General features: G+C 74.3%; 51 protein-coding genes and 1 riboswitch (1 of these 52 cut by a window edge). Of the genes, 19 read left to right on the top strand and 32 right to left on the bottom strand.

From position 1 onward, the window contains the following. The 11 genes from ftsZ to rsmH form a co-directional block, all read right to left on the bottom strand. Window positions 1-1142, bottom strand: partial view of a cell division protein FtsZ gene (gene ftsZ / locus MUK52_RS23205; protein ID WP_114057192.1) — the 5' portion only. 67 nt of this gene lie to the left of the window's left edge; the window shows 1142 of its 1209 coding nt (coding positions 1-1142); its start codon is at window positions 1140-1142; its stop codon lies beyond the left edge, outside the window. Between the two features lie 280 nt (window positions 1143-1422). Then, the gene (locus MUK52_RS23200; RefSeq protein ID WP_472913006.1) at window positions 1423-2127 is read right to left on the bottom strand and encodes a cell division protein FtsQ/DivIB; all 705 of its coding nucleotides are present in this window, start codon (window positions 2125-2127) and stop codon (window positions 1423-1425) included. A gap of 392 nt (window positions 2128-2519) precedes the next feature. Further along, complete coding sequence (gene murG, locus MUK52_RS23195) at window positions 2520-3614, bottom strand: undecaprenyldiphospho-muramoylpentapeptide beta-N-acetylglucosaminyltransferase (protein WP_114057193.1); 1095 nt, start codon at window positions 3612-3614, stop codon at window positions 2520-2522. Between the two features lie 6 nt (window positions 3615-3620). Beyond that, the gene (ftsW, locus tag MUK52_RS23190; RefSeq protein WP_284579709.1) at window positions 3621-5015 is read right to left on the bottom strand and encodes a putative lipid II flippase FtsW; all 1395 of its coding nucleotides are present in this window, start codon (window positions 5013-5015) and stop codon (window positions 3621-3623) included. A 65-nt stretch (window positions 5016-5080) separates the two neighbouring features. Further along, window positions 5081-6520 (bottom strand): UDP-N-acetylmuramoyl-L-alanine--D-glutamate ligase, encoded by a 1440-nt coding sequence (gene murD / locus MUK52_RS23185; RefSeq protein WP_284579706.1) that lies wholly within the window; start codon window positions 6518-6520, stop codon window positions 5081-5083. Then, window positions 6502-7572, bottom strand: coding sequence for a phospho-N-acetylmuramoyl-pentapeptide-transferase (mraY, locus tag MUK52_RS23180; protein ID WP_114057196.1), 1071 nt, complete (start codon window positions 7570-7572; stop codon window positions 6502-6504). The genes murD and mraY overlap by 19 nt, the downstream gene beginning before the upstream one ends. Continuing rightward, window positions 7569-8993: a UDP-N-acetylmuramoyl-tripeptide--D-alanyl-D-alanine ligase gene (locus MUK52_RS23175; protein WP_114057197.1), complete on the bottom strand. Its 1425-nt coding sequence runs from the start codon at window positions 8991-8993 to the stop codon at window positions 7569-7571. The genes mraY and MUK52_RS23175 overlap by 4 nt, the downstream gene beginning before the upstream one ends. Beyond that, complete coding sequence (locus MUK52_RS23170; protein WP_114057198.1) at window positions 8990-10717, bottom strand: UDP-N-acetylmuramoyl-L-alanyl-D-glutamate--2,6-diaminopimelate ligase; 1728 nt, start codon at window positions 10715-10717, stop codon at window positions 8990-8992. The genes MUK52_RS23175 and MUK52_RS23170 overlap by 4 nt, the downstream gene beginning before the upstream one ends. Window positions 10718-10764: 47 nt before the next feature. After that, window positions 10765-12771 carry a peptidoglycan D,D-transpeptidase FtsI family protein gene (locus MUK52_RS23165; protein ID WP_284579703.1) on the bottom strand — a complete coding sequence of 669 codons (2007 nt, stop codon included), beginning with the start codon at window positions 12769-12771 and terminating at the stop codon, window positions 10765-10767. Continuing rightward, a complete protein-coding gene (gene ftsL, locus MUK52_RS23160; RefSeq protein ID WP_284579701.1) occupies window positions 12768-13436 on the bottom strand; it encodes a cell division protein FtsL in 669 nt (222 codons plus the stop codon). The genes MUK52_RS23165 and ftsL overlap by 4 nt, the downstream gene beginning before the upstream one ends. Beyond that, window positions 13433-14392, bottom strand: coding sequence for a 16S rRNA (cytosine(1402)-N(4))-methyltransferase RsmH (rsmH, locus tag MUK52_RS23155; RefSeq protein WP_114057201.1), 960 nt, complete (start codon window positions 14390-14392; stop codon window positions 13433-13435). The genes ftsL and rsmH overlap by 4 nt, the downstream gene beginning before the upstream one ends. Window positions 14393-14703: 311 nt before the next feature. Here rsmH and MUK52_RS23150 point away from each other — a divergent pair, with 311 nt between their 5' ends. From MUK52_RS23150 to MUK52_RS23135, 4 genes are all read left to right on the top strand, one after another. Further along, window positions 14704-15273 carry a beta-class carbonic anhydrase gene (locus MUK52_RS23150; RefSeq protein WP_284579698.1) on the top strand — a complete coding sequence of 190 codons (570 nt, stop codon included), beginning with the start codon at window positions 14704-14706 and terminating at the stop codon, window positions 15271-15273. A 138-nt stretch (window positions 15274-15411) separates the two neighbouring features. Continuing rightward, window positions 15412-16419: an AAA family ATPase gene (locus MUK52_RS23145; RefSeq protein ID WP_284579695.1), complete on the top strand. Its 1008-nt coding sequence runs from the start codon at window positions 15412-15414 to the stop codon at window positions 16417-16419. Next, the gene (locus tag MUK52_RS23140; protein ID WP_284579692.1) at window positions 16419-17777 is read left to right on the top strand and encodes a DUF58 domain-containing protein; all 1359 of its coding nucleotides are present in this window, start codon (window positions 16419-16421) and stop codon (window positions 17775-17777) included. Before MUK52_RS23145 ends, MUK52_RS23140 begins: the two co-directional genes overlap by 1 nt. Next, a complete protein-coding gene (locus MUK52_RS23135) occupies window positions 17774-20212 on the top strand; it encodes a transglutaminase TgpA family protein (RefSeq protein WP_284579690.1) in 2439 nt (812 codons plus the stop codon). The genes MUK52_RS23140 and MUK52_RS23135 overlap by 4 nt, the downstream gene beginning before the upstream one ends. Before the next feature lie 360 nt (window positions 20213-20572). On the opposite strand, the gene MUK52_RS23130 is transcribed toward MUK52_RS23135, so the two are convergent. The 3 genes from MUK52_RS23130 to MUK52_RS23120 are packed head-to-tail and all read right to left on the bottom strand — an operon-like array spanning window position 20573 to window position 24091. Then, complete coding sequence (locus tag MUK52_RS23130; protein WP_342777128.1) at window positions 20573-21205, bottom strand: TetR/AcrR family transcriptional regulator; 633 nt, start codon at window positions 21203-21205, stop codon at window positions 20573-20575. 29 nt (window positions 21206-21234) lie between these two features. After that, the gene (locus MUK52_RS23125) at window positions 21235-23322 is read right to left on the bottom strand and encodes a YhgE/Pip family protein (RefSeq protein WP_284579687.1); all 2088 of its coding nucleotides are present in this window, start codon (window positions 23320-23322) and stop codon (window positions 21235-21237) included. Then, a complete protein-coding gene (locus MUK52_RS23120) occupies window positions 23294-24091 on the bottom strand; it encodes an ATP-binding cassette domain-containing protein (RefSeq protein ID WP_284579685.1) in 798 nt (265 codons plus the stop codon). The genes MUK52_RS23125 and MUK52_RS23120 overlap by 29 nt, the downstream gene beginning before the upstream one ends. Before the next feature lie 199 nt (window positions 24092-24290). Here MUK52_RS23120 and MUK52_RS23115 point away from each other — a divergent pair, with 199 nt between their 5' ends. The 5 genes from MUK52_RS23115 (at window position 24291) to MUK52_RS23095 (ending at window position 28564) form a co-directional block, all read left to right on the top strand. After that, window positions 24291-24800 (top strand): SAV_6107 family HEPN domain-containing protein, encoded by a 510-nt coding sequence (locus MUK52_RS23115; protein ID WP_114057208.1) that lies wholly within the window; start codon window positions 24291-24293, stop codon window positions 24798-24800. An 82-nt stretch (window positions 24801-24882) separates the two neighbouring features. After that, window positions 24883-25641, top strand: a complete 759-nt coding sequence (locus tag MUK52_RS23110; RefSeq protein WP_284579681.1) for a methyltransferase — start codon at window positions 24883-24885, stop codon at window positions 25639-25641. A 316-nt stretch (window positions 25642-25957) separates the two neighbouring features. Then, entirely contained in the window at window positions 25958-26359 is a 402-nt protein-coding gene (locus MUK52_RS23105; protein WP_114057210.1) for an SCO2097 family morphological protein, read from the top strand. A 120-nt stretch (window positions 26360-26479) separates the two neighbouring features. Further along, window positions 26480-27115 carry a DUF4126 domain-containing protein gene (locus MUK52_RS23100; protein WP_284579677.1) on the top strand — a complete coding sequence of 212 codons (636 nt, stop codon included), beginning with the start codon at window positions 26480-26482 and terminating at the stop codon, window positions 27113-27115. A 30-nt stretch (window positions 27116-27145) separates the two neighbouring features. Next, window positions 27146-28564, top strand: a complete 1419-nt coding sequence (locus MUK52_RS23095; RefSeq protein WP_284579675.1) for a phytoene desaturase family protein — start codon at window positions 27146-27148, stop codon at window positions 28562-28564. A 21-nt stretch (window positions 28565-28585) separates the two neighbouring features. Here MUK52_RS23095 and MUK52_RS23090 read toward each other — a convergent pair whose 3' ends face one another. From MUK52_RS23090 to MUK52_RS23070, 5 genes are all read right to left on the bottom strand, one after another. Then, complete coding sequence (locus MUK52_RS23090) at window positions 28586-29503, bottom strand: hypothetical protein (protein ID WP_284579673.1); 918 nt, start codon at window positions 29501-29503, stop codon at window positions 28586-28588. A 40-nt stretch (window positions 29504-29543) separates the two neighbouring features. Continuing rightward, entirely contained in the window at window positions 29544-30461 is a 918-nt protein-coding gene (gene metF, locus MUK52_RS23085) for a methylenetetrahydrofolate reductase [NAD(P)H] (RefSeq protein ID WP_114057214.1), read from the bottom strand. A gap of 70 nt (window positions 30462-30531) precedes the next feature. Beyond that, on the bottom strand, window positions 30532-31185 hold the full coding sequence (thiE, locus tag MUK52_RS23080; protein ID WP_114057215.1) for a thiamine phosphate synthase: 654 nt from the start codon (window positions 31183-31185) through the stop codon (window positions 30532-30534). A gap of 85 nt (window positions 31186-31270) precedes the next feature. After that, a complete protein-coding gene (locus tag MUK52_RS23075; protein WP_114057216.1) occupies window positions 31271-31636 on the bottom strand; it encodes an Rv2175c family DNA-binding protein in 366 nt (121 codons plus the stop codon). Window positions 31637-31719: 83 nt separating this feature from the next. Further along, entirely contained in the window at window positions 31720-32943 is a 1224-nt protein-coding gene (locus MUK52_RS23070) for an NAD(P)/FAD-dependent oxidoreductase (protein WP_472912589.1), read from the bottom strand. A gap of 112 nt (window positions 32944-33055) precedes the next feature. Next, a riboswitch (TPP riboswitch) is annotated at window positions 33056-33171 on the top strand. On the opposite strand from MUK52_RS23070, the gene thiO reads away from it, so the two are divergent. From thiO to MUK52_RS23045, 5 genes are all read left to right on the top strand, one after another. Beyond that, complete coding sequence (gene thiO, locus MUK52_RS23065; protein ID WP_114057218.1) at window positions 33167-34336, top strand: glycine oxidase ThiO; 1170 nt, start codon at window positions 33167-33169, stop codon at window positions 34334-34336. It overlaps the preceding riboswitch by 5 nt. Next, window positions 34333-34533, top strand: coding sequence for a sulfur carrier protein ThiS (gene thiS / locus MUK52_RS23060; RefSeq protein ID WP_114057219.1), 201 nt, complete (start codon window positions 34333-34335; stop codon window positions 34531-34533). Before thiO ends, thiS begins: the two co-directional genes overlap by 4 nt. A gap of 5 nt (window positions 34534-34538) precedes the next feature. Continuing rightward, the gene (locus MUK52_RS23055) at window positions 34539-35333 is read left to right on the top strand and encodes a thiazole synthase (protein WP_114057220.1); all 795 of its coding nucleotides are present in this window, start codon (window positions 34539-34541) and stop codon (window positions 35331-35333) included. Between the two features lie 172 nt (window positions 35334-35505). Further along, on the top strand, window positions 35506-37443 hold the full coding sequence (gene pknB, locus MUK52_RS23050) for a Stk1 family PASTA domain-containing Ser/Thr kinase (RefSeq protein ID WP_284579665.1): 1938 nt from the start codon (window positions 35506-35508) through the stop codon (window positions 37441-37443). A gap of 2 nt (window positions 37444-37445) precedes the next feature. Continuing rightward, the gene (locus MUK52_RS23045) at window positions 37446-38351 is read left to right on the top strand and encodes a deoxyribonuclease IV (protein ID WP_114057222.1); all 906 of its coding nucleotides are present in this window, start codon (window positions 37446-37448) and stop codon (window positions 38349-38351) included. A gap of 35 nt (window positions 38352-38386) precedes the next feature. Here MUK52_RS23045 and MUK52_RS23040 read toward each other — a convergent pair whose 3' ends face one another. Continuing rightward, complete coding sequence (locus MUK52_RS23040) at window positions 38387-39019, bottom strand: sulfite oxidase-like oxidoreductase (RefSeq protein WP_114057223.1); 633 nt, start codon at window positions 39017-39019, stop codon at window positions 38387-38389. A gap of 171 nt (window positions 39020-39190) precedes the next feature. Between MUK52_RS23040 and bfr the strand changes: the two genes are divergently transcribed. Beyond that, window positions 39191-39670 carry a bacterioferritin gene (bfr, locus tag MUK52_RS23035; RefSeq protein WP_114057224.1) on the top strand — a complete coding sequence of 160 codons (480 nt, stop codon included), beginning with the start codon at window positions 39191-39193 and terminating at the stop codon, window positions 39668-39670. 1 nt (window position 39671) lies between these two features. Here the strand turns inward: bfr and MUK52_RS23030 are convergent, their stop codons facing one another. Together MUK52_RS23030 and MUK52_RS23025 are read right to left on the bottom strand one after the other, a co-directional pair. After that, the gene (locus tag MUK52_RS23030) at window positions 39672-39944 is read right to left on the bottom strand and encodes a (2Fe-2S)-binding protein (RefSeq protein ID WP_284579662.1); all 273 of its coding nucleotides are present in this window, start codon (window positions 39942-39944) and stop codon (window positions 39672-39674) included. A 163-nt stretch (window positions 39945-40107) separates the two neighbouring features. Beyond that, on the bottom strand, window positions 40108-41463 hold the full coding sequence (locus tag MUK52_RS23025) for a class II 3-deoxy-7-phosphoheptulonate synthase (RefSeq protein ID WP_284579659.1): 1356 nt from the start codon (window positions 41461-41463) through the stop codon (window positions 40108-40110). Window positions 41464-41746: 283 nt separating this feature from the next. Between MUK52_RS23025 and MUK52_RS23020 the strand changes: the two genes are divergently transcribed. After that, the gene (locus MUK52_RS23020) at window positions 41747-43657 is read left to right on the top strand and encodes an anthranilate synthase family protein (RefSeq protein ID WP_284579657.1); all 1911 of its coding nucleotides are present in this window, start codon (window positions 41747-41749) and stop codon (window positions 43655-43657) included. 62 nt (window positions 43658-43719) lie between these two features. Here the strand turns inward: MUK52_RS23020 and MUK52_RS23015 are convergent, their stop codons facing one another. The 4 genes from MUK52_RS23015 to MUK52_RS23000 all read right to left on the bottom strand — a co-directional run bounded on the left by MUK52_RS23015 (window position 43720) and on the right by MUK52_RS23000 (window position 47714). Further along, window positions 43720-44748 (bottom strand): 6-phosphofructokinase, encoded by a 1029-nt coding sequence (locus MUK52_RS23015; protein WP_284579654.1) that lies wholly within the window; start codon window positions 44746-44748, stop codon window positions 43720-43722. 164 nt (window positions 44749-44912) lie between these two features. After that, on the bottom strand, window positions 44913-45557 hold the full coding sequence (locus MUK52_RS23010; RefSeq protein ID WP_114058867.1) for a response regulator: 645 nt from the start codon (window positions 45555-45557) through the stop codon (window positions 44913-44915). 95 nt (window positions 45558-45652) lie between these two features. Then, window positions 45653-46879, bottom strand: coding sequence for a MacS family sensor histidine kinase (gene macS, locus MUK52_RS23005; protein WP_114057229.1), 1227 nt, complete (start codon window positions 46877-46879; stop codon window positions 45653-45655). 40 nt (window positions 46880-46919) lie between these two features. Continuing rightward, window positions 46920-47714 (bottom strand): lysophospholipid acyltransferase family protein, encoded by a 795-nt coding sequence (locus MUK52_RS23000; protein ID WP_162793340.1) that lies wholly within the window; start codon window positions 47712-47714, stop codon window positions 46920-46922. A gap of 170 nt (window positions 47715-47884) precedes the next feature. Here MUK52_RS23000 and MUK52_RS22995 point away from each other — a divergent pair, with 170 nt between their 5' ends. Together MUK52_RS22995 and MUK52_RS22990 are read left to right on the top strand one after the other, a co-directional pair. Then, complete coding sequence (locus tag MUK52_RS22995; protein WP_114057231.1) at window positions 47885-48664, top strand: alpha/beta hydrolase; 780 nt, start codon at window positions 47885-47887, stop codon at window positions 48662-48664. Beyond that, window positions 48657-49280, top strand: a complete 624-nt coding sequence (locus MUK52_RS22990) for a hypothetical protein (RefSeq protein ID WP_114057232.1) — start codon at window positions 48657-48659, stop codon at window positions 49278-49280. The genes MUK52_RS22995 and MUK52_RS22990 overlap by 8 nt, the downstream gene beginning before the upstream one ends. Window positions 49281-49297: 17 nt before the next feature. Here the strand turns inward: MUK52_RS22990 and MUK52_RS22985 are convergent, their stop codons facing one another. From MUK52_RS22985 to MUK52_RS22960, 6 genes are all read right to left on the bottom strand, one after another. Further along, window positions 49298-50062, bottom strand: a complete 765-nt coding sequence (locus MUK52_RS22985) for an endonuclease/exonuclease/phosphatase family protein (protein ID WP_284579648.1) — start codon at window positions 50060-50062, stop codon at window positions 49298-49300. A gap of 80 nt (window positions 50063-50142) precedes the next feature. After that, window positions 50143-51084: an ROK family glucokinase gene (locus MUK52_RS22980; RefSeq protein WP_114057234.1), complete on the bottom strand. Its 942-nt coding sequence runs from the start codon at window positions 51082-51084 to the stop codon at window positions 50143-50145. Between the two features lie 61 nt (window positions 51085-51145). After that, window positions 51146-51628: a DUF5304 domain-containing protein gene (locus MUK52_RS22975; protein WP_114057235.1), complete on the bottom strand. Its 483-nt coding sequence runs from the start codon at window positions 51626-51628 to the stop codon at window positions 51146-51148. Window positions 51629-51698: 70 nt separating this feature from the next. Next, complete coding sequence (locus MUK52_RS22970; protein ID WP_114057236.1) at window positions 51699-52919, bottom strand: ArsA family ATPase; 1221 nt, start codon at window positions 52917-52919, stop codon at window positions 51699-51701. Between the two features lie 5 nt (window positions 52920-52924). After that, window positions 52925-53371: an SRPBCC family protein gene (locus MUK52_RS22965; protein ID WP_114057237.1), complete on the bottom strand. Its 447-nt coding sequence runs from the start codon at window positions 53369-53371 to the stop codon at window positions 52925-52927. Between the two features lie 80 nt (window positions 53372-53451). Further along, a complete protein-coding gene (locus MUK52_RS22960) occupies window positions 53452-54246 on the bottom strand; it encodes a metallophosphoesterase family protein (protein ID WP_284579643.1) in 795 nt (264 codons plus the stop codon). A gap of 229 nt (window positions 54247-54475) precedes the next feature. On the opposite strand from MUK52_RS22960, the gene MUK52_RS22955 reads away from it, so the two are divergent. Next, on the top strand, window positions 54476-56272 hold the full coding sequence (locus MUK52_RS22955; protein WP_114057239.1) for an AMP-dependent synthetase/ligase: 1797 nt from the start codon (window positions 54476-54478) through the stop codon (window positions 56270-56272). Window positions 56273-56385: the final 113 nt, after the last annotated feature.

The following is a 56385-nucleotide window of genomic DNA, read 5'->3' as shown; positions in this document are numbered from 1 at the left end:
ACCTGCGGTGCGGGGGCCGGCGGCTCGGGCGCGGGGGCCGGCTCGGCCGGGGCCGGGGGCTCCTCGCGCGGGGTGACCGTGCCGAGTCCGCCGAAGGCCGGGCGGACCGGCTCGGGGGCGCGGACGGGGACCGGCGCGGGCTCCTCGCGCTTGGTGGACGCGGCGCCGATGACGTTGTCGCGGCGGGCCGGCGGCTGGCCGCCGTCGAAGCCGGCGGCGATGACGGTGACGCGCACCTCGTCGCCGAGGGCGTCGTCGATGACGGCGCCGAAGATGATGTTCGCCTCGGGGTGGGCGGCCTCGCTGACCAGCTGGGCGGCCTCGTTGATCTCGAAGAGGCCGAGGTCCGAGCCGCCGGAGATGGACAGCAGGACGCCGCGGGCGCCGTCGATGGACGCCTCCAGCAGCGGGGAGGAGATCGCCATCTCGGCGGCGGCCACGGCGCGGTCGTCGCCGCGGGCCGAGCCGATGCCCATGAGGGCGGAGCCGGCCTCGGACATCACGGACTTGACGTCGGCGAAGTCGAGGTTGATGAGGCCGGGGGTGGTGATGAGGTCGGTGATGCCCTGGACACCCGAGAGCAGGACCTGATCGGCCGACTTGAAGGCGTCGAGCACCGAGACCTGGCGGTCCGAGATGGACAGCAGCCGGTCGTTGGGGATGACGATGAGGGTGTCGACCTCTTCGCGGAGCTCGGCGATGCCGTCCTCCGCCTGGTTCGCGCGGCGCCGCCCCTCGAAGGTGAACGGGCGGGTGACGACGCCGATCGTCAGGGCGCCGAGCGAGCGCGCGATGTTGGCGACGACGGGGGCGCCGCCGGTGCCGGTGCCGCCGCCCTCGCCGGCGGTGACGAAGACCATGTCGGCCCCCTTGAGGACCTCCTCGATCTCCTCGCGGTGGTCCTCTGCCGCCTTGCGACCGACTGCCGGGTTGGCTCCGGCGCCGAGCCCCCGGGTGAGTTCGCGGCCGACGTCGAGCTTGACGTCGGCGTCGCTCATCAACAGGGCCTGTGCGTCCGTGTTGATGGCGATGAACTCGACGCCCTTGAGACCGACCTCGATCATTCGGTTGATGGCATTGACACCACCGCCGCCGACACCGATGACCTTGATGACTGCGAGGTAGTTCTGCGGTGCTGCCACGTCGAAGGCCTCTCGCCTCGAGTTACGTGTCGCCGCCTCGCAGGCCTGCGGTGCGACGACTGATGCCGAAATGTGGGACGGTCCGAACGCGCCGACCCGAACCCTAACCCTGAAGTTTAGGGTTAAGTATGTGCCTGTTCCCTGGACTCTTCCGAACAGGACACTAAGTCGACAAGTAGCGCGTGTTCAACGAACACGCCGAACCTCCCGTTTTTCTTTTCACCCTATGTGATCACCCGTATCGGTGGCCAACCAGGGTGCGCCGCTGTTCGACCGGGCGTCAACTCCCGGACACGGCAGGGGCGGTGGGGACGCTGACGTCGAAGTGCCCAGCCCCGGGTGCGGCCTTGAGGAGGGCGGTCAGCGCACGGCCCTTCGCCGCCCCCTGCTCGCCGCTCCCCCACACGACCTTCCGCCCGCCCGTCAGCTCCAGCACCACCGAGTCGTACGAGGCGACCCTGACCTGCACGGTCTCCTTGGCCACGGGCGCCGGCAGGCCCCCGGCGACCCCCACCGCCTCGCGCAGCAGCCGCTCCTCGTCGAAGCGGCGGCCGCTCGGCGAGCGGGAGGCGTCGAGGGCCAGGAGGGGGACGCCGGCCGGTGCTTTCGCAACCGTGTCGAAGCGCACACCCGAAGCGTCCACTTCCACGAAGTTGGCGTCCTTTTTGATGAGCAGGACGGGTTTGCGCTCTGTCACTTCCAGACCGATTCCGCGCGGCCACGACCGCTCCACTTCGACCGAATCGACACGGGGCAGCCGGGCCCGTACGCGGCGTTCGATCTCGTCCGTGTCCACGCCCGCGAGCGGGGCGCCGACGGGCACGGCCGCCGCGGCCAGGACCTGCTCGGCCGTCAGCACCCGGGTGCCGGCGGCGGTGACCTCCTCGACGCGGAACCACGAGGAGCCGTACAGCACCCAGCAGGCGCCGCCGGAGAGCAGCACCGCCGCGAGGGCGAGGGCCGGCAGCCGGCCCCGGCCGCGCAGCCGCCGGACCAGGCGCCGCACCCGGGGACCGGGGGCGGCCGGTCCGCCGCCCGCCCCCGCCGGCTTCGGCCGGCCCGACGGCCCGGAGGACTTCCCGGCCTTGGGGGCCTTGGATGCCTTCGGGGCGGTCTTGGCGGCCTTCGGGGGCTTCGCGGACCCGGGCGGCTTCGGCTGCTTCGGCCGGGCGGACTGCGCCGACTGCTCGGACGCCTTCGGCACCTTCGGCCGCACGGGCCGCCCGGGCGCCTCGGCCGCCCCGGAGGGGCCGGAACCCGGGCCGGAGCCGGGGCCCTTGCGGGCCGACCGGTCGGACCGGTCGGGGAACGGCGTCCCGCCCTGCGTGCTCCTGGCTCCGGCCACTGCTGTGCCTCCTGCGTCTGCGCTGTCCCGCCTCAGCGGTTCCTGTGGGCTGCGACCGCCTCGTACACCATCGCGACCAGCAGCTCGTCGGCGTCCCGGCGGCCGAACTCGGAGGCGGCGCGGGACATCTCGTACAGGCGGTGCGGGTCGGACAGCACCGGCAGGACGTTGCCGAGCACCCAGTCGGGCGTCAGCTCCGCGTCGTCGACGAGCAGGCCGCCGCCGGCCTTGACCACCGGCTGGGCGTTGAGCCGCTGTTCGCCGTTGCCGATCGGCAGCGGGACGTAGGCGGCGGGAAGCCCGACGGCGGAGAGTTCGGCGACGGTCATCGCGCCCGCGCGGCACAGCATCATGTCGGCGGCGGCGTACGCGAGGTCCATCCGGTCCACGTACGGTACCGGGACATAGGGCGGCATCCCGGGCATGTTGTCGACGTGCGGCAGTTCGTTCTTCGGACCGACCGCGTGCAGGATCTGGATCCCGGAGCGCTGGAGGGTCGGGGCGACCTGCTGCATCGTCTCGTTGAGGCGGCGGGCGCCCTGGGAGCCGCCCGAGACCAGCAGGGTCGGCAGGTTGGGGTCCAGGCCGAAGGCCGCACGCGCCTCGGGGCGGACCGCGGCGCGGTCCAGGGTGGAGATGGTCCGGCGCAGCGGGATGCCGACGTAGCGGGCGCCGCGGAGCTTGCTGTCGGGGGTGGAGACCGCGACGGCGTGCGCGTACCGGGAGCCGATCTTGTTGGCGAGGCCGGGCCTGGCGTTGGCCTCGTGGACGATGATCGGCACGCCGAGCCGCTTGGCCGCGAGGTAGCCGGGCAGGGCCACGTAGCCGCCGAAGCCGACGACGACGTCCGCCTTGGTCCGCTCCAGGATCTCCTCGGCCGCCTTGATGGTGCCGCGGAGCCGTCCCGGGACGGTGATCAGCTCGGGGGTGGGCTTGCGGGGCAGCGGGACGGCCGGGATCAGGCCCAGCTCGTAGCCGCGCTCGGGCACCAGGCGGGTTTCGAGCCCGCGCTCCGTGCCGAGCGCGGTGATGCCCACGGAAGGGTCCTGCCTGCGCAGGGCGTCCGCGAGGGCGAGCGCCGGCTCGATGTGGCCGGCGGTCCCCCCACCGGCGAGTACGACATGCACCGAATTTCACCGCTCTCCGGACGGACGCCTCGTGACGCGCCGTCTCATCGTCTTCCATCTCTGCCCGGTCCGCAGCCGGCCGTTCTTCGGCCGGCGCATCGCGAGCGCCGCGCGTGCGGCGGGCTCCTCCCGCGCGAAGGCGATGAGCAGTCCGACCGCGAACATGGTCGGCAGCAGAGCGGAACCGCCGTACGAGAACAGCGGGAGCGGGACCCCGGCGATCGGCAACAGGCCGAGCACCGCACCGATGTTGATCACGGCCTGGGCCGTGATCCAGGTGGTCACGCCTCCCGCGGCATACCGTACGAAGGAGTCCTCCGTGCGTCCGGCCACGCGGATACCCGCATAGCCTAGAGCCGCGAACAGGGCGAGTACCGACAGCGTCCCCGCCAGTCCCAGTTCCTCCCCGGTGATGGCGAAGATGAAGTCGGTGTGGGCTTCGGGCAGTTGTCCCCATTTTTCCACACTGGCACCCAGTCCGGAACCGAACCATCCGCCCGAGGCGAGGGCGTAGATCCCGTGGACGGCCTGCCAGCACAGGTCGTCTTTGCCCGGTTCCGTCGCGGCGATGCAGGACAGCCGGGACATCCGGTGCGGGCTGGTCTTGATCAGCAGTGCGATGATCACACCCGCGAAGGCGAGGACGCCCGCGAACAGCCGCGTCGGCGCCCCGGCCAGCCAGAGCAGTCCGAGCAGGATGGCCCCGAGGATCATCGCGGTGCCCATGTCCCCGCCGAGCATGATCAGGCCGAGCAGCAGGAACGCCACCGGCACCAGCGGCACCAGCAGGTGCTTCCACTGCCCCAGCAGCTCCCGGTCGCCCTTGCGGGCCAGCAGGTCGGCGCCCCACAGGATCAGCGCGAGCTTGCCGAACTCGCTGGGCTGGAGCATGAACGGGCCGCCGAGCGAGATCCAGTTCTGGTTGCCGTTGACCGCGACCCCTATCCCGGGGACCTGCACCAGGACCATCAGGAAGAGCGTCCCGGCCAGCACGGGATAGGACAGCGCCCGGTGCAGCTTCACGGGCATGCGCGAGGCGGCGAACAGCAGCAGCGCGCCGATCAGGGCCGCGAGGAACTGCTTCTTGAAGAAGTACGCGTCCCCCAGCCCCAGCTGGAGCGCCTTGATCATCGAGGCCGAGTAGACCATCACCAGGCCGAGCACGGTGATCAGCAGCGAGCTGCCGAAGATGAGGTAATAGGCGGTCAGCGGCCGGTCCCAGGCCCGGCGCAGCTGCTGCTGGGTGCGCCTGATCCGGGTCAGCGGCCCGCCGCCCGCGGGGCGCCGCAGGCCCGGCGGGCGGCGGCGGCCCTGCGGTCTGAGGGCTGCGGCGCCCCGCGGGGACCGCGCCGGTTTCGCGGCGGGCGTCCGCCGCCCGGGCAGCACCTGTCTGGCCGGCATCTCGTGACCTTCCCCTCCACTCGTACGGGGCGGGCGGCCGGTCGGGGCGGACCTTCCTGCCCGGTCTAGGCGCTCCCGGCGGCCAGTTCGCGCACCGCGTCCGCGAACGCGTCCCCGCGCTCGTTGTAGTTCGCGAACATGTCCATCGATGCGCAGGCGGGCGCCAGCAGGACCGTGTCGCCGGGCTCGGCGAGCCGGGCCGCTTCCCGCACCGCTGCGAGCATTGCCCCAGTGTCGGTCCGGTCGAGGTCGACGACCGGGACCTCGGGGGCGTGTCGCGCCAGCGCCTCGGCGATGAGCGCCCGGTCGGCGCCGATCAGCACCGCGCCGCGCAGCCGCTTGCCGGACTTCTGCACGAGCTCGTCGAAGGTCGCGCCCTTGGCGAGGCCGCCCGCAATCCACACGACGGGCTCGAACGCGGCCAGCGAGGCCTCCGCCGCATGCGTGTTGGTGGCCTTGGAGTCGTCGACGTACACGACGCCGTCGACCTCGTCCACGCGGGCGACGCGGTGGGCGTCGGGGCGGAAGTCGCGCAGGCCGTCGCGGACGGCGCGCGGCGGGACGCCGAAGGCGCGGGCCAGGGCGGCCGCGGCGAGGGCGTTGGCGATGTTGTGCGGGGCGGGCGGGTTGACGTCCGCGACCTCGGCCAGCTCCTGCGCGTTGCGCTGCCGGTTCTCGACGAACGCCCGGTCGACGAGGATGCCGTCGACGACGCCGAGCATGGAGGGGCCGGGGGCGCCGAGGGTGAAGCCGATGGCGCGGCAGCCCTCCTCGACGTCGGCCTCCTCCACGAGGCGCTCGGTGGCGGGGTCGGCGACGTTGTAGACGCAGGCGACCGTGTTGCCCTCGTAGACGCGGCCCTTGTCTGCGGCGTACGCCTCCATGGAGCCGTGCCAGTCGAGGTGGTCGGGCGCCAGGTTCAGCACGGCGGCCGAGTGGGCGCGCACCGAGGGCGCCCAGTGCAGCTGGTAGCTGGAGAGCTCCACGGCGAGGACGTCGTACTCCTCGTCGCCCAGCACCACGTCGATGATCGGGGTTCCGATGTTCCCGACGGCCGCGGTCCGCAGGCCCGCGGCCCGCAGGATCGAGGCGAGCATCTGGGTCGTGGTGGTCTTGCCGTTGGTGCCGGTGACGGCGAGCCAGGGGGCGGCCTTGCGGTCCGGGCGGGAGTCGCGCAGCAGCCAGGCGATCTCCACGTCGCCGACGACGTCGACGCCGGCCTCCGCGGCCGCCCGGAACAGCGGGCTGTCGGGCTTCCAGCCGGGCGAGGTGACGACCAGGCCGGTGCCCTCGGGGAGGGTCGCGGCGTCGCCGAGGCGTACGGAGACGCCGAGGCCGGCGAGTTCGGCGGCCTTCGCGCGGTGGCCCTCGGAGTCCCCGCCGTCCACGACGGTGACGGAGGCGCCGAGGCCGGCCAGGGCGCGGGCGGCGCTGATGCCGCTCACGCCGAGGCCGGCGACGGTGATGTTCTTGCCCTGCCAGGAGGTCACTTGTCCGCTGCCCATCCCGCGTAGAAGATGCCGAGGCCGACGATGACGCACATGCCCTGGATGATCCAGAAGCGGACCACGACGAGGACCTCGGACCAGCCCTTGAGTTCGAAGTGGTGCTGGAGCGGCGCCATGCGGAAGACGCGCTTCCCGGTGAGCCGGAAGGAGCCGACCTGGATGACGACCGACAGCGTGATGAGGACGAACAGGCCGCCGAGGAGGGCGATCAGGAACTCCGTGCGGGAGCAGATCGCGAGGCCGGCGAGCGCGCCGCCGAGGGCCAGCGAGCCGGTGTCGCCCATGAAGATCTTGGCCGGCGAGGTGTTCCACCACAGGAAGCCGAAGCAGGCGCCCATCAGGGCGGAGGCGACGACCGCGAGGTCGAGCGGATCGCGCACCTCGAAGCAGGCGTTGGGGTTGGTCAGGGTCTGCGCGTTGGCGCAGGACTCCTGGAACTGCCAGACCCCGATGAAGGTGTAGGCGCCGAAGACCATCACGGCGGCCCCGGTGGCCAGGCCGTCCAGACCGTCCGTCAGGTTCACGCCGTTGGACATGGCCAGGATCATGAACAGTGCCCAGACCACGAACAGGACGGGGCCGATCGACCAGCCGAAGTCGGTGACGAACGACAGCTTGGTCGAGGCCGGGGCCAGTCCGCGCGCGTCCTTGAACTGGAGCGCGAGCACGGCGAAGGCGACGCCGACGATCAGCTGGCCGGCCATCTTGGCCTTGGCCCGCAGGCCGAGCGACCGCCGCTTGACGATCTTGATGTAGTCGTCGAGGTAGCCGACGAGGCCCATGCCGGCCATCAGGAACAGCACCAGCACACCGGACAGCGACGGCGACTGGCCGGTGATCACCTTCGTCAGGGCGTACGCGATGAGCGTGGCCAGGATGAAGGAGATGCCGCCCATGGTGGGCGTGCCCTTCTTCCCGGCGTGGCCGCGCGGTCCGTCGTCGCGGATGAACTGGCCGTAGCCCTTGCGGGCCAGCAGCTTGATCAGGAGCGGGGTGCCGATGACGGTGAGGAACATGCCGATGACACCGGCGAACAGGATCTGCCTCATCGGCCGGCGACCTCGCCCTCGCCGGCCAGCAGCGCCTCTGCCACCCGCTCCAGCCCGATCGACCTGGAAGCCTTCACCAGCACGACGTCACCCGGGCGCAGTTCACTGCGCAACAGGTCGACCGCCGCCTGCGCGTCGGACACGAGCACCGACTCCTCACCCCACGAACCCTCGTTGTAGGCGCCCAGTTGCAGCCAGGACGCTTCGATGCCCCCGACCGCGACGAGCTTGCTCACGTTGAGCCGGACGGCAAGCCGTCCCACCGCGTCGTGCTCGGCCAGCGAGGCGTCACCGAGCTCGGCCATGGGACCGAGCACCGCCCACGTGCGCCCCCCGTTCGCCCTGGCGGCGCCGCCCATCGCGGCCAGCGCGCGCAGTGCGGCCCGCATGGACTCGGGGTTCGCGTTGTAGGCGTCGTTGACGACCGTGACGCCGTCCGCCCGCTCGGTGACCTCCATCCGCCACCGGGACAGCGTGCCCGCCCCGGAGAGCGCGGTGGCGGTCTCCATGGCGGACATGCCCAGCGCGTGGGCGACGGCGGCCGCGGCGAGCGCGTTCGACACGTGGTGCTCACCGTACAGGCGCAAGGTCACTTCGCCGCACCCGGTGGGTGTGTGAAGTGTGAAGGAGGGCTGTCCGGCCGGCGTCATCCGGACATCGGCGGCCCGGACGTCGGCGTCGTCGGCCTCGCCGAAGAGCAGCGTACGGGCCTTGGTGCGGGCGGACATGGCGCGCACGAGGGGGTCGTCGGCGTTGAGGACGGCGATGCCGCCGTCGGCCGCCGCGGGCAGGGCCTCGACGAGCTCGCCCTTGGCGACGGCGATCTGCTCGCGGCCGCCGAACTCGCCGATGTGGGCGGTGCCGACGTTCAGGACGACGCCGATGCGGGGCGGGGTCAGGCCGGCGAGGTAGGCGATGTGGCCGATGCCGCGGGCGCCCATCTCCAGGACGAGGTGCCGGGTCTCCTCGGTGGCGCGCAGCGCGGTGAGCGGCAGGCCGATCTCGTTGTTGAGGGAGCCGGGCGTCCACACGGTGGGGGCGTGGGCCTGGAGCACCTGCGCGATGAGGTCCTTGGTGGAGGTCTTGCCGGCGGAGCCGGTCAGGGCCACCACGTCGGTGCCGAGGCGCTGGACGACGGCGCGTGCGAGTGCGCCGAGGGCCCTTTCGACGTCGTCGACGACGATCGCGGGCACGCCGACGGGACGCGTGGCGAGCACGGCCGCGGCGCCTGCGGCGACGGCGCCGGCGGCGAACTCGTGCCCGTCGACGCGCTCGCCGGCGAACGCGGCGAACAGGCTGCCGGCCTCGACCTGGCGGGAGTCGATGACGACGGGCCCGGTGACCGTCACCAGGGGGTCCGGTATGTCGTGGGGCCGCCCGCCGGTGATGTCGGCGATCTCGGCGAGGGAAAGGGCGATCACTGGTTCACCTCGGCCTCGTGGACGTTCGGTTCGTGCGGCCGCACGGTGTGCGCGGCCTGTGCCTCGATCGCGGCGCGGAGCACCGCGCGGTCGTCGAAGGGGCGTACGACACCTGCGGTGTCCTGGCCCTGCTCGTGGCCCTTGCCGGCCACCAGCACGGTGTCGCCGGGCTCGGCGCGCGCGACGGCGGCGGCGATGGCCGCGGCCCGGTCCGCGTCGACGAGGACCGCGCCGCGCTCGGCGGCGGGCACGGAGACCGCCCCCTCGAACATCGCGGCGAGGATCTTCAGCGGGTCCTCGGAGCGCGGGTTGTCGGAGGTCAGCACCGCGGTGTCGGCGAACCGGGCGGCGGCCGCGCCCATCGGGCCGCGCTTGGTGGAGTCGCGGTCGCCGCCGCAGCCGAGCACGATGTGCAGCCGGCCGGCGGTGACCTCGCGCAGGGCGCGGAGGACGGACTCGACGGCGTCGGTCTTGTGCGCGTAGTCGACGACGGCGAGGTAGGGCTGGCCCGCGTCCACCCGCTCCAGGCGGCCGGGGACGCCGGGGACGGCGGCGACGCCGTCGGCGGCGGTCTGCGGGTCGATGCCTGCGGCGGCGAGCGCGGCGATCGCGGCGACGGTGTTGGCGACGTTGAACGGGCCGGGCAGCGGGGCCCGGGCGGCGATGCGCTGCCCGTCCGGGCCGACCACGGTGAGGGTGGAGTCCATGTGCCCGAAGACGACGTCCTCGGCGCGCCAGTCGGCGGCCGGGTCGCCCTGGGCGGAGAAGGTGGTGACGGGGATCGGCGACTCCTTGGCGAGGCGCCGGCCGTACTCGTCGTCGGTGTTGACCACGCCGAGGCGGGCGCGGCGCTCGGTGAAGAGCTGCGCCTTGGCCTGGAAGTAGTCCTCCATGTCGGAGTGGAACTCCATGTGCTCCGGGCTCAGGTTGTTGAAGACGGCGACGTCGAAGACGCAGCCGTCGACCCGCCCGAGCACCAGGGCGTGGCTGGAGACCTCCATGGCGACGGCCTCGACGCCGCGTTCGCGCATGACGGCGAACAGGGCCTGGAGGTCGGTGGCCTCGGGGGTGGTCCGCTCGGACTTGATGCGCTCTTCGCCGATGCGCATCTCGACGGTGCCGATGAGCCCGGTGGTGCGGCCGGCGCCGCGCAGGCCGCCGTCGACGAGGTACGCCGTCGTGGTCTTGCCGGAGGTGCCGGTGATGCCGATGCGGAGCAGGCCCTCGCCGGGGCGGCCGTAGATCTCGGCGGCGAGGGCGCCCATGCGGCCGCGCGGGTCGTCGGCGGTGAGCACGGGCAGGCCGGTGGCGGCCGCGCGCTCCGCTCCCGCGGGATCGGTCAGGATCGCCGCGGCGCCGAGGGCCGCCGCCTGGGCAGCGAAGTCGGCGCCGTGCATCCGGGCGCCGGGCAGGGCCGCGTACAGGTCGCCGGGGCGCACCGCACGGGAGTCGTGCGTGATCCCGGTGATCTGCGGGCCCGAGGGCTCCGCGGGGGCGCCGGGGTCCAGCAGGTGCGCGAGCGCACCGAGCGCAGTCGGGCGTACGGACGCGGGCCGGGGCGCGCCCGGCGGCGTTGCCGGGGCGTCCTGCGGGGTGGTTCTGGGCTGATCAGCGTGGGACACGGCGGTGAGCGTACCGGGCGCGGCGGGCCGCCCGCGAAGCGAGGGCCCGCCGGGGGCGGCCCCGGCCGGCTGGTTCCCGGGTTCGGGGGTGATCGTGGTCACTGGTGGTGCCTCACGGTTCCTGGGGGGCCGGCGGGGCGGCCCGGGGGTCACCGGCCGGGCGTCGTGCCGGGTCGGGGGGCGGTCTGGGGGGCGGCCTGCGGGCCGGGCTCGTAGGTGACCGGCAGGCCTGCGGGTGCGGTGCCGGTGGGGGCGACCCGGAGGGTCTTGAGGGCGAACTCCATGACCTTCTTGTAGATGGGGCCGCAGATCTGGCCGCCGAAGTAGCTGCCCTTGGTGGGGTTCTGGATGGCGCAGTAGACGGTGATGCGGGGGTCGTCGGCGGGGGCGAAGCCGGCGAAGGAGGCGGTGTAGCCCTTGTAGCGGCCGGTGGCCGGATCCACCCGGTTGGACGTGCCGGTCTTGCCGCCGACGCGGTAGCCGGGGATGCGGGCCTTGGTGCCGGTGCCCTCCTGGTCGTCGACGACGGACTCCAGCATCTGCGCGAGGGTCCTGGCGGTCTCCTCGCTGATGACGCGGGTCTGCTCGGGGGCGGGGGCCGGGGTGAAGCGGCCGTCGGGGCCCTTGGTGCCGCGGACGAGGGTGGGCTCGATGCGTACGCCGCCGTTGGCGATGGTGGAGTAGACGGAGGCGGCCTGCATGGCGTTGACGGAGAGGCCCTGGCCGAAGGGGATCGTGTACTGCTGGGAGGTCGACCAGGCCTCGGGGCGGGCGAGGATGCCGCGGGACTCGCCGGGGTAGTCCAGGCCGGTGGGCCGGCCGATGCCGAACTTGTCGAGGTAGGAGTGCAGGACGCGGTTGGCGTCGGGCTGGGTGGGTCCGAGCTGGCCGGTGGCGAGGATCGTGCCGATGTTGGAGGACTTGGCGAGGACCCCGTTGAGGGTGAGGTACCAGGTCGGGTGGTCGATGTCGTCCTTGAAGAGCCGGTCGCCGCGGTGGAGCCGGTTGGGGACCTCGACGCGCGTCTCGGGGGTGGCCTTCTTCTCCTCCAGCACGGCCGCCATGGAGATGACCTTGGCGGTGGAGCCGGGCTCGTAGACGTCCTGGAGGGCGGCGTTGCCCATGGCGGCCGAGCTGGCGCGGGAGAGGTCGTTGGGGTCGAAGCCGGGGGCGTTGGCCATGGCCAGGACCTCGCCGGTGCGGGTGTCCTGGACGATGACGTAGCCGCGGTCGGCCTCGGACGCGCGGACCTGTTCGGAGATGGCGCTCTGCGCGGCCCACTGGATGTCGCGGTCGATGGTCAGCTCGATGTCCTCGCCGGGCACGGCGGGCTTCTCGTTGGACCCGGCGGTGGGGACGCGCCGGCCGCCGGACTGGGCGTAGGTGATGGTGCCGTCCCGGCCGGCGAGCTTGCGGTCGAGGGAGGACTCCAGGCCGCCGCCGCCGCGGCCCTCGGCGTTGACGTAGCCCAGTATCCCGGCGGCGAGGTCGCCGTTCGGGTAGACGCGCTTGCTGCTGTCCTCGCTGAACACGCCGGCGAGGACGTTGGCGCCGGGGCCGTTGTTGCGCCGGTCGGCGGCGGCCTTGTCGGCGAAGACCCGCTTGAGGTCCTTGATCTGGTGCAGGACCTGGGGGGTCTGGCGGCGGGCGAGGACGACGTACCGGCTCTTCTTCGTCTTCAGCTTGGCGGCGAGCTCCCCGGCGTCGGCTCCGAGGATGGGGGCGAGGAGGGCCGCGGCCTGCTCGGGGGCGTCGGGCGCCTTGCTCTCCTGCGGGGTGAACATCTGCGGGTCGGCGGTGATGTCGTGGGCGTCGACGCTGATGGCGAGGGCGACGCCCTTGCGGTCGGTGATCTCGCCGCGCTCCGCGGCGAGGGTGACGGTGGTGAAGCGGTTCGCGGAGGCCTTCGCCGAGTACGTCGAGGCGTCGACGGCCTGCACCTGCAGCAGGCGCACGGTGAAGGCGAGCATCACCAGGGTGAGGCCGATGCCGACCAGGCGCAGCCGGGGCCGGGGGCTGCCGAGCCGGAGGGCGCGGGGGGCGCCTGCGGCGGGCCTGCGGGCCGCGGGCCGGGGGTTGACGCGGGGCCGGTCGGCGGCGGGGCGGGGCCTGCCGGGTCCGGGGACCCGGCGCCGGGGGGTGTCCTGCGGGCTCACCCGGCCACCCCGCGGGGCCGGTCGGCGGGGGTTCGGCGGGGGCGGCCGGGGCCCCGAAACGGCGGGGACGGGGCGGTCGGGCGCCCCGCGGGGATCCGTTTCACGACGTCACCTTCCGGGGGTGGGGCTGGGCCGGCCGGCGCCGGGTGCCTGGTCCGCGGCGCCGCCGGCGGGCGCCGGTGCCGGGGCGGGCGCGGACGGCTGGGCGGTGGCCGCGGCCGGCGGTGCGGCCGGGCCCGGGAGGCGGCGCCCGGCGGCGGCGCGGCCGGGGCTGCCCCGGGCGCCGCCGCGGACGGGGAGGGGGAGGGGGACGGCGGGGGCGCCTCCGCGGCGGCGGCGGTGCCGGTGACCTTGCCGTCCCCGTCGATGAAGGCGGGGCTGCCGCCGGGGACCATGCCGAGTTCGACGGCCCGGCGCCGGAGGGCGTCGGGGGCCGAGTAGGCGTCGACGTCGCGCTGGAGGGCCTGCTCCTCGTCGGTCAGCGCGGTGGTCTCCTTCTTCAGCTTGGCCAGCCGGAAGGAGCCCTCGTTGAGGGCGGAGTTCAGCAGCAGCAGGCTGATCAGGCCGCCGGCGAGCAGGGCGACCACCAGGAGGACGAACGGTGTGCGCGCCGCCTGCCCGGCGGGGCCGCGCTGCCCGGCCCCGCCTCCGCCGCCCTTGGTCACCGGTTCGCCTCCCGGATGCGCTCGACGCCGCGGAATCGGGCCGGTGCGGCCCGCCGGTTCTCGGCGATCTCCTCCTCGGTGGGCAGCTCGGCGCCGCGCGTGAGGAGCTTCAGCCGGGGCTGGTACTTCTCGGGGACCACGGGCAGCCCCGGCGGGGCCGTGGAGGCGGCCCCGGCGGCGAAGACCTGCTTGACGAGGCGGTCCTCCAGGGAGTGGTAGGAGAGGACGGCGATGCGGCCGCCGACCGCGATGCGGTCCACGGCGGCCGGGATGGCCCGCTCCAGGACCGACAGCTCGCCGTTGACCTCGATCCGCAGGGCCTGGAAGGTCCGCTTGGCCGGGTTGCCGCCGGTCCGCTTCGCCGCCTGCGGCAGGGACTCGCGGATCAGCTCGACGAGCCGGGCGCTGTGGGAGAAGGGCTCCTTCTCCCGCTCGCGGACGATCGCGGAGACGATCCGCTTCGCCTGCTTCTCCTCGCCGTACTGGCGCAGGATGCGGACGAGCTCGCCGGCCGGGTAGGTGTTGAGCACCTCGGCCGCGCTGACCCCGGTCGTCTGGTCCATGCGCATGTCGAGGGGGGCGTCCTGGGCGTACGCGAACCCGCGGTCGGCCTCGTCGAGCTGCATGGAGGAGACGCCGAGGTCGAACAGGATGCCCTGGACGGTGGGGGTGCCGAGGCGGTCGAGCACCTCGGGGAGCTCGTCGTAGACGGCGTGGACGAGGGTGGCGCGGTCGCCGAAGCGGGCGAGGCGCTCGCCGGAGAGCCTCAGGGCCTCCTTGTCGCGGTCGAGGCCGATCAGGCGGGCCTCGGGGAATCGGGTCAGCAGGGCCTCGCTGTGGCCTCCGAGGCCGAGGGTGCAGTCGACGACGACGGCCCCCGGCTCGTGGAGGGCCGGGGCCAACAGGTCCAGGCACCGCTGGAGCATCACCGGGACGTGTCGGGACTCGCTGGTCAAAGCGCCCTCTCAGATAACGGCGCGGCAGGCATACGCCGCGCCGCGCACGCGGAGTGTTACCAGGGGGCCGGGCAGCCGGTCAGGGCCGGGCTCCGGCCGGTTCGCGCCACTTTAGTGCAACGGCACGCCGGGTCAACGAACCGGCCCGCGCGCCGTGCGCCCGCCTCGTCCGGAACCCGCAAAAGGCGCGAACCACCCGGATGGCGGCCCCCTCCCCACCCCTGTGGGTCAGCTCACACCGGCCTGCGTTGACCCGTTTCCTCCCACGGCGTCCCGAGCCGGGCCCGAAGGCGGCCACTACCGTCGGAGGCATGACGACTCCCGCTCCCCCGCCCGCCGGATCCGCCGCCGCAGCCCCCGGCCCGCCCGGCAGCCCGCCCGGCGGCTCCGTCACCGACCGGCTGGTCGAGGCCAACCGCAGGTACGCCGCCGGCTTCCGCGACCCCGGCATGGACGCCCGCCCCGTCCTCCGGGTGGCGGTCGTGGCCTGCATGGACGCCCGCCTCGACCTGCACGCCGCGCTCGGCCTGGAGCTCGGCGACTGCCACACCATCCGCAACGCCGGCGGCGTCGTGACCGACGACGCCATCCGCTCGCTCACCATCAGCCAGCGCGCCCTCGGCACCCGGTCCGTCATCCTCATCCACCACACCGGCTGCGGCCTGGAGAACCTCACGGAGGACTTCCGGCACGAGCTGGAGGACGAGGTGGGCCAGCGCCCGCCGTGGGCCGTCGAGGCGTTCCGGGACGTCGACCAGGACGTGCGCCAGTCCATGCAGCGCGTGCGGACCAGCCCCTTCCTCCCCCACCGCGGCGATGTGCGAGGCTTCGTCTTCGACGTGCACACCGGGCTCCTGCGGGAGATCGATCCCGACTCGTGAGTGACACAACCCCGTGGAGCCGTCAACAATGCGGGGACGACGCCGCCCGGAACCCTCCGGGTCCGGCGTCCGTGTCGGGATGGGCCGGCCGTGCGCAAGGGACGCCGGCCCCACCGGAAAGGGCCGAGGAGTACACAGGTGACGACCTATGACGACAGAGCGGGTCTCGCGGATCTGACGAGTACGGCCGAGCGTGTGCGCCGGTCCGTCGAGAGCGTGATCGAGGGCAAGCCCGAGGTCGTGCGCATCGCCCTGACCGTGCTCCTGGCCGAGGGCCACCTGCTGATCGAGGACGTCCCCGGCGTCGGCAAGACGATGCTGGCGAAGACCCTCGCGAAGTCGATCGACTGCTCGGTGCAGCGCATCCAGTTCACCCCGGACCTGCTGCCCTCCGACATCACCGGTGTCAGCATCTACGACCAGCAGCGCCGCGAGTTCGAGTTCAAGCCCGGCGCGATCTTCGCGCAGATCGTCATCGGCGACGAGATCAACCGCGCCTCCCCGAAGACCCAGTCCGCGCTGCTGGAGTCGATGGAGGAGCGCCAGGTCACCATCGACGGGACCACGTACGCGCTGCCCAGCCCGTTCATGGTGGTCGCCACGCAGAACCCGGTCGAGATGGAGGGCACCTACCCCCTCCCCGAGGCGCAGCGCGACCGCTTCATGGCCCGGGTCTCCGTCGGCTACCCGAGCCCGGACGCCGAGCTGCGGATGCTCGACGTCCACGGCGGGCCGTCGCCGCTGGACGACCTCCAGGCCGTCGCGCACGCCCACGACATCGCCAAGCTGGTCGAGGCCGTCCGGGACGTGTACGTCGCCGAGCCGGTCCGCCGCTACGTCGTCGACCTGGTCTCCGCCACCCGCAGCCACCCGGACCTGCGCCTGGGCGCCTCGCCCCGCGCCACCCTGCACCTGCTGCGCGCGGCGAAGGCCGCGGCCGCCATGGCCGGCCGCGACTTCGTCCTGCCGGACGACGCGCAGACCCTGGCCGGGCCCGTTCTGGCGCACCGCCTGCTGCCGACGGCGCAGGCCTCCCTGAACCGCCGGACCGCCGAGCAGGTCGTCCAGGACATCGTGCAGCGCACCCCCGTCCCGAGCGCGCACCAGCGCGGCGAGGTGCCCGGCGCCGGCGTCCGGGGCTTCTGATGGGCGCCGGTGCCCCGCGCGGCGCCGGCGGCGGGGGCCGGAGCTCCGGCGGGCTGCGCACGTCGCTGGCCGGCCTGACCACCCGGGGCCGGTCCTTCCTGGCCGCGGGCGTCGCGGCGGCCCTCTGCTCGTACGTGCTCGGCCAGGCCGAGCTGCTGCGCGTCGGGCTGCTGCTGGCCTTCCTGCCGCTGCTGTGCGTCGCCGTTCTGCACCGCACCCGCCACCGGGTCGCCGGCAGCCGCCGGCTGAGCCCGCAGCGGGTGCCCGCCGGGGACGAGGCGCGGGTGCAGCTGCGCGTCGAGAACGTCTCCCGGGTGCCGACGGGGACGCTGATGCTCCAGGACCGGGTGCCGTACGTCCTCGGGCCGCGGCCGCGGTTCGTGCTGGACCGGCTGGAGCCGGGCGGCCGCCGCGAGGTGTCCTACCGGGTCCGCTCCGACCTGCGCGGCCGCTACCCGCTGGGCCCGCTCCAGCTGCGGCTGACCGACCCGTTCGGGCTGGTCGAGCTGACCCGCTCGTTCAGCACGTACGACGTCCTCACCGTGGTCCCCCGCACCGAGGAGCTGGCCCCGGTCCGGCTGGGCGGGCAGAGTTCCGGCTACGGCGACGGCAGCGGCCGCGCGCTGGCCCTGGCCGGCGAGGACGACGTGATCCCGCGCGGCTACCGGCGCGGCGACGACCTGCGCCGCGTGCACTGGCGCTCGACGGCCCGCTACGGCGAGCTGATGGTGCGCCGGGAGGAGCAGCCGCAGCGCAGCCGCGCCACGGTGCTGCTGGACACCCGCGGCATCGCGTACGAGGGCGCCGGGCCGGACTCGGCGTTCGAGTGGGCCGTGTCGGGGGCCGCCTCGACCCTGGTCCACCTGCTGGAGCGGGGCTATTCGGTGCGGCTGCTGACCGACGGGGGCAGCGCCCTGGCCGGCGAGGGGGCGGGCTTCTCGCAGAGCGGCCAGGAGTCCGCCGAGGCCGCCGGGGTGATCATGGACATGCTGGCCGTCGTCGGGCACTCCGACGGGGCCGGGCTGTCCCGCGCGTACGACGCCCTGCGCGCCGGGGACGGCGCCGGCTTCGGCGGGTCGGGCGGCGACGGCCTGCTCGTCGCCTTCCTCGGCGAGCTGGACGACGCGCAGACGGAGCTGGCGGCGAAGATACGCGGCCGCTGCGGCGCCGCGGTGGCCTTCCTGCTGGACCCGGCGCAGTGGGCCGGGCGGCCCTCGCGCGTCCAGGAGCGGCTGGACCGGCTGCGCGAGACGGGCTGGACGGCGCTGGCCGTCCCGCCGGGCGCCGCGTACGGCGACCTGTGGCGGCAGGCCGGAAGCACGCCGCTCGGCACGGACTCCCCGGGGGGCTGGTCATGAGCGGGCGTGCACGGCTGACGGTGTTCGCGGTCCTGGCGACGCTGCTGGCCTCCTGGTCGCTGGCCTCGCTGGTGGAGTCCTCGGGCTGGCTGCTCCAGGCCGCGGCGCTGCTGTGCCTGCAGAGCGGGGTGGGCGCCGCGGCCCGCCGGGCGCCGCTGGCGCGGCCCCTGACCGCTGCCTCGCAGGTGCTGGTCTCCTCCCTGGTGGTGGTCTTCCTCTTCGCGGGGAAGGGCGAGTCGACCGGGACCGGGCCGATGGCCTACCTGGTGACGGACATCGGCGCCCTGTTCCGCCGCGGCGTGCAGGACGTGGCCGAGTTCGCGATACCGGCCCCGCTGACCGACGGCATCCGGCTGCTGCTGCTGACCGGGGTCCTGGTGATCGGCCTGCTGGTGGACCTGCTGGCGGTGACCCTGCGCAGCGCTGCCGCGGCCGGACTGCCGCTGCTCGCCCTCTACTCGGTGGCGGCGGGGCTGTCCGGCGGCGCCGGCGCGCCCTGGTTCTCCTTCCTGCTGGCCGGCGCCGGCTACCTGCTGCTGCTCCTGGCCGAGGGCCGCGACCGGCTGGCCCAGTGGGGCCGCGTCTTCGGCGGCACCCCGTCCGGCCGGGTGACCGCGGCCTCCGGGTACGGGTCGGGCGGGGCGGGCTCCGGGCGGCCGCTCTCCCCCGTGCGCACCGGCCGGCGGATCGGCGCGGCCGCCCTCGGCCTCGCGCTGGTGGCGCCGGCGGCGCTGCCCTCGCTGGGCGGCGGCGTCCTCGGCGGCCGCACCGAGGCCGACGGCGGCGGCAGCGGGGTCGGCGGGACGATCTCCGCGGTCAACCCGCTGGTGTCCCTGCAGAGCAGCCTGAACGCGCAGGACAACCGGGTGGTGCTGAAGTACCGGACCGACACGCCGGCGCTCGGCGACCACTACCTGCGGATCCTGGCGCTGGACGAGTTCAACGGCGTGAAGTGGGAGGCGTCCGGCCGGGCCCTGACCGACGTCCCGGAGCGGCTGCCGAGCCCTCCGGGGCTGGGCGAGCGGGTCCGCCAGGGCGCGGCGGAGGTCCGTACGAGCATCTCGGCGGCGGACACGTACGCGCAGCGCTACCTGCCGATGCCGTACCCGGCGACGGGCGTGGACATCCCCGGCCGGTGGCGGTTCGAGCCGGTCGGCCGGACGCTGGTCGGCGACCAGCTGGCCAAGGACCGCTACCAGAACGTGCAGGGCGCGATGTACACGGTGCGGAGCCTGCTGCTGCGGCCGACGGCGGCCCAGCTGCAGTCGGCTCCCGAGCCCGACCCGGCGATCCGCGCCGAGTACACGAGGCTGCCCGACAACCTGCCGCCGGTGGTGGCGGAGACGGCCCGGCAGGTCACGAAGGGCGCGAAGGACGACTACACGCGCGCGGTGCGGCTGCAGGACCACTTCGCCGTGAACGGCGGCTTCCGCTACGACACGAAGGTGGCGTCCGGCACGGGCCCGCTGGCCATCGCCCGGTTCCTGGCGGACAAGGAGGGCTTCTGCATCCACTTCGCCTTCTCGATGGCCGCGATGTCGCGCTCGCTCGGCATCCCGGCCCGGGTGGCGGTCGGGTTCACGCCCGGTGAGAAGCAGGCCGACGGCAGCGTGAACGTCTCGATGCGGGACGCCCACGCCTGGCCGGAGCTGTACTTCGAGGGCGTCGGCTGGACCCGGTTCGAGCCGACCCCGCGGCAGGGGCTCACCCTGCCGGACTACGCGCGGTCCGAGGATCCGGCGGCCCAGCCGTCGGCGCCGGCGCCGCTGCCCTCGCAGAGCGCGGCGCAGCCGTCGGCGGCCCCGTCGCAGGCCGACGCCTGCCCGCCGGAGCTGCGGCGGCTCGGCGAGTGCGGCGGCGCCGCACCGCAGGAGGCCGCCGACGGGCAGGGCGGCGGGCCGTCCGCGGGTGCGGTCCTCGGCTGGGCGGCCGCGGCGGCGGTCGTCGTCGGCGTGCCGCTGCTGCCGCTGCTGTGGCGGTCCCGGCTGCGCGGGCGCCGGCTGGCCGGGGGCGGCGTCCTGCCGGCCTGGGAGGAGCTGCACGACGCGGCCTGGGACGTCGGCATCGTCCCGGACCGGGCGCTGTCCCCGCGGGCGGCCGCGGAGCGGCTCGTCGAGGCGGGCCGGCTCGACGGGGAGGCCGCGGCGGCGGTCCGCCGGCTGTCCGAGGCGGTGGAGCGGGCGCTGTACGCCCCGCCCGGCGCGCCGGAGGCGGAGCCGCGGGCGGAGGCGGCGCAGGACGTGTCGGCGGTCCGGGCCGCGCTGCTGGCCGGCGCCGGCCGGCGGGGGCGGCTGCGGGCGCTGCTGCTGCCGCGCTCGGCGGCGCGCGTGCGGTGGGCGGTGCAGGCGCGGCGCGACGCGGCGGCGGCCTGGGCCGGCCGGCGGGCGGCGGCGCTGCGGGCCCGGGTGCGGCTGCCGCTGCGCGGCCGCGGCTGACGCCGGGCGCGCGGCGCGGGCCACAGCAGGAACGAGGAAGAAGGACGCCGGTGCGGCATGGCTCGATCCCCCCGAGCCGGGCCGCACCGGCGTCCGCGTGCACCGGGCGCAGGCCGTCAGGATCCGTCCCGGTGGTGGCAGGGTCCCGGTCCGCACCGGCCGCCCCGTGTCGGCGGTCCGGACCGGTTCCCCGTCCGATGCCCCAAGTCTGGCGTCCGCGCAGGGGGGAGCCCATCCGCGCACGTACTCATTCCGCTCCTGGGTACGGGTACTCAGGCGCGGCGGCGGACCGGGGCGGGTCCCACCAGTTGTACGCGGCGGGGCCCCGCCGGCGGCACCGCCGATCGGGGGTCCCGCCCGTCAGCGGTTGCCGCTGACCCGTCCCCGCAGCAGCAGCGACAGCGCGGAGTGCACGTCGTCCAGGGACCGCTCCCGCTGGAAGGACTGCCAGTCCAGCGCGGCCACCAGCACCATCCCGACGAGGGCGGCGGCCGTCAGCGGGACGTCGATCTCCGGGCTGAGCTCGCCGCGCTCCACGCCCTCGGCGAGGACCGTCTCGACCACGGCCACCGCCTCCTGCCGCACCACCATCAGCGTGGACTGCCACGTCCGGTTGGTGCGCCACAGCTCGGCGACGTACAGCTGGGTGAAGGCCGGGTAGCGGTCGATGAAGACGAGGCCGGCGCGGATCATCGCGTCCAGCGCCTCGACGCGGCTGCCGCCGCGCGCCTCCGTGGACTCGGCGGCCTCGCGCAGGGAGGCGGTGAGCAGGCCGACGCCGTGCCGCAGCAGCTCCTCGAAGAGGTCGTTCTTGCTCGCGAAGTTGTAGTAGACCGTGCCCTTGGCGACGCCGGCCCGTTCGGCGATCTCGTCGACCGTGGTCGCGGAGAACCCCTGCTCGGCGATGAGCGTGACGGCCGCTTCGTAGAGCTTCTGGCGTGTCGCCTGCCGGCGTCCGCCGCCGGCGGACGCGCCGGTGCTGCTGCTTTCCATGGCGCTGATTCTCACAGGTCACCGGCTCCTTACAGGCTCAGTTCGGGGTGGAGCCGGTCCATCGTCCACACCTGCTTGCCGCGGGCGGCGAGCGCGGTCAGGGCGAGGGCGCCGGCGGTGAAGGCGGCCAGGACGGCGCAGCCCTGCCAGACGGGGCCGAGGCCGCCGCCGGTGATGAGGCGGCGCAGGCTCTCCACGACGTACGACATCGGCAGGTACGGGTGGACGGCGTTGAAGAACCCGGGGCTGGTCTGGACGGGGTAGGTGCCGCCGGCCGAGGTCAGCTGGAGCATCAGCACCGCGAGGACCAGGATGCGCCCGGCCGCGCCGAACTTGGCGTTCAGCCACTGCACGATGGCCGCGAAGCAGCCGGTGACCAGGACGAGGAAGCCGACGGCCAGGGCGGGGCGGGCGAGCTCCAGGCCGAGGCCCCAGTGCAGCACGGACATCAGCATGGCGACCTGGAGGGCGCCGAGCCCGGCCACGGGCATCCACCCGGCGAGGGCGATCCGCCAGGGCGAGGCGCCGGCGGCGAGGGCCCGCTTGTTCATGGGGGCGATCAGCATGTAGGCGACCATCGCGCCGACCCAGAGGGAGAGCGGGATGAAGTACGGGGCGAAGCCGGTGCCGTAGTTGGGCGCCTTGTGCAGGGACTCGTTGGCGAGCTTGACCGGGTCGGCCATGACCTCGGTGCGCGCGTCGCGCTGCTGCTGGTCGTAGTTCGGGATCTTGCCCGCGCCCTCGTGCAGGCCGTCGGCGAGGTCGGTGTTGCCGTCGACGAGCTTGAACAGGCCGCCGTCGAGGCTGTGCGCGCCGTCGCCGATCTTGCCGACGCCGTTGCCGATCGCGGCGGACCCCTGGGTGGCCTTGCCGATGCCCGCGTGGAGCTGGGCCATGCCGGTGGCGACCTTCTGTGCGCCGTTGTTCAGGGCGTTGATGTCGGCGGCGGCCGCGTCGAGGCGGGAGGTCAGGCCGGGGGCGTCCGCGGCGAGCTTGCGGGCCTTCTTCTCCAGGTCGGCGAGCTGCTTGCGCAGGGTGGCCAGGTCGCCGTTCGAGTCCTTGACCAGGGCGTCGACGTCTCCGGTGAGGAGGGCGGCCTCGGCGGTGACCTCCTTCAGCTTCTTCATGTCGGCGCAGGCGGCGGGCAGCGGCTTGGGCGCGCTGCCGGTGCAGGTGCGCGTGTACGTGTCGGTGGCCAGGGCGGCCGCCTGCTTGCTGACGCGGGCGGCGGCCGGCGCTTTCTTGGAGAAGGTGTCCAGGTGGTTGCCCACGACCTTCGCGGTGTCGGCGACGAGGGTCGCGGCGTCGGCCACCTGCTTCGGGTCGTCCAGGTGGGGGCGGGCCTGGGAGGCGATGCCGTTGAACTTGTCGGCGAGCTTGCGGGTGCCGCCGGCGATGTCCCTGGTGCCGGTCTCCAGCTTGCCGGCGGCCGTGTCGAGCTTCTTCAGCCCGCCGGTCAGCTCGCCGTTCTTCTCCTCGACGGTGTCGAGGCCCTCGGCGATCTCTTTGGCGCCCTCCTTGGCCTTGGTCGCGCCGTCCTTGAGCCTGTCGGCGCCGTCTGCGGCCTCGGCGGTCTTGCCGTGCAGGTCGGAGAAGGAGACGAAGATCTTGTCGAGGAACTTCCGCGAGGCGTTGGTCGAGGCGGCGGAGCGGACCTCGGCGAAGACGGTGCGGGAGATCGAGCCGACGATGTAGTTGTTCGCGTCGTTGGTGCGGACCTGGAGCGCGCCGGTCGCCGGGTCGTCGCCGGAGCTGGAGGCGATCTTCTCGCTGAAGTCGGCCGGCATGGTCAGGGACAGGTAGTACGTCCCGTTCTCCAGGCCCTTGGCGGCCTGCTCCGCGCTGACCTCGTGCCACTCGAAGGTCTTGCTGTCGCGCAGCTTCCCGGTGATCTCGTCGCCGGCGGCGATGCGCTCGCCTTCGACGGTGGCGCCCTTGTCGGCGTTGACGAGGGCGACGGGCACCTTGTCGAGGCGGCTGTAGGGGTCCCAGAAGGACCACAGGTACAGGGCTCCGTAGAGCAGCGGCAGCAGGAGCAGTGCGACCAGGGCGGCCCGCGGCAGCTTCCCCCGCCCGAACCGCTTCAGCTCAAGCGCGGCCAGCTTCGGCGAGCGCATCGTCGGCCCCCTTCGTGTCGTCGTCGGTGCGGTCTTCGGCGCCGGCCGGGCCGGCGGTGTCGGCGGGCTCCGCGCCCGGGGCCGTGCGCACGACCCGGACGCCCTCGGGGGCCTGGCTGCACACCGCGAGGACGGTGGTCCCGGCGGCGGCGATCGAGCGGAGCAGCTCCCAGACCTCCTCGCGCTCGGTGTCGGAGAGCTTGAGGTCGGCGTCGTCGAGGGCCAGCAGCCGGGGCGAGCCCAGCAGGGCGAGGGCCAGGGAGAGCCGTACCGCCTCCAGGCGGTCCAGGTCCCGGACGGAGGTCCGCAGCCCCTTGGGCAGGGCCTCCGGGTCGAGGCCGGCGGCGGCCAGCGCCGCGTCGATCCGGGCGGCGGCCTCCTTGCCTCGGCTGCCGGGCGGGCGCAGGAGCGCGCGCAGGGGGCCCTCGTAGCGGCGCTGGAGCAGGGCCCCCTCGCGCAGCTGCTCGCCGACGGTCAGGGCCTGGTCGAGGTCGTTGACCCCGGGCACCGGGCCGAGGCCGGCAATGCGGCGGACCGCGCCCATCCGCTTGGGCAGCGGCAGGCCGGCCACCTCGGCGCGGCCGGCGGTGGGCTTCATGCGCCCGGTGAGGGCGAGCAGCAGGCAGGTGCGGCCGCTGCCCGACGGGCCTTCGATCGCGATGAGCGTGCCGGGTGCGGCATCGACGTCCACTCCCCGGAACGCCCAGCCGCGCGGGCCCCTGAGTCCGAAGTCCTCGGCTTTGACGGCCGCGCCGTGCGGGCTGTCCACTCCGCCCCCTCCCTTTTGAACTGACCAGTCAGTTCAAAAACTAGCACCCTTGCCGCCCCTCCGCGTGCACAGGGGGCCGATTGCCCCGATGTGGGCGGGAAAACCGCAGGTCGGCGCGATTGTCAGTGGTGCCCGCGACGATGGGGGACGGCATCACCAGGCGCCGCGAAGAGCAGTACGCAACGACAGGAGGTTCGTCATGGCCACACCGTCCCCGTCCCCTGTCCACCCCGTCCCGCGCAGGTCGGCCGCTCCGCCGGCCGCGCTCGACCTGCTCGCCAAGGCCCGCAGCGGCCTGGCCGAGGCATCCGCCCTGAGCCGCCCCAACGAGCGCTACGCCACCGCCCACCTCGCCGCACTGCGCACCGCGGCCGCCGTCCTCGCGGCCCGGGCCCGGCCCGAGCCCGCCCACCCGCGGCGCCGCCCCCGCATACGCAGCGCCTGGGAGGTGCTCCCGGAGCTCGCGCCGGAGCTGGCCGAGTGGAGCGCGCTCTTCGCCTCCGGAGCGGCCCGCCGGGCCCGCGCCGAGGCCGGCATACCGGACGCCGCGAGCGAGGAGGACGCCGCGTACCTGCTGCGCGCCACGGAGATGTTCCTGCGGCTGGTCGAGCGGATGCTCGCCCTCCAGCCGGCGGCGCGGCCGCTGCCGCAGCAGGCGCTGCCCCAGCCCCGCCCCGAGCCGCGCCCGGAGCGTCCGGACGCGGGATGAGCTGCACCGCTGCCGGAGGCAATAGGGTGGGGCACGCATTGCACGCTTTGCCCGCCCCTTCCGCGCCGAGGAGTCATCAGCCGTGTCGGACACTTCCCGCCCCCGCGCCTCCCTCCGCACCGCCGTGGTGTGGGAGGTCCTCAAGGAGGCCCTCGACCGCCGGGTGAAGGCGACCGGGCGGGACGTGCTCGACGTGCTGGACACCGGCGGCGGCACCGGCATGTTCGCGGTCCCGATCGCCCGCCTCGGCCACCGCGTCACCGTGGTCGACCCCAGCCCGAACGCGCTGTTCGGGCTGGAGCGCCGGGTCGCCGAGGCCGGCGTCGCCGACCGGGTCCGCGGCGTCCAGGGCGACGCCCAGGGCCTGCTCGACGTCGTCGAGCGGGAGTCCTACGACGTGGTCGTCTGCCACGGCGTCCTGGAATACGTCGACGACGCGGCCGAGGGCGCCGCCAACGCCGTCGCCGCCCTGCGCCCCGGCGGGACGCTCAGCCTGCTCGCCGCCGGCCTCGGCGGCGCCGTCCTGGCCCGCGCCCTGGCCGGCCACTTCACCGAGGCCCGCGCGGCCCTCGGCGACCCGGCCGGCCGCTGGGGCGCGGGCGACCCGGTGCCCCGGCGCTTCACCGCCGGCCAGCTCGCCGACCTCGTGGCCGGCGCCGGGCTGGAGGTCGGCGCGGTCCACGGCGTCCGCGTCTTCGCCGACCTCGTCCCCGGCGTCCTCGTGGACACCGAGCCCGGCGCCGTGGAGGCCCTGATGCGCCTGGAGGAGGCCGCAGCCGAGCTGCCCGCCTTCCACGCCATCGCCACCCAGCTGCACGTCCTCGGCGAGAAGCCCGCCTGACCCCCGGCCGCCTCCCGGCCGGGAGGCGCCGCCGGCCGGCCCCGGCGGTTCCGCGGACTCCCTCCGCTCCGGGCGGGCGCGCCGTATGATCGGGGCACCACCCGGCATGGCGGGCGGATCAGCGGGGAATAACGACCTCACTGCCCGGCCCCCGGCCGTACGGCCCCGCGCCGTACCGGCGATGGGCAGTGCCTTTCCGGGCGGTGCATTTTTCCAACCCGGCGCGGAGGGCGGGTGTCACGGGGGCGATTCCCCGCCTATCCTGAAGGGGACCCTGGTCGCTACCCCCCGCGACCGAAGGATGAGGAGGACTCCCGTGCCGCTCTCGGAGCACGAGCAGCGAATGCTCGAGCAGATGGAGCGAGCGCTGTACGCCGAAGACCCCAAGTTCGCGACAGCGCTTGAGGGAAGCGGACTGCGCACGTACACCCGGCGACGGGTCTACCAGGCAGTCGCAGGCATTGTGGTGGGTATCGCGCTCCTCATGACCGGTGTGATCGTCCCGAACGTACTCTGGGTCAGCGTGGTGGGTTTCCTCGTCATGCTCGGCTGTACGCTCCTCGCGGTCACCGGTTGGCGCAAGGCGCCCAAGCCTGGCGAGCAGCCCGTCTCCGGCAGTGCAGGCGGTTCGGCCCATGGCCGGAACCGGCAGCGTCGGTCGATGATGAACCGCATCGAGGAACGGTGGCAGCGCCGCCGCGACGAGCAGGGGCACTGACGCCCCCGGCCGCGCGCGATGACGGGGACGGCGGCCCACCGCCGCCGCACCCGCGCGCGTCCGGCCCCGGACCGCGCCTGCCGGACGCCGCGCGCTGCGGCGCGATGACGCGGTGATGCGGTGAGCGTCCTCCCCCTGGTCTTCACCAGCGGCTGGGCCAGCGGCGTCAACGCGTACGCCGTGGTCCTCCTGCTGGGCGTCTTCGGCGCGACCGGCCTCAGCGACGACGTCCCCCCGGCCCTCCAGCGCACGGACGTCCTGATCGCCGCCGGCGTCCTCTTCCTGTGCGAGGCCGTCGCCGACAAAATCCCGTACGTGGACTCCGCCTGGGACGCTGTCCACACCGTCGTCCGGCCCGTCGCCGGGGCCGTCGTCGGGGCCCTGCTGGCCGGCCAGAGCGGCTCCCTCTCCGATCTCGCCGCCGGCGCGATCGGCGGCACCACCGCGCTGGCCAGCCATGCCGTCAAGGCCGGCACCCGCATGGCCGTCAACACCTCCCCCGAGCCGGTCAGCAACATCGCACTGAGCACCGCCGAGGACATCGGCGTCGCCGGCATCGTCGCCTTCGCCGTCTTCCATCCCGTCGCCGCCGCCGTCGTCGCGGCCGTCCTCCTCGCCCTCGGCCTGGCCGTCCTCGTCCTCCTGTGGACCCGGATCCGCCGCTTCCTGCGCCGCCGGGCGCAGCGCCGCGAGGAGAAGCGGCCGGCCGGCCGCGCCCGGGAGCCTTCCGCCCCCACCGCGGGCCCGCCCCGCTGACTCGGGCCGCCGCTCGATAGGGTCGGGCGCATGGCACGAATTGCGGTGATCGGCGCCGGCATGGGCGCGATGGCCACGGCGGCCCGGCTGGCCGTCGCAGGGCACCAGGTGACGGTCTACGAGCAGGGTCCGACGTACGGCGGCGCCGTCGGCCGCCGCACCCGTGAGGGCTTCGCCTTCGACACGGGGCCGGGGCTGCTGCACCTGCCCGCCGTCTACCGCGACCTGTTCGTCAAGACCGGCAAGCGCCCCCTCGAGGACTGCGTCGACATGGTGCAGGTCGACCCCGCCGTCCGGCACGTCCTCGCCGACGGCACCGAGGCCGTCCTCCCGGCCGTCTCCCGCGGCGGCGCCGCGGCCGCCCTCGACGGGGCCTTCGGCGCAGGCACGGGGGACCGCTGGAACGACGTCCTGAACCGGGCCCGCGACGCCTGGGACGCCACGCGCCGCCCCCTGCTGGAGGAGCCCCTGCGCCCCGACTGGCAGGTGCTGGGCCGCGACCCGTACCCGGCCGTCCGCAAGAGCGGGCTGCTGCGCCGCCGCCCGCCCACCCTCGCCGAGACCGCCGCCCGCGAGCTCGGCGGGCCCGCCGGCGAGCTGCTGGCGGCCCGGGTGGGGGCGTACGGGCTCGATCCGGCCTCGGTGCCCGCCTCCGCGGCCGTGCTGCCGTACATGGAGCAGACCTTCGGCAGCTGGTACGTGCGCGGCGGCATGCGGGCGCTGGCCACCGCCCTGTACGAGCGCTGCCTGGAGCGGAAGGTCTCCTTCGTCTTCGACGCCCCGGTCCGGGAGGTGCTCGCCCGCGACGGCCGGGCCGCCGGGCTGCTGCTGGGCGACGGGGCGGAGGCCGCCGCCGACTCCGTGGTGTGCGCGGCCGACCCGCGCGGCCTCCGCGGGGTGCCGCTGCCGCCCGGCGGGGTGCCCGCCCGCGGCCCCGGCACGGCGAGCCGGCTCACGCTCTTCCTCGCGCTGCGCGGCGAGCGGCCGGCCGGCACCGTGCACCGCACCCTCGTCCACTCCCCCGGCGCGCCGGTCACCGTCCTGCGCCCCGACGACCCGGCCGTCGTCCCCGACGCGGGCCACGAGGCGGTCACCGTGACGGCCGTCTGCCCCGCCGCCGGCGCGGGCCCCGCGCCCGATCCGGAGGCCCTGCTGGAGCGCGCCGAGCGGGCCGTGCCCGGGCTGCGCGAGCGGCTGCTGTGGCACGAGGTGTACGCGCCCGCCGACATCGCGGCCGCCACCGGGGCGGCGGGCGGTGCGGTGCCCCCGCCCGCGCTCGCCGGAGCGGACGGCCGGCTGCTGTACCCGGCCAACACGACCGGCCTGCCCGGCCTGTACCTGGCCGGCGGGTGGGCGCACCCGGGCGGCGGGCTGCCGCACGCCGGGATGACCGGGGCCCTGGTGGCCGGGCTGGTCGTGGAGGGCGCCGGCTTCCGCGGCTCCCGGTGAGGCGGCCCGGCCGGGGCGGCCTCAGTAGCGGTACTGCCCGTACTCCCCGGTGCCCTGCGGCGGGTACTGCTGCGGCTGCTGGTACGGCCCGCCCGCCTGGTCGTCCTCCGGGTACGGCTGCGCGACGTCCCGCTGCTGCGGCACCCACACCCCGCCGGGCGGCGTGTCCATCGCGTACGGGTCCTGCGCGGCGCCCGCGCCGTACGGGTCCGGTACCTGGCCCGCGTACGGGGTGTAGTCGTACGGCTGCTGCGGGATGACGCCGCCGCCGGTGCCGATGTACGGGTCCGAGTAGGCGGCGTACACCTCCCGGCCGCTGCCGTCCGGGTAGCCGCCGGAGTAGTCGAAGCCGCCGCCCTGGGACTGCGCGTCCTGGTAGGCGGCGTAGCCGTGCGCGTCCTGCTCGGGCGCGCCGGCGGCGAAGCTCTGTATCCCGTACGTGCCGGTCTCGTCGGGCAGCGGCTCCGGGCTGTAGAAGTCCTCGGTCGCCGCCCGGAAGCGCGGGCGGGGCTCCTGCTCCGCGGGCTCCGCGCCGCCGTCCGCGCCGCCGCTCCCGGCCGCCGTGCCGGCCCCTTCGGAGCCGTACTCCAGCGAGGTCACCTCCAGCGCGGGCTCGGTGCGTGCGGCGCCGCCGCGGCGCCGCCGGCCGGGCCGGCCGGGCCGGCCGGGCGCGGGGGCGGCCTTGCCGCGGCGCAGCGCCCATCCGGCCTCGAAGCCCTTGCGGAAGGACAGCGTCACCAGTGTCTGGCCCACGGCGAACGCGGCCGCGCCGACGGCGATGACGAGGACCGACGGCAGGACCACCCCGGCGACGACGCCGAGGAACCCGGCGAACGCGAGCAGCCGCCAGCGCAGCCGGGCCTTGTACTGCATCAGGACCTCGGCGAGCAGCCACAGCGCGACGAAGCCGAACGCGATGTAGAGGACCGTCATTCCCATGCGTGGCACCCCTCGGTACGGCCGCCCTGGGAACGGCCGATCAGGCCCGCTTGTGCAGGCCCAGGTTCTCGTAGATCTCGAGGGTCGCCGTGGAGTTGTTCAGCGTGATGAAGTGCAGCCCCGGGACACCCTCGGACAGCAGCCGCGCGCAGAACTCCGTGGCGAACTCGATCCCCATGGAGCGTACAGCGGCCGGATCGTCCTTGACGGCGAGCATGCGCTCTTTCACGGCGCCGGGGAAGACCGCGTTGCTGAGCTGGGGCAGCCGGTCGAGCTGCCTGACGGCCACAACAGGCATGACCTCAGGGATGATAGGGGTCTCGCAGCCCGCCTTCTCGGCACTGTCGCGGAGCCGCAGATAATTCTCCGGATCGAAGAACATCTGGGTGATCGCATAGTCGGCGCCCGCACGGCACTTGTCCACGAAGTGCCGGATGTCCGTATCCCAGTCGGTGGACCGGGGGTGCATCTCGGGGAACGCTGCGACGCCCACGCAGAAGTCGCCGGACTCCTTCAGCAGCCGGACGAGGTCGGCGGCGTAGTGGACGCCCTCGGGGTGCGCCACCCACGGGCCCATGGGGTCGCCCGGCGGATCGCCGCGCACGGCCAGCATGTTGCGGATGCCCGCGTCCGCGAACTGCCCGATGACGTTGCGCAGCTCGGCGATCGAGTGGTCGACCGCGGTGAGGTGCGCGACGGGGGTCAGGGTGGTGTCGGAGGCGATCTGCTGGGTCGCCTTGACGGTGCCGCCGCGGGTGGACCCGCCGGCGCCGTAGGTGACGGAGACGAAGCTGGGGGCCACCGCCTCGATGCGGCGCAGCGCGTCCCAGAGGTTGCGTTCGCCCTTCTCCGTCTTGGGCGCCCAGAACTCGAAGGAGTACGAGGGGTCCCCGGACGCCAGCAGGTCGCGGACCGTGCGGGCGCGGTCCGTTCGGGTGGAAGCTGTTCCAAGGGCCATACCGGCAGGTTAGACGGGCGTTCACGGACTCCGAAGCCGTGTCCACGTGGTGGACAGCTTTTTGGACACCTCAGGCGGTGCGGGCCCGGAGGCGGGCGGCCAGCCCGGCGGCCTCGGCCCCGGGGTCGGAGGCCTCCGTGAGGGCGCGGACGACGACGACCCGGGTGGCGCCGGCGTCGAGGACCTCGTCGAGGTTGCCGGCGTCGATCCCGCCTATGGCGAACCAGGGGCGGTCCTGGCGCAGGGAGGCCGCGTACCGGACGAGGCCGAGGCCGGGGGCGTGCCGGCCGGGCTTGGTGGGGGTGGGCCAGCAGGGGCCGGTGCAGAAATAGTCCACGCCGGGTTCGGCGGCGGCAGCGGCGACCTCGTCCTCGGCGTGGCAGGAGCGGCCGATCAGGACCCCGTCGCCGAGGATCGCCCGGGCGGCCGGGACGGGGATGTCGCCCTGGCCGAGGTGGAGGACGTCGGAGCCGATGGCGTGCGCGACGTCGGCGCGGTCGTTGACGGCGAGGAGCTTGCCGTGGCGGCGGGCCGCCTCGGCGAAGACCGCCAGGTGCTCCAGTTCCTCGCCGGCCTCCATGCCCTTGTCCCGGAGCTGGACGATGTCCACGCCGCCGGCGAGGACCGCGTCGAGGAACTCGGGGAGGTCCCCCTGCCGCCTGCGGGCGTCCGTGCACAGGTAGAGCCGGGCGTCGGACAGCTGCTGCCGCACGTTCGCGGACATGGGTACCCCCCTGGGTGGTGCGGCGGGCGGGCCCCGCCGCACACGGCGGGGGCCCGCCCGCCAGGTCGGATCTGTCGGGCTCGGCTCAGAGGGCGAGCGCCTGGGCGCGGCGCTTGACCTCCGTGCCGCGATTCTCGCGCAGCGCCTGCACGGGGGTGCCGGGCAGGGTCGGGTCGGCGGTGAAGAGCCACTCCAGCATCTCCTCGTCGGAGAAGCCGTCGTCCTTCAGGACGGTCAGCAGGCCGGTGAGGCCCTTGACCAGCTTGTCGCCGTCGATGAAGTCGGCGGGGACCTGGAGGGCGCGGTTCTCCCCGCGGCGCACCGCGATCAGCTGACCTTCCTTGACCAGCTGGCGGACCCGGGTCACTTCGACGTCCATCATCTCGGCGATGTCGGGGAGGTGGAGCCAGGCGGGGACAAGGGCATCGATCTTTGCGTCAATCTCGGTCACGGCACAAGCCTGCCACCTCCCGCGGGCCGCCGGTACCCGAGCCGACCCGTCCGGGGCTGCCCGGCCGCCCGGCCGGGCGGCTGCTACGCAGCCGCCGCCTTGAGGGGGGTCTCCGGGTCCGCGACGCGGGCCGGGTCGACGGTGCTGCCCGCCTCGATGAGCCGGCGGCCCTGGGCGAGGTCGCGGGGGCGGCCCACCGCGAGGATCGCGACCATGGCCCCGGCGCGCAGCCAGCACACCGACCAGGCCTGCCCTGCGGGGTCGCCGCGCCACAGCAGGGTGTCGGCGTCCGCATGGTGGCCGGCGTACTGGACGAACCGGCCGAACTGCTCCGACCAGAAGTACGGCACCGGGTCGTACGTCTCCACGGGCTCCCCCGCCAGGATGTTCGCGGCGACGACCCGCGGCCCCTGGAGGGCGTTGTCCCAGTGGTGCACCAGCAGCCGGGCCCCGTACCGGGCCGAGGGGAAGGAGGCGCAGTCGCCGACCGCGTACACGCCGGGGACGGAGGTCCGCAGGTGGGCGTCGGCGGTGACCGAGCCGTCGGGGCCGAGCTCGACGCCCGAGCCGGCGAGCCAGCGGGTGGCGGGCCGGGCCCCGATGCCGACGACGACCGCGCCGGCGGGCAGCTCGCGGCCGTCGGCCAGCAGGACCCGCCCGGCCTCGACGGACGCCACCCGGGCGGAGGTGAGCAGGTCGGCGCCGATCTCCCCGTACCAGCGGCCCATCGCGGCGGCGACCTCGGCGGGCAGCGCCCCGGCCAGCACCCGGTCCGCGGCCTCGACGACGGTGACCGCGCAGCCGGCCTCGCGGGCGGCGGTCGCGAACTCGGCGCCGATCCAGCCGGCGCCGACGACGACGGTCGCCGGGGCGCGCGCGATGACCGGCCGCAGCCGGGCCGCGTCGTCGAGGGTGCGCAGCAGGTGGACGCCGGGCACGCCCTCGGCGCCCGGCAGGGTCAGCGGCTCGGCGCCGGTCGCCAGCACCAGGACCCCGTACGGGACCGGCCCTGCCTCGGTGTCCAGCTCGCGGTCGGCGGGCCGCAGCCCGGTCACCTCGACGCCGAGCCGGAGGGTGATCCCGAGGCCCTCGAAGTCGACGTCGAAGGCGGAGTCCTCGGCCTTGCCGAGCAGCACCGCCTTGGACAGCGGGGGCCGGTCGTACGGCTGGTGGGGCTCGGCTCCCAGCAGGGTGACGGGGCCGGTCCAGCCCTGCTCGCGCAGGGCCACCGCGGTCTGGACCCCGGCCATCCCGGCGCCGGCGATGACGACGCCGCCGTTCTCGTTCTGTTCCGTCTGCTCGCTCACGCGACCACCCTAGCGACCTGACGATCAGTCAGCGAGGTGCGCGCGGGGGGTCCGGCGGGGCGGCCCTCCGGCCTCCTCCCGCTCCCGGTAGGGGAACGGCTACTGTGGCCACCGTACCTGTCGCGGGAGTCCGGGCGCACCGGGCTGAGAGGGAGGCTGAAGCGGCCTCCGACCGTACGAACCTGATCCGGGTCATGCCGGCGAAGGGAGGGGCTGGACGCCCATGCACTCATCTCGGAAGGGATCCGACGTCCTCGTCATCGGGGGCGGGATCATCGGCCTGGCCACCGCCTGGCGGGCCGCCCGCCGCGGGCTGCGCACCGCGCTCGCCGACCCCGCGCCCGGCGGCGGCGCGGCCCGGGTCGCGGCCGGCATGCTCGCCGCGGTCACGGAGCTCCACTACGGCGAGGAGACCCTGCTGGGCCTCAACCTCGCCTCCGCCGCCCGCTACCCGGAGTTCGCCGCCGAGCTGGCCGAGGCCAGCGGCGGCATGGACATCGGCTACCGGGCCTGCGGCACCCTCGCCGTCGCGCTCGACGCCGACGACCGGCTCCACCTGCGGGAACTGCACGCCCTCCAGCGCCGCTGCGGCCTGGAGTCGGAGTGGCTCACCGGCCGCGAGTGCCGCCGCCTGGAGCCGATGCTGGCCCCCGGCGTCCGCGGCGGCCTGCGCGTGGACGGCGACCACCAGGTGGACCCGCGCCGGCTCGCGGCGGCCCTGCTCGCCGCCTGCGAACGCGCGGGGGTGGAGATGCGCCGGGCGCACGCCGAGCGCCTCCTGGTCTGCGCAGACCGGGCGGTCGGCGCCGCCCTGGACGACGGCACCGAGCTGCGCGCCGGGCAGGTCGTCCTGGCCGCCGGATCGCTCAGCGGCCGCCTCGCCGGCGTACCGCAGGAGGTCCTTCCGCCGGTGCGGCCCGTCAAGGGGCAGGTGCTGCGGCTCGCCGTGCCGGCGGCGTACGGGCCGTTCCTGTCGCGGACGGTCCGGGCGGTCGTGCGCGGCAGCCACGTCTACCTGGTGCCGCGGGAGAACGGCGAGCTCGTCGTGGGCGCCACCAGCGAGGAACTCGGCTGGGACACCACGGTCACCGCCGGCGGTGTCTACGAACTCCTGCGCGACGCACACGAGTTGGTTCCCGGCATCACCGAACTCCCGCTGACCGAGACCCTGGCCGGGCTGCGGCCCGGCTCCCCCGACAACGCCCCGCTGCTCGGCCCGACCGCCCTGCCCGGCCTGCACCTGGCCACCGGGCACTACCGCAACGGGGTCCTGCTGACCCCGCTCACCGGCGACGCGATGGCCGACCTGCTGTCGACCGGCACGCTGCCGGACATCGCGCTGCCCTTCAGCCCGAGCCGCTTCTCCGCCGCACGCCAGGAGGCGTACGCATGACCATCTCCGTCAACGGCGAGCCGCGCGAGGTCGCGGCCGGCACCACCCTCGACGCGGTGGTCGCCACCCTCACCGCGGCGCCGTCGGGCGTCGCGGCCGCCCTCAACGAGGCGGTCGTACCGCGCGGCCAGTGGCCGCGGACCCCGGTCGGCGACGGCGACCGGATCGAGGTCCTCACCGCCGTCCAGGGAGGCTGAGCGCGATGGCCGACGACGTGTTCACCCTCGGCGGGCGCACCTTCGCCTCCCGCCTGATCATGGGGACGGGCGGGGCGCCCAGCCTCGACGTGCTGGAGCGGGCCCTGGTGGCCTCCGGCACCGAGCTGACGACCGTGGCGATGCGCCGCCTCGACCCCACCGTGCAGGGCTCGGTCCTCTCCGTCCTCGACCGGCTCGGGATCGCGGTCCTCCCGAACACGGCGGGCTGCTACACCGCCGGCGAGGCCGTCCTCACCGCGCGGCTCGCGCGGGAGGCGCTCGGCACCGACTGGATCAAGCTGGAGGTCGTCGCGGACGAGCGGACGCTGCTCCCGGACGGGGAGGAGCTGCTCCAGGCCGCCGAAACCCTGGTGGACGACGGCTTCACGGTCCTGCCGTACACGAGCGACGACCCTGTCCTCGCCCGCAAGCTGGAGGATGCCGGGTGCGCGGCGGTCATGCCGCTGGGCTCTCCGATCGGGTCGGGGATGGGCATCCGCAACCCGCACAACTTCGAGCTGATCGTGGAGCGGGCCGGCGTACCGGTGATCCTGGACGCGGGGGCCGGCACGGCCTCCGACGCCGCCCTGGCGATGGAGCTGGGGTGCGCGGGCGTGATGCTGGCCTCGGCGGTGACACGGGCGCAGGCGCCGGTGCTGATGGCCGCCGCGATGCGGGACGCGGTGTCCGCGGGGCGGCTGGCATACCGCGCCGGCCGTATCCCCCAGCGCCGCTTCGCCGCGGCGTCCTCCCCCGCGGAGGGCCTGGCCGCCCTGGACCCGGAACGCCCGGCGTTCTGACCCGGGGGCCGTCAGGGGCCCCCTCCCGGCCGGCCCCCTGCCCGTCCCCGCCGGCCCGGGCCGGCGGGGACGGCTGCGCGCGGCGGGCCGGCGGCGCGTGCGCCGCGTCACAACTGCGCACCAGCCTGCCTCTCCCGGCGGAGCCCACAGGTGCCGCTCGTAGAATCACCGGGTGGACACGACCCTGGATGACCCCCTCGTCGGGCAGACGCTCGACGGCCGCTACCGCATCGACGCCCGTATCGCGGCCGGCGGCATGGCCACGGTCTACCGGGCCCTGGACACGCGCCTGGACCGGGTTCTCGCGCTGAAGGTGATGCACCCGGCGCTGGCCGCGGACGGCGCGTTCGTGGACCGTTTCATCCGCGAGGCGAAGTCCGTGGCGCGGCTGGCGCATCCGAACGTGGTCGCGGTGTTCGACCAGGGTACGGACGGCCCGTACACGTATCTGGCGATGGAGTACGTCTCCGGCTGCACGCTGCGGGATGTGCTGCGCGAGCGCGGCGCGCTGCAGCCGCGGGCGGCGCTGGACATCCTGGAGCCGGTGCTGGCGGCGCTGGGGGCGGCCCACCGGGCGGGTTTCGTGCACCGGGACATGAAGCCGGAGAACGTGCTGATCGGCGACGACGGCCGGGTGAAGGTGGCCGATTTCGGCTTGGTGCGGTCGGTGGACTCGGTGACGAGTACGACGGGCGCCGTGCTCGGCACGGTGTCGTACCTGGCTCCGGAGCAGATCGAGAGCGGTGTCGCGGACACCCGTGTGGACGTGTACGCGTGCGGGGTCGTCCTGTACGAGATGCTGACGGGCGGGAAGCCGCATGCGGGGGGTACGCCGGCGCAGGTGCTGTACCAGCACCTGCACGAGGACGTGCCGCCTCCGTCGGCGGCGGTGCCGGGCCTGCCGGCTTCGCTGGACGGGATCGTGGCGCAGGCGGCGGCCCGGGCGCCGGAGCTGCGTCCGTCCGACGCGGCGGCGCTGCTGGGCCTGGTGCTCGCTGTGCGGGCGGAGCTGTCGGACGCGGAGCTGGATGCGGTCCCGCCGCGGGCGCTGTCCGGCGAGCGGTCGGCGGCGGAGGACCGTACGAGTGTGATCCCGCGCCCGGTCGGGGTGCGGCAGGGCGGCGGCGACGGTGTGGAGCACACGTCGGTGCTGGCGTCGGCGCCGGTCCCCCCGCTGCCGGATCCGGCGGGTCCGGGCGCGAGTCCGCGCCGGGCGGGCCGGGTGCGGCGGGGTCCGCTGCTGGTGGTGGCGGCGGTGCTGCTGGCGCTGGGGCTGGGTACGGGCGTGTGGTACATCAGCGCGGGCCAGTTCACGAAGGTCCCGAACCTGCTGGGCAAGTCGGAGGCCGAGGCCCGTTCGGAGCTGTCGGCGGCCGGCCTGGGTGTGAAGCGCGTGGAGCGGAAGTTCAGCGAGGCTTTCGAGCGGGGCACGGTGATGGCCTCGGACCCGGGGGGCGGCAAGCGGATCCGCGGCAACGGCGCGGTGGTGCTGACCGTTTCGCGGGGCCCGCAGGTGGTGGTGGTCCCGGACGTCACGGGCCGGCCGCTGGACGATGCGAAGGCGGAGCTGACGAAGAGCGGCCTGGCGCCGGGGATCGTGAACGAGGCGTTCAGCCAGGACGTGGCGAGGGGTTCGGTGATCAGCACGGACCCAGTGGGCGGGCAGAAGCGCGCGCCGGACACGGCGGTTGCGATCACGGTGAGCAAGGGCCGGCCCGTGCAGGTGCCGAACGTGGCGGCGCGGCCGGTGGAGCAGGCCCGTACGGCGCTGCAGGACCTGGGCCTGAAGGTGGAGGTGGCTGCGGAGCAGGTCAACTCCCCGGTGCCGGCGGGCACGGTGGCGAACCAGTCGCTGAGTGCCGGTGCGCAGGCGGCGGCCGGTGACACGGTGGTGCTGACGGTGTCGAAGGGCCCGCGCCTGGTCGCGGTGCCGAACGTGACGGGGCTGGATGCGGATGCGGCGCGCCGGACGCTGGAGGCGGCCGGGTTCAAGGTGCGGGTGGAGAAGCCGCTGATCTCCTTCTCGAACACGGTGGACGCGCAGTCGGTGCCGGGCGGCCAGAGCGCCCCGGAGGGCAGCACGGTCGTCCTGCGGATCAAGGGGCTGTAGCGGTGCCGGAGTCGGAGGCGGACGGCGTTCTTCCCGCGGCCGGGCGGCGCGCGCGGAATCCGGTCGGCGGGCATGTTCCCGTGGCGGGCGGGCTTGCTTCGGTGGGGTTGTCGTATGCGCGGGAGCTGGCCGCGGAGGCGGTACAGGTCTTCGTGGCGAACCCGCGCGGCTGGGCGACTCCGGCGGGCAGTCCCGCGCAGGACGAGCTGTTCCGCGCGGGCTGCGCGGAGGCCGGGATCCCGGCGTTCGTGCACGCCCCGTATCTGATCAACTTCGGTTCGCACACGGCGGCCACGGTGGAGCGCTCGGTGGAGTCGCTGCGGCATTCGCTGCGCCGCGGCCGGCGGATCGGGGCGGGCGGGGTGGTCGTCCACACGGGCTCGGCGACGGGCGGGCGTCCGCGCGAGGTGGCGTTGGCGCAGGTCAGGGAGTATGCGCTGCCGCTGCTGGATGAGCTGGTCCATGACGACGACCCGTTCCTGCTGCTGGAGTCGACGGCCGGGCAGGGTTCGTCGCTGTGCTCGCTGATGGAGGATTTCGGCCCGTACTTCGAGGCGCTGGACCACCATCCGAAGCTGGGTGTCTGTGTGGACACCTGCCACGTGTTCGCCGCCGGGCACGATCTGGCGGAGCCGGGCGGTGTGAAGGCGGCGCTGGACCTGCTGGTGGACACGGTGGGCGAGGGGCGGCTGAAGCTGGTGCACGCCAACGACTCGAAGGAGGGTGTGGGCGCGCACCGGGACCGGCACGCGAACATCGGGCAGGGCCGCATCGGCCGGGAGGCGTTCGCGGAGCTGTTCTCGCATCCCGCGATGGAGGGGGTGCCGCTGGTGATCGAGACGCCGGGCGGCAAGGAGGGGCACGCGGCGGACGTGGCTCTCTTGAAGGAGCTGCGGGGCCTGCACTGAACTCCCGGCTGCGGCCCTGATCCGCGGGACAGGCCCTACAGCTCGGGCCCGTCGCCCGGTTCCTCCTGGTAGGAGTAGCGCTGTTCCCGCCAGGGGTCGCCGATGTTGTGGTAGCCGCGTTCTTCCCAGAAGCCGCGCCGGTCGGCGGTCATGTACTCGATGCCGCGGACCCATTTCGGGCCCTTCCAGGCGTACAGGTGGGGCACGACGAGCCGCAGCGGGAAGCCGTGTTCGGCGGTGAGGGGCTCGCCGCCCTGGTGGGTGGCGAAGACGGTCCGCCCGGAGGCGAAGTCGGCCATCCGCAGGTTGGAGCTGAAGCCGTACTCGGCCCACACCATCACATGGGTGGCCTGCGGCGACGGCGGTGCCAGGGCGAGGATCTCGCGGGCGAGGACTCCGCCCCACTCGGCGCCGACCATGCTGAACTTGGTCACGCAGTGCAGGTCGGCGACGACGGTCTCGAAGGGCAGGGCGGTGAACTGCTCGTGGTTCCAGCAGTGCTTCTGCCCGTCGGCGGTGGCGCCGAAGACGCGGAACTCCCACCGGTCGGGCTTGAACCGGGGTACGGGCCCGTAGTGGGTGACGGGCCAGCCCCGCTGGAGCCGCTGTCCCGGGGGAAGCTCCAGCTGCTCTGCTCCCGGAGATTCCCGGCTGTCCGGCTGACCCATGTCTCCATGGTGACAGACGTGGCGGGGTGGTCATGACCAGGCGGGAACCGATTCGGGCATGTCATGGCAACTCCCACTAAGGAGGCACTTACTGGACGGTTCATGGTCGCGGTGCAAGGATGCGCGCACAGACCCGTCACTAGCGGACATTGCCTGGAAGGAGCCTCTGCGATGCAGGGCGACCCCGAGGTCCTTGAGTTTCTGAACGAGCAGCTGACCGGCGAGCTCACGGCGATCAACCAGTACTGGCTCCACTACCGGATCCAGGACAACAAGGGTTGGACCAAGCTCGCGAACTACACCCGCGCCGAGTCCATCGACGAGATGAAGCACGCGGACAAGATCACCGAGCGCATCCTGATGCTCGACGGGCTGCCGAACTACCAGCGCCTCTTCCACGTGCGGGTGGGCCAGACGCTGACGGAGATGTTCCAGGCGGACCGCCAGGTGGAGGTCGAGGCGATCGACCGGCTGAAGCGCGGCATCGAGGTCATGCGCGGCAAGGGCGACACCACGTCGGCGCGGCTCTTCGAGGACATCCTGGAGGACGAGGAGCACCACATCGACTACCTGGACACGCAGCTGGAGCTGATCGAGGCGCTCGGGGAGCCGCTGTACCTCGCCCAGCAGATCGAGCAGCCGGACAGCTGACTCAGGCCGCCCCGGCGAGCTCCCTCTCCGCGGTGGCGTCGGCGGTGTCCGAGGCGAGCGCGTCGGCAGCGGCGCGGCCCTTCTCCAGCAGCTCCCGGCGCGGGCACGCCCCCCGGCCGAGGAGGCCCTGGATGGTGCGGACGCAGGAGCCGCAGTCGGTGCCGGCCTTGGTCACGGAGGCTATCTGGCGGGGGGTGCAGGCCCCGGCCGCCGCGTGTTCCCTGACCTGCTTGTCGGTGATGCCGAAGCATGAGCAGACGTACACGCGGTTCACCTCCCTGGGCGGTCTTGCAGCCACCCCTGTTCGGTGAGGCTTACCTAACCGTACCCAAAGTGCGGGTGGCCGGAAAGCCCCCGTACGCCAGTGGGGCGCGGATCACACGGATCCGCGCCCCACTGTCATCGGGCTGTCACGGCGGCCGGCCGGCCGCACGCCGCTACTGGTCGCGGTACATCTCCGCGACGAGGAACGCCAGGTCGAGGGACTGGCTGCGGTTCAGCCGCGGGTCGCAGGCCGTCTCGTAGCGCTGGTGCAGGTCGTCGACGAAGATCTCGTCGCCGCCGCCCACGCACTCGGTGACGTCGTCGCCGGTGAGCTCGACGTGGATGCCGCCCGGGTGGGTGCCGAGCGCCTTGTGGACCTCGAAGAAGCCCTTGACCTCGTCGAGGACGTCGTCGAAGCGGCGCGTCTTGTGGCCGGAGGCGGCCTCGAAGGTGTTGCCGTGCATCGGGTCGGTGACCCAGCCGACGACCGCGCCGGAGGCGGTGACCTTCTCGACGAGCTCGGGCAGCTTGTCGCGGACCTTGTCGGCGCCCATGCGGACGACGAAGGTGAGCCGGCCCGGGTCTCGCTCGGGGTCGAGCCGGTCGATGTAGGTCAGCGCCTCGTCCACGCTGGTCGTGGGGCCGAGCTTGATGCCGATCGGGTTGGCGATCTGCGAGCAGAACTCGATGTGCGCGTGGTCCAGCTGCCTCGTGCGCTCGCCGATCCACACCATGTGGCCGGAGGTGTCGTACAGCTTCCCGGTCCGGGAGTCCGTACGGGTGAGGGCGCCCTCGTAGTCGAGGAGCAGCGCCTCGTGCGAGGAGTAGAACTCCACCGCCTTGAACTCGGCCGGGTCGGTGCCGCAGGCCTTCATGAAGCTCAGGGCGTTGTCGATCTCGCGGGCGAGCTGCTCGTAGCGCTGGCCGGAGGGGGACGACTTCACGAAGTCCTGGTTCCAGGCGTGCACCTGCCGCAGGTCGGCGTAGCCGCCGGTGGTGAAGGCGCGCACCAGGTTCAGGGTCGACGCGGAGGCGTGGTACATGCGCTTGAGCCGCTCGGGGTCCGGGACGCGGGCCTCGGGGGTGAACTCGAAGCCGTTGACGGAGTCGCCGCGGTAGGTCGGCAGGGTCACCCCGTCGCGGGTCTCGGTGTCCTTGGAGCGGGGCTTGCTGTACTGGCCGGCGATGCGCCCGACCTTCACGACGGGCACGGAGGCCGCGTACGTCAGGACGGCGCTCATCTGGAGCAGCGTCTTCAGCTTGGCGCGGATGTGCTCGGCGGACACGGCGTCGAAGGCCTCGGCGCAGTCGCCGCCCTGGAGGAGGAACGCCTCACCCCGGGCGACGGCTCCCAGACGGGCGCGCAGCTGGTCGCACTCGCCCGCGAAAACGAGCGGAGGATACGACTCGAGGTCCGCGACGACTGCGCGCAGGGCCTCGGCATCGGGGTACGAAGGCTGCTGCGCCGCGGGCAGGTCTCGCCAGGTCGCCTTGGCGGCGGGGGCGTGGGTTTCAGCGTTCACGGTCACCCCTACACATTAAGGCGTCCCACCTCGTGCCCTGCCGGTTGCCCATCAGTTGAGACGGACGTCTCTCACCCTGTTTCCCCCCGCACGCCGTCCTTCCGGGTGGGCTAGGGTGGTCCGCATGTACGCGCACTCCTGCCGCTCCTGGTGGTGGACCGCTCCCGGCGGCCCACTCCTCGCGCGTACCCACTGACACGACCGACGCGAAGGCCGCCCCGAGGGGCGGCCTTCCGCGTATGCGCTGCGGCCGGCCGCTCCTCCCACCCGGAAGGACGACCGCCCCCGCATGGAGACCACGACAAGCCGACTGCTCGGCCTGCTCGGCGACGACCGCCGCCCGTTCGCACTGCTGCGCCGGCGCACCCCCGGCCGCGCCCACGACACCGTCGAGGTGCTCGTGGGGCCCGTCCACGAGGCGGAGCGCCTCGCCGACCTGCCCGTCCGCGAGCTGCCGACGCTCGCCCTGGTGCCGTTCCGGCAGATCCGCGAGCGCGGGTTCGAGGTCCCCGACGACGGCACGCCGCTGAGCGTGCTGGCCGCGGAGGAGGCGTACGAGGTCCCGCTCGCGGAGGCGCTGGCGGTGCTGCCGGCGCACCCGGTGCGGGTGGAGGGCGGCGGCTTCGACGTCCCCGACGAGGAGTACGCGCGGACCGTCCGCCGGGTCGTGGAGGAGGAGATCGGCCGGGGCGAGGGCGCGAACTTCGTCATCCGGCGCACGTACCGGGGCAGGATCGACGGCTTCGGGCGGGCGGACGCGCTGGCGCTGTTCCGGCGGCTGCTGCTGGGCGAGCGGGGCGCGTACTGGACGTACGTGGTCCACACGGGTGCGCGGACGCTGGTCGGGGCGAGCCCGGAGGTCCATGTGCGGATGTCCGGCGGGACCGTCGTGATGAACCCGATCAGCGGGACGTACCGGTATCCGGCCGGGGGGCCGACCGCCGAGTCGCTGCTGGCGTTCCTGGGCGACCGCAAGGAGACCGAGGAGCTGTCGATGGTGGTCGACGAGGAGCTCAAGATGATGTGCACGGTCGGCGACCGCGGCGGTGTGGTGGTCGGGCCGCGGCTGAAGGAGATGGCGCACCTGGCGCACACCGAGTACGAGCTGCGGGGCCGTTCCTCGCTGGACGTGCGGGAGGTGCTGCGGGAGACGATGTTCGCGGCGACGGTGACGGGCTCGCCGGTGGAGAACGCCTGCCGGGTGATCGCGCGGCACGAGCCGGTCGGCCCGGACGGGGTGGGCCGCGGGTACTACGCGGGCGCGCTGGCCCTGCTGGGCGTGGACGCCGCGGGCGGGCAGACGCTGGACTCCCCCATCCTGATCCGCACCGCGGACATCGGCGCGGACGGGTCCCTGCGCGTGCCGGTGGGGGCGACCCTGGTGCGCCACTCCGACCCGGCGGGCGAGGTCGCCGAGACGCACGCGAAGGCGGCCGGGGTGCTGGCCGCGCTGGGAGTCCGCCCGGAGGCGCCGCGGCCGGCCTTCGGGGGAGTCCGGCCGGGCCGGGACCCGCGGGTGGTGCGGGCACTGGCCGCACGGCGGAGGGACCTGGCGCCGTTCTGGCTGCGGATGCAGGAGCGGCCGCCGGCCGCGGCCGGGGACTGCCTGGTGGTGGACGGCGAGGACACCTTCACCGCGATGCTGGCGCACGTGCTGCGGGCCGGCGGGCTGTCGGTGTCGGTACGCCGCTACGACGAGCCGGGGCTGCGGGAGGCGGCCCTCGCGCACACGGGCCCGGTCGTGCTCGGTCCGGGGCCCGGCGACCCGTCCGACCCGGCGGACCCGAAGATGCGGCTGCTGCGCGGCCTGGCCCGGGAGCTTCTGGCCGGGCATGCGGGCGGACTGCTCGGGGTGTGCCTGGGGCACGAGCTGATCGCCGCCGAGCTGGGGCTGCCGCTGGTCCGCAAGGCCGAGCCGGCGCAGGGGGCGCAGCTGGAGGTCGAGCTGTTCGGCCGGCCCGAGGTGGTCGGCTTCTACAACACGTTCACGGCCGCCTGCGACGGCGCGGCCGCGGCCCGGCTGGCCGCGCGGGGCGTCGAGGTGGCGCGGGACCCGGCGACGGGCGAGGTCCACGCCCTGCGGTCCGCCGCCGGCGGCTTCGCCGGCGTCCAGTTCCATCCCGAGTCCGTCCTCACCCTGCGCGGCGCGGACCTGCTGCACGGCCTGCTGGCGGACGTGCGCACGGGCGCCCCGGCGTAGGGCCGGGGCGCCCGGGCGGGGGGCGGGGCGCCGCACCGCCCCCGCCCGGCCCGGGGCGGGGCTCAGCCGAAGAAGACCCCGGCCTCCCGGTAGAGCGCCGGGTCGACGGTCTTCAGCCTGGCCGTCGCCTCGGCGAGGGGGACCCGCACGATGTCGGTGCCGCGGAGCGCGACCATCGTCCCGAAGGCGCCGTCGCGGACGGCGTCGACGGCGTGCAGCCCGAAGCGGGTCGCGAGCCAGCGGTCGAAGGCGCTGGGGGTGCCGCCGCGCTGGACGTGGCCGAGGACGGTGGTGCGGGCCTCCTTGCCGGTGCGGGCCTCGATCTCCTTGGCCAGCCACTCGCCGACGCCCGACAGCCGGACGTGTCCGAAGGAGTCGGTGGTGGCGTCCTTGAGGACCATGTCGCCGTCCTTGGGCACGGCGCCCTCGGCGACGACGACGATCGGCGCGTAGCTGGCCTTGAACCGGGAGGTGACCCAGGCGCACACCTGGTCCAGGTCGAAGCGCTGCTCGGGGATGAGGATGGCGTTGGCGCCGCCGGCGAGGCCGGAGTGCAGGGCGATCCAGCCGGCGTGGCGGCCCATCACCTCGACGACGAGGACCCGCATGTGGGACTCGGCGGTGGTGTGGAGCCGGTCGATGGCCTCGGTGGCGATGCCGACGGCGGTGTCGAAGCCGAAGGTGTAGTCGGTGGCGGACAGGTCGTTGTCGATGGTCTTGGGGACGCCGACGCAGGGGATGCCGTATTCCGCGTGGAGGCGGGCGGCCACGCCGAGGGTGTCCTCGCCGCCGATCGCGATCAGCGCGTCGACCTCGTGCTTGGCGAGGGTGTCCCTGATCTGCCGTACGCCGTCGTCCAGCGTGAACGGGTTGGTGCGCGAGGAGCCGAGGATGGTCCCGCCGCGCGGCAGGATGCCGCGGACGGCGGGGATGCCGAGGGGGACGGTGTCGCCCTCGACGGCGCCGCGCCAGCCGTCCTTGAAGCCGGTGAACTCGTAGCCGTACTCCTGGACGCCCTTGCGGACGACGCCCCGGATGACCGCGTTGAGCCCGGGGCAGTCGCCGCCGCCGGTCAGCACTCCGACCTTCATGGGATCTCCCTTTCGCCACTGGGCCGCTCGGGCCCGCATGACGGCCACGCTAGTGGTGACCCAGGTCACACCAGCGGCAGCGGAAGAGGCAATTCCGGTGGAATTGCGCGGCGTTGGGTACGCCCGTTCACTCGGATGGGGACGTAAGTACGACGTACGCCAGGTCAGACCCCGTCGAGGCCGCGCTCTATCGCGTACCGGACGAGCTCCACCCGGTTGTGCAGCTGGAGCTTGCCGAGGGTGTTCTGGACGTGGTTCTGGACGGTGCGGTGGGAGATGACGAGCCGCTCCGCGATCTGCTTGTACGACAGGCCCTTGGCGACGAGCCGCAGCACCTCCGTCTCCCGGTCGGTCAGCTGCGGCGCCGTCGGCTCGTCGGGTGCGGCCGGCGCCGGGTCCGAGGCCAGCCTGCGGTACTCACCGAGGACGAGCCCGGCGAGGCCCGGGGTGAACACGGCGTCGCCGGCGGCCGTGCGGCGCACCGCGTCGATCAGCTCCCGGGCGCCGGCGGACTTCATCAGGTAGCCGGTGGCACCGGACTTGACGGCCTCCAGGACGTCGGCGTGCTCGCCGCTGGCCGACAGTACGAGGACGCGCAGGGCGGGGTCGGCGCCGACGAGCTCCTTGCAGACCTGGACACCGGGCATGCCGGGCAGGTTGAGGTCGAGGACCAGCACGTGCGGGGAGACGGCGCGGGCCCGGCGCACCGCCTCGGGTCCGTCGCCGGCGGTCGCGACGACGTCGAAGCCGGCCTCGGCGAGGTCTCGGGCCACCGCGTCGCGCCACATCGGGTGGTCGTCGACGACCATCACCCTGACCGCGCCGAGCGCACCGGCGCCCTGCCCGGTCGCCTGCGCGGTCTGCTCGTTCGGCTCGTTCGGCTCGTTCGGCTCGTTCGGCTCGGTCACTGGGTCCTCCCCCTGGGTACTTTCAGTTCCACTTCGGTGCCCTGCCCGGGGACGGACACCAGCTCGGCGGTTCCGCCGAGGTCGCGCAGCCTGCCGCGGATGGACAGGGCGACGCCCATGCGGCCCTCGCCCTCGGCCTGGTCCAGGCGGCCCGCCGGGATTCCGGGGCCGTCGTCGCGGACGGTGACGACCACCTCGTCGCCCCAGTCCTCCACGAGGATCCAGGCGCGGGCGTCCTCCCCGGCGTGCCTGCGCACGTTGTCCAGGGCCGCGCCGACGGCGGCCGCCAGCTCGCGGGCGGCGGGCGAGGGCAGCGGGACCGGGGTGCCCGGTTCGGCGAAGCTCACCCGCGACCCGGCGTGCGGGGCGAGCAGCGACCGCAGGTCCACCTCGCCGCCGGCGCCGTCCGCCCCCGCCCCGTCCTCGCCGTCGTCCTCGTCGTACGCGTCCACCAGCGCGCCCCGCGTCCCGTCGCGGGAGACCCGGGAGGGGCGGACGAGCCCGCTGGAGACGAGGGTCCGCAGCGCGACCTCCTGCTCTCCGGCCAGCCGCCCGAGTTCCGCGGCCTCGCCGCCCAGCTCGGTGCCGCGGCGCTGGACCATGGCGAGGACCTGGAGGACGCCGTCGTGGATGTCGCGGGCGAGGCGCTCCCGCTCGCGGGTGGCGGCCTCGATCTCCAGGGCGCGGGCGAGGGTGGCCTCGCTGGCGCGGGCGACCTCGACGACGTACCCGATGGCGACGGACGCCACCCACACCAGCAGGACGTTGTGGACGGTGTCCCGGGTGGGCTCGCCGCGCTGGACGATGTTGGCGGCGGCGACGAGGCTGGAGGCGACGCAGGCCCAGCGCCAGCCGCCCTTGATGGCGAAGGCGAGGACCGAGCCGGCCGTCCAGATCGTGGGCAGGGTGGGGCCGCCGGCGGTGATCCGCTCGTGGGTGTCGGCGAGCGGGGTCAGCAGGATGCCCGCGAGGGCGACCGTGAGGTCCGCGACGAGGAAGCGCTTGGTGCAGCTGGCCGCGTTCGCGACCTTGCGGAGGGTGGCCAGCGTCCACACCGCGAGGAACACGAGGTACCAGAAGGCGATCCACGGCCGGTCGAAGTACCGGTAGGCGGAGGCGAACAGGCCCACCGCGTAGACCATGGTGATCAGCCGGTAGGCGGTCAGCGCCCGCCACAGCGGCTGCTCGACCGACATGCGCACGACACGTTCGCGTTTCGCCATTGCCCCACCCCTTGCGGGCGGTACCGCCCTGCTGCCGCGCCTATTCGGCGGTCTTGCCGGCTTCCGCCGCCTTCTCGGCCTTCTCGGCCTCCGCCGCCTTCTCCGCCTTCTCGGCCGCCTTGTCCGCGGCCTTCCCGGCGGCCTTGGCGGCCTTCTCCGCCTTCTCGGCGTCCGCGATCTGCCGCTTGGCGGCCGTCGCGTAGATGTCGACGTACTCCTGGCCGGACAGCTTCATGATCTCGTACATGACCTCGTCGGTCACCGAGCGGAGGATGAAGCGGTCGCCGTCCATGCCCTGGTAGCGGCTGAAGTCGAGCGGCTTGCCGATCCGGATGCCCGGCCGCATCAGCTTCGGGACGACCTTGCCGGGCGGCTGGATCTTCTCGGTGTCGATCATGGCGACGGGGATGACGGGGGCGCCGGTGGCGAGCGCCACGCGGGCCAGGCCGCCGGGCTTGCCGCGGTAGAGCCGGCCGTCGGGTGAACGCGTCCCCTCGGGGTAGATACCGAACAGCTCCCCGCGCTCGATGACCTCGATGCCGCTCTTGATGGCGGCCTCGCCGGCGCCGCGCGCGCCGGAGCGGTCCACCGGGAGCTGGCCGACGCCCTTGAAGAACGCGGCGGTGAGCTTGCCCTTCACGCCCGGGGAGGTGAAGTACTCGGCCTTGGCGATGAAGGTGACCTTCCGGTCGAGCACGGCCGGCAGGAAGAACGAGTCCGAGAAGGACAGGTGGTTGCTCGCCAGGATCGCCGGCCCCTCGGCGGGGATGTTCTCGAGGCCCTCCACCCACGGCCTGAAGGCGAGCTTCAGGGAACCCCCGATGGAGAACTTCATTGCGCCGTAGATCAACTCGAAAGCCTTCCTGTGTCCTGTCGAACAGACCTTAACCCCTGCCCCGCACCGAGGTGCCCCGACGGCCCTGGTCGGTGCCGTGCCGGTCGCGTACGGTGAAGTCACACAGCGCTACGCACCCGCCCACACCCCCTGTCACAAAGGAGAACCCGGTGCCCGTCCTCCCTGGAGCCGAGCCGTTCCGCCACGAGGGCGGGGAGGTCGGCGTCCTCCTGTGCCACGGCTTCACGAGCACGCCGCAGTCGATGCGCCCGTGGGCCGAGTACCTCGCCGCGCAGGGCCTGACGGTGTCGGTGCCGCTGCTTCCGGGGCACGGTACGCGCTGGGAGGACATGCAGCTCACGGGCTGGCAGGACTGGTACGCGGAGGTCGACCGGGCGCTGCGCGAGCTGCTCGACCGGTGCGCCCGGGTGTTCGTCTTCGGCCTGTCGATGGGCGGGGCGCTGACCCTGCGGCTGGCGGCGAAGCACGGTGATGCCATCAGCGGCATCGTCCTCGTGAACCCGGCCAACAAGCTGCACGACCCGCGGGCGTTCGCCCTTCCGGTGGCCAAGCACTTCATCCGGTCGACGCCGGGCATCGCGAGCGACATCGCGAAGCCGGGTGCGTCGGAGATCGGCTACGACCGGGTGCCGACGCGGGCCGCGCAGTCGCTGCGGGACTTCCTGCGGCTGGTGGACGGCGACCTCCCGCAGGTGACGCAGCCGGTGCTGCTGCTGCACAGCCCGCAGGACCACGTGGTCCCGCCGGTGGACTCGGCGCGGATCCTGGCGCGGATCTCCTCGACCGACGTCACCGAGACCCTGCTGGAACACAGCTACCACGTCGCGACGTTGGACCACGATGCGGAGCGGATCTTCGAGGACAGCCACGCGTTCGTCGCGCGGCTCGCGGAGGGCGTCGGCAGCAAGGAGGCGGCCAGCGGTGGCTGAACACGAGGAGCCTGCGGGGGGCGTGCCCCCGCTGGACGAGGAAGCGGCGTGGGCGGCGATCGTCGCCGGGTACGGGCAGGAGCCCCCGGACCCGCCGGGGTCGCGGCCGTTCCGGCCGATCGAGAACCTGATGCTGCCCGAGGAGGACGTCAAGCCGCCGGAGCCGGGGCGGCCCTCCGGCGGCGGGCCGGGCGCGCCCGGGTCCGCGGAGCCGCCGTCGCGGGAGGAATCCGGGGAGGAGCCCGCGCAGGACGGGGCCGGCCCGGCGAAGCCGCTGGGCAGCTCGGTGGTGTTCGCCCCGGGCGTCGGGGTGGCCGGGGCCGGGAGCGGGCCGCGGGACTACGCGCCGGCCGACCCGGACGACGGGGACGAGGGGCATTTCGTCCCGCCGGAGCCGGAGCTGCCGGAGGCCGACACCACGGCGAAGTTCGCGTGGCTGGCGGTGGTGGGCGGGCCGGTGCTGCTGCTGCTCGCGGTGCTGTTCCGGTGGGACATGACGTGGTGGCTGACCACTCTGGGCATCGGCGGCTTCCTGGGCGGCTTCGCCACCCTGGTGGCCCGTATGGCGCACGGCGACGACGAGGACGACGACCCGGGCCGCGGCGCCGTCGTCTGACCGGCCGGACGGGCGGCTCAGCCGGCGGGGAGGCGCAGCGCGGCGAGGACCGGGAGGTGGTCGGTGGCCGCGGCGAGGTCCGCGCCGCTGACGCCGTCGAGGCCCTCGGGCACGCCGCAGCCGAGGACCTCCACCCCGCGGCCGGCGAAGACCGCGTCGATGCGCCGCGGCCGCCCGGAGCGGGTGAAGGTGTGCTCTCCGCCCCACGGGGCGGCCGTACGGCAGTCCTGGAGGGCGCCGGCCAGCATCCGGAAGGCGGGGCCGTCGGGCGTCTCGTTGATGTCCCCGGCGGCGATCGCGTACGGGGTCCCGGCCCGTCCGATGCGGGACAGCAGCTCCGCGGCCTGGGCGCGGCGCTCCGCCGGGTCCAGCGACAGGTGCGCGCTGAACACGGCGGTGCGGGCGGCCCCGAAGCGGACGACGGCGGTGGCGAAGCCCCGCCGGTGCAGGCCGGGCGTCAGCGGGAGCAGGACGTCCTCGGTGCGCTCGACGGTGGCGCGCAGGGAGCACATCAGGAGCGGCCCGGCGGCGGTCGCCCCGCCGGAGAGCACGACGAGGCCGCACTTGGCGGCGAGGCGGGCGGCGTGCTTGCGCCAGCGGAAGAAGCGCGGCGCCTCCTGGACGAAGAGCAGGTCGGGGGCGCAGGCGCGGATGACGCGGGCCAGGGCGTCCTCGTCGTCGCGCAGCGAGCGGACGTTGTAGCTGAGGGCGCGGACGACGGCGGAGCCGTCGGCCTCCGTGCGGGACTGCGGCAGCGCGGGCAGGCGCGAGGTCAGGTCCATACCGGCAACATAGCCACACCGCCCGCCGTGCCACAGGGGGCACGGCGGGCGGTGGGGTGCGGGGTCACCGGCGGGCGGGCTCAGCCCTGGCGGGCGAGGTCGGCCGCGCCGACCAGGCCGGCCTTGCCGCCGAGCCGGGCGGCCAGCACCTGGGCGTGCGGGCGCCAGGCGCCGCCGATCAGCCAGCGCTTGAAGGACTTGCGGATCGGGTCGAGGACGAGGTCGCCCTCGTCGGAGACGCCGCCGCCGACGATGAACGCCGACGGGTCGAACAGCGAGGCCAGGTCGGCGAGGCCGGCACCGGCCCAGCGGGCCAGCTCGCGGAAGGAGTCCACGGCCACCGGGTCGCCCTGGCGGGCGGCCTCGCTGATGTGCTTGCCCTCGATGCCCTCGGGGGTGCCGTCGCCCAGGGCGAGGAGCAGGGCCGCGTTCTCGGGGGTGGCCTTGGCGCGCTGCCTGGCGTAGCGGACCAGGGCGCGGCCGGAGGCGTACTGCTCCCAGCAGCCCTGGCTGCCGCAGCCGCACAGCAGGCCGTCGGGGACGACGCGGATGTGGCCGAACTCGGCGGCCACGCCGAAGCGGCCGCGGCGCAGCTTGTTGCCGATGATGATGCCGCCGCCGAGGCCGGTGCCGAGGGTGATGCAGATGACGTCCTCGTGGCCCTGGCCGGCGCCGAAGCGGTACTCGCCCCAGGCGGCGCAGTTGGCGTCGTTCTCGACGACGACGGGCAGGCCGATGCGCTGCTCGACCTTGTCCTTGAGCGGCTCGTGCCGCCAGTTGATGTTGGGCGCGAACAGGACGGTCGCGCGCTTGTCGTCCACGTATCCGGCGGCGCCGATGCCGACGGCCTCGATGGTGTGGTGGCTGCTTACCGCGGAGACGGCGGAGCAGATCGCGTCCGTCACGCCGTCCGCGCTCGGCGGGGTGGGCACCTTGTACGTCTCAAGGATGGTGCCCTCTTCGTCGACCACGCCGGCCGCGATCTTCGTGCCGCCGATGTCGACGCCGATGGTGAGTCCCATTAGTCCCTCGGTTTCCGGTCAAACCCCGCCACGGCCAAAGGTACCCGAGGGTGGCGGAGTCTCAGTCGAGGTCGATGTGCTGGGCAGGTCCGGGGCCGCCGTCGTCGCGGGGGTCGGAGCCGTCGCCGGAGGGCTTGCCGTCGGTGCCGGGCGCGGGGTCGGCGGTGCCGCGGGTCCAGCGGCGCTCGTGGCCCCCGACGGCGGAGCGGTAGGCGGCGAGCAGCTCGGAGCCGGCGGCGGCGAGGTGGTCGAAGACCTCGGGGTTGCGCTCGACGACGGGCCGGGCGGCGGCCCTGGCCTGGTCGACGAGCTGCCGGACGGCGCCCTGGGCGGCGGCGCCGAGCAGCGGGTTGTTCAGGGCGGTCACTTTGTCGGCGACGGCCTCGAACAGCTTGAGGAGCTCGTCGGCGGCGGTGCCGGCCTGCCCTCCGGGGCCGGCCGGGCCGCCGTGCGAGGAGCGGCGGCGCTCCTTCTCCGCGGCGAGGTCCTCGGCGCAGGCCTCGGCCCAGGCGTCGTCGTCGGGACGGTCGGTGGCCTCGCTCATGGCGGACTCTCCTGGGCGGCTTCGGGGTGTGCGTGCTGCCTTCGACGTTACCCGAACGGGGGTACGCGGTTCAGGGCGTGCGCGGCCACAGCGCGGGGTCGGGGGTGAAGCGGATGCGGAGCTCGCCGCCGGCGAGGGCGGCGCCGGAGACGGTGCAGCGGCGCAGGGCCGCGGGCAGGGGGACGATCCGCCGGTGCGGTCCGGCCGCGACGATCAGCTCGTCGCCGCGGCGTACGAGGTCGAGGTCGCGCTTGTCGGCGCCGGGCAGCGGCACGGCCCAGACGAGGACGCCGTCCTCGGCGAGCCGGTCCTCGACGGTCCAGGGGCGGCGGGCGGCGGGGCCGTGCGGGAGCAGCCGGGCGGCCGCGGCGGCGAGCCGGTCCAGGTCCTGGGGCCCGCGGGGGGTGCGGCCGAGGTGGGGCAGGGCGGTGACGGGCGTGCGGGCGGCCCAGCGGGCGGCGTACCGCTCCTGCTCGGCGGCGAGTCCGGCGAGCCAGGGGTCGGGCGAGTCCTGCGGGACCATGCGGTTGGCGGCGATCCCGGTGACGCCCAGCTCCATGAGGGAGGCGCCGAGCAGGCCGCTGCGCAGGGCGGCGTCGGCGGCCGGGCCGGGCTCGGCGACGAGCAGCAGGGAGGTGGTGTCGGCCTCGACGGCCTGCTGGGCGGCGGCCAGCTCGCCGTCCCAGCGGGCGGCGGTCTCGTACAGCCACTGCGCGGGCATGGGCACGCCGGCGAGCTGGGCCAGTACGGGCCGCAGGGCGCGGGCGGCCTGCCGCTCGGCGGGCAGCAGCCGGGCCAGGTAGCGGCGCAGCTGGGCGGGGAGCGCGAGGACGGCGAGGGTCTGCGGCAGCGGCGGCATGTCGGCGACGACGAGGTCGGTGCCGGGGGCGGAGGCGGCCCGGCGCAGGGCCCGCAGGAGGGCGAACTGCTCGGCGCCGGGGAGGTCGGTGAGCTCCTCGGCGCCCAGGGGGCGGGAGCCGACCATGCCGAGCAGGGCGGATCCGCGCTCCTGGAGGGCGGCGAGCTCGGCGCGGAACTCGGCGCCGGAGTCGACGCGTGCCGTGAGCACCCCTGCGGCGGTCTCGGCGGCCAGGCCGGGGGCCGCCTCGACGGGCCCTGCGGCGGGCTCGCCGAGGAGGGCGCGGACCGGGTCCGCCGGGCCGGCGAGGGCCGCCGCGTCCGCGCGGAGCAGCAGGACGCGCTGCCCGGTGCGGGCCGCGGCGGCTGCGGCGGCCGCGGCGACGGTGGTCCGCCCGGCCCCGCCGGGGCCGGTGACGAGCAGGATGTGCACGCCGGTCAGGCCGCGGTCGTCTCGACGCGCTTCTTCAGGCCGGCGAGGGCGCGGTCGATGATGACCTTCTCGGCCTTCCTCTTGATCATGCCGAGCATGGGGATCTTGACGTCGACGGTGAGCTGGTAGGTGACCTCGGTGCGCTTGCCGCCGTCGAGGGGGGCCAGCCGGTAGGAGCCGTCGAGCTGGCGGAGCATCTGGGACTTGTCGAGGGTCCAGCTGACCTCGTCGGTGCCGTTCCAGGTGTAGGCGAGGGTGTGGTCGTCGCGGATCGCGCCGGCGTCGAGCAGGAGGCGGACCTTCTGCGCGCGGCCCTGGGCGTCGGCGGCGAGCACCTCGGCCTCCTTGACCTCACCGGTCCACTCGGGGTAGCGGGCGAAGTCGGCGATCACGGCCATGACGTCGGCCGGCGCCGCATCGATCGTGATGCTCGAGCTGGTGTGTTCCGCCATCGCGGTCGCTCCTGACGTGGAGTGTTCGAGGATGTGTGCGGCCTGCGGCCGCCGCGTGCAGGCTACCGTGCGTGCGGAGGTCACCACTCCAGGGCCCAGGGCGTTCCGGTGGAGGCGAAGTGGCCCACGTTCACGCACTCCGTGGACCCGATGCGCATCCGGCGGACCAGCGGCTGGTGGACGTGCCCGAAGAGGGCGTAGCGGGGGCGGGTCCGCCGGATCGCGGCCAGGAGGGCCTCGCTGCCGCGCTCGAAACGGCGGGCGACCGTGTCGTAGCAGAGCTCGGGGACCTCCGGCGGGATGTGCGAGCACAGCACGTCGACCTCGCCGAGCGCCTCGACCTTGGCGGCGTAGTCCTCCTCGGCGACCTCGTAGGGAGTGCGCATCGGGGAGGGCAGGCCGCCGCCGACGAAGCCGAAGACGCGGCCGGCGATCTCGACGCGCTGCCCGTCGAGGACGGTGGTGGAGGGGCCGGCGTACTCGGGCCACAGGGCAGGGATGTCGACGTTGCCGTAGGTGGCGTACGTGGGGTGGGGGAACGCGGCGAACAGGTCGGCGTACTGGCGGCGCACGGCCTCCTCGATCAGCCGTTCGCGGTCCAGGCCTGCCCACAGCCGGCGCCCGAGCGCGCGGGCCTCGTCGAAGCGGCGCGCGGTGCGCAGCTCGACGATGCGGCGGGCGTTCTCGGTGCCGAAGAGGTCGGGGAGGATGCCGCGGGAGTGGTCGGCGTAGTCGAGGAAGAGCACCAGGTCGCCGAGGCAGATCAGCGCGTCGGCGCCGTCCCCGGCCCTGGCGAGCGCCTCGGCGTTGCCGTGTACGTCGCTGACGACGTGGACCCGCGTGCTGCTTTTCCTGCCACCCGTGCTGCCCGTCATGGGCCCACCCTAGGGGGGTCGGCGCGACGCGGGTAGAGGCCCTGGCGGCAGGGGTCCTACCTGCGGTTACTTCCTAGTCGTTGCTTGGGTCGACTAAGGTCGGCCGGGCAGTGCCGCGCCATGTGACGCACGGAACATCTGGCCGGTTCCCTCTATCCGGAACCCACTACCGGTGGGTAACGTCCGGTCGGTCCACACGGTGGCGATGGCGCCCAGAGGAGCAGCAGTCTTGCGCGAGTTCAGCCTTCCGGCCCTGTACGAGGTCCCGTCGGACGGGAACCTCACGGATCTCATCCGCCGCAATGCCGCGCAGCATCCGGACACCGCCGTCATGGGCCGCAAGGCCGGCGGCCGGTGGCAGGACGTGACCGCGCGGGAGTTCCTCGCCGAGGTCCGGGCCGCGGCCAAGGGCCTCATCGCGGCCGGCGTCCGGCCCGGCGACCGCGTCGCGCTGATCTCCCGCACCCGCTACGAGTGGGTGCTGGCCGACTTCGCGATCTGGTCCGCGGGCGGTGTCACGGTCCCCGTGTACGAGACCAGCTCGCCCGAGCAGATCCAGTGGATCCTCGGCGACTCCGGCGCCGTCGCGGCGATCGTGGAGGGCCCCGGGCACGCCGAGGCCGTCGCGTCGCTGCGCGACCGGCTGCCCGAGCTGCGCGAGGTCTGGCAGATCGAGCAGGGCGCCGTGGAGGCGCTCACCGCGCTCGGCGCGGGGATCACGGACGCGGAGGTCGACGAGCGCAGCTCGGTCGCCAACGCGGACGACCCCGCCACCATCGTCTACACCTCGGGCACCACCGGCCGCCCCAAGGGCTGCGTGCTCACCCACCGGAACTTCTTCGCCGAGTGCGGGAACGTGGTGGAGCGGCTGCGGCCGCTGTTCCGCACCGGCGAGTGCTCGGTGCTGCTCTTCCTGCCGGCGGCGCACGTCTTCGGCCGCCTGGTGGAGGTGGCGGCCGTGCTGGCGCCGATCCGCCTGGGCTGCGTACCGGACATCAAGAACCTGACCGACGAACTCCAGTCGTTCCGGCCGACGCTGATCCTCGGCGTGCCGCGCGTCTTCGAGAAGGTCTACAACTCGGCGCGCGCCAAGGCGCAGGCCGACGGCAAGGGGAAGATCTTCGACGCCGCCGCGGAGGCGGCCATCGCGTACAGCCGCGCGCTGGACACCCCGAAGGGCCCGTCCTTCGGCCTGAAGCTCAAGCACAAGGTCTTCTCGAAGCTGGTCTACAGCAAGCTGCACGCGGTGCTCGGCGGACGCGGCGAGTACGCGATCTCCGGCGGCGCTCCGCTCGGCGAGCGCCTCGGCCACTTCTTCCGCGGCATCGGCTTCACGGTCCTGGAGGGCTACGGCCTGACGGAATCCTGCGCGGCGACCGCCTTCAACCCGTGGGACCGCCAGAAGATCGGCACGGTCGGGCAGCCGCTGCCCGGCTCGGTGGTGCGCATCGCCGACGACGGCGAGGTGCTGCTGCACGGCGAGCACGTCTTCTCCGGCTACTGGCAGAACGAGGCGGCGACCGCCGAGGCGCTGACCGACGGCTGGTTCCACACCGGGGACGTCGGAACCCTCGACGAGGACGGCTTCCTCGCGATCACCGGCCGGAAGAAGGAGCTGATCGTCACGGCCGGCGGCAAGAACGTCGCCCCCGCGGTGATCGAGGACCGCATCCGGGCGCACGCGCTCGTCGCCGAGTGCATGGTCGTCGGCGACGCCCGGCCGTTCGTGGCCGCGCTGGTCACCATCGACGAGGAGTTCCTCGCCCGCTGGGCGGCGGAGAACGGCAAGCCGGCCGGATGCACGGCGGCCGACCTGCGCGAGGACGCGGACCTGATCGCCGCCGTCCAGAAGGCGGTCGACGACGGCAATGCGGCCGTGTCGAAGGCGGAGTCGGTCCGGAAGTTCCGCATCCTGCCGTCGCAGTTCACGGAGGAGTCGGGCCACATCACGCCGTCGCTGAAGCTGAAGCGGAACGTCGTGGCGAAGGACTTCGCCGACGAGATCGACGCGCTGTACCGCGCGTAACCGCCTTGCGCAGCTCCCCGCGCCCCTGATCCCCGGCTCCCGAGCCGAGGGGGCGCGGGGTTCCGCGTTCCCCGGGGCCCGTGCCGAGCCGTCGTACAGCCCGCCGGTGGGCC

The sequence above is a fragment of the Streptomyces sp. 2P-4 genome, assembly GCF_030167965.1.
GTDB classification, from domain to species: domain Bacteria; phylum Actinomycetota; class Actinomycetes; order Streptomycetales; family Streptomycetaceae; genus Streptomyces; species Streptomyces globosus_A.
This window is presented reverse-complemented; position numbering and strand designations above follow the sequence as displayed.

Coding starts and splice junctions, on each gene's coding strand:
- ftsW (WP_284579709.1), bottom strand. CDS start 5,015: ATGCCGGCCAGACAGGTGCTGCCCGGGCGGCGGACGCCCGCCGCGAAA.
- murD (WP_284579706.1), bottom strand. CDS start 6,520: ATGGGCAGCGGACAAGTGACCTCCTGGCAGGGCAAGAACATCACCGTC.
- mraY (WP_114057196.1), bottom strand. CDS start 7,572: ATGAGGCAGATCCTGTTCGCCGGTGTCATCGGCATGTTCCTCACCGTC.
- MUK52_RS23150 (WP_284579698.1), top strand. CDS start 14,704: ATGACGACTCCCGCTCCCCCGCCCGCCGGATCCGCCGCCGCAGCCCCC.
- MUK52_RS23140 (WP_284579692.1), top strand. CDS start 16,419: ATGGGCGCCGGTGCCCCGCGCGGCGCCGGCGGCGGGGGCCGGAGCTCC.
- MUK52_RS23135 (WP_284579690.1), top strand. CDS start 17,774: ATGAGCGGGCGTGCACGGCTGACGGTGTTCGCGGTCCTGGCGACGCTG.
- MUK52_RS23130 (WP_342777128.1), bottom strand. CDS start 21,205: ATGGAAAGCAGCAGCACCGGCGCGTCCGCCGGCGGCGGACGCCGGCAG.
- MUK52_RS23125 (WP_284579687.1), bottom strand. CDS start 23,322: ATGCGCTCGCCGAAGCTGGCCGCGCTTGAGCTGAAGCGGTTCGGGCGG.
- MUK52_RS23115 (WP_114057208.1), top strand. CDS start 24,291: ATGGCCACACCGTCCCCGTCCCCTGTCCACCCCGTCCCGCGCAGGTCG.
- MUK52_RS23095 (WP_284579675.1), top strand. CDS start 27,146: ATGGCACGAATTGCGGTGATCGGCGCCGGCATGGGCGCGATGGCCACG.
- MUK52_RS23090 (WP_284579673.1), bottom strand. CDS start 29,503: ATGGGAATGACGGTCCTCTACATCGCGTTCGGCTTCGTCGCGCTGTGG.
- metF (WP_114057214.1), bottom strand. CDS start 30,461: ATGGCCCTTGGAACAGCTTCCACCCGAACGGACCGCGCCCGCACGGTC.
- thiE (WP_114057215.1), bottom strand. CDS start 31,185: ATGTCCGCGAACGTGCGGCAGCAGCTGTCCGACGCCCGGCTCTACCTG.
- thiO (WP_114057218.1), top strand. CDS start 33,167: ATGCACTCATCTCGGAAGGGATCCGACGTCCTCGTCATCGGGGGCGGG.
- thiS (WP_114057219.1), top strand. CDS start 34,333: ATGACCATCTCCGTCAACGGCGAGCCGCGCGAGGTCGCGGCCGGCACC.
- MUK52_RS23055 (WP_114057220.1), top strand. CDS start 34,539: ATGGCCGACGACGTGTTCACCCTCGGCGGGCGCACCTTCGCCTCCCGC.
- MUK52_RS23040 (WP_114057223.1), bottom strand. CDS start 39,019: ATGGGTCAGCCGGACAGCCGGGAATCTCCGGGAGCAGAGCAGCTGGAG.
- bfr (WP_114057224.1), top strand. CDS start 39,191: ATGCAGGGCGACCCCGAGGTCCTTGAGTTTCTGAACGAGCAGCTGACC.
- MUK52_RS23020 (WP_284579657.1), top strand. CDS start 41,747: ATGGAGACCACGACAAGCCGACTGCTCGGCCTGCTCGGCGACGACCGC.
- MUK52_RS23015 (WP_284579654.1), bottom strand. CDS start 44,748: ATGAAGGTCGGAGTGCTGACCGGCGGCGGCGACTGCCCCGGGCTCAAC.
- MUK52_RS23010 (WP_114058867.1), bottom strand. CDS start 45,557: ATGGTCGTCGACGACCACCCGATGTGGCGCGACGCGGTGGCCCGAGAC.
- macS (WP_114057229.1), bottom strand. CDS start 46,879: ATGGCGAAACGCGAACGTGTCGTGCGCATGTCGGTCGAGCAGCCGCTG.
- MUK52_RS23000 (WP_162793340.1), bottom strand. CDS start 47,714: ATGAAGTTCTCCATCGGGGGTTCCCTGAAGCTCGCCTTCAGGCCGTGG.
- MUK52_RS22985 (WP_284579648.1), bottom strand. CDS start 50,062: ATGGACCTGACCTCGCGCCTGCCCGCGCTGCCGCAGTCCCGCACGGAG.
- MUK52_RS22980 (WP_114057234.1), bottom strand. CDS start 51,084: ATGGGACTCACCATCGGCGTCGACATCGGCGGCACGAAGATCGCGGCC.
- MUK52_RS22975 (WP_114057235.1), bottom strand. CDS start 51,628: ATGAGCGAGGCCACCGACCGTCCCGACGACGACGCCTGGGCCGAGGCC.
- MUK52_RS22965 (WP_114057237.1), bottom strand. CDS start 53,371: ATGGCGGAACACACCAGCTCGAGCATCACGATCGATGCGGCGCCGGCC.
- MUK52_RS22960 (WP_284579643.1), bottom strand. CDS start 54,246: ATGACGGGCAGCACGGGTGGCAGGAAAAGCAGCACGCGGGTCCACGTC.